The organism is Thermomonas flagellata (assembly GCF_022419185.1).
Lineage (GTDB): Bacteria > Pseudomonadota > Gammaproteobacteria > Xanthomonadales > Xanthomonadaceae > Thermomonas > Thermomonas flagellata.
This window is the reverse complement of sequence record NZ_JAJOZK010000006.1, coordinates 1-53593: the sequence shown is the minus strand read 5'-3', so window position 1 is coordinate 53593 and position 53593 is coordinate 1. Positions and strand designations below refer to the sequence as shown.

Sequence of the window (53593 nt, the reverse complement as noted above, 5' to 3'; positions counted from 1 at the left end):
ACGCCAAGCGCCGCGCGCGCTACGGGCCACAGCACCGGCTGACGCTGTCGGCGGGCTCGCAGCTGGCGGCGGCCTACAACACCCTCGGCCGGCCGGAGCTGGCCGAGCCGCTGCTGCGCGAGGAACTGCAGGCGCTGCAGCAGCGCGGCGAGGACGGCGGGCGCAGCGGGCGGGTGGTGCGGGTGATGCTGGCCACCGCGCTGCAGAAGCAGGGTCGCAACGACGAGGCGCAGGCACTGGCGCGCGCGGTGATCGCCGGCGAGCAGGGCCAGGCGGATGCGGACACAGTCGCCGCGCGCAACGTGCTGGCCCTGGCCCTGCTCGGCAGCGGCCAGGCGCGCGCCGCGCGCGAGGTCTGGGACGCGGCGTTGGCGCTGGCACCGGACGCGATGGGGCGCAACCATCCCAACTATCCGGCGATCCTCGCCAATGCCGCGCGCGCCGACCTCGCCCTCGGCGACCCGGCGCGCGCGCGCACGCGCCTGGAACCGGCGCTGGCCGCCCTGCGCGCGCGCCAGGGGCCGGCGCATCCGCGCACGCGCGAAGCCGCGCAACTGCTTGCCAGCGCCTATGCGCAGCTGGGCCTGGCCGCGCAGGCGGCGGCGCTGCGCGCCGAATTCCCGGACGCGGAGGGTTGAGCATGGCGGCCCCCCTGCTGTGGGCATGGGCGCTATCGGCGAGCCTGGGCTGCCTGCTGCTCGGCTGGCGGCTGTGGCGGAGGCCGCGCGCCGAAGCGGCGCTGCCGCCGACGCCGGATCCGGCGCCCGCGGTCGCGGCGGAGCGCGAGCGCATCTACGCCGACCTGCACGATGACCTCGGCGCCAAGCTGCTGACCCTGATCTACCGCGCGGAGTCGCCGCTGCAGGCGGACCTCGCACGCGCGATCCTGCAGGACCTGCGCGACGTGGTGACGCGCTCGCGCGGCACCCCCGGCACCCTCGCCGACGTGCTGGCCGACATCCGCGCCGAGGCCGGCCAGCGCCTGGCCGCGGTCGGCGGCGAGTTGCGCTGGGAGCAGGCGCCCGATCTGCCCGATCCGGTGCTCGACACCGGCCGTGCCCTGCACCTGCACCGGATCGTGCGCGAGGCCCTGAGCAACGCCATCCGCCACGCGCAGGCGCACTGCATCCGGATCCGGGTGCGCCTGCAGGCGGGCGAGCTGTGGCTGGACGTGACCGACGACGGCGCAGGCGTGGCGGCCGCGCCCGCGGCGGGGACCGGGATGCGCAGCATGCGCGCGCGCGCCGAGGCGCTGCACGGCCGGATCGACTGGCAGCCGGGGACCTGGGGCGGCGCCAAGGTGCTGCTGCGGGTGCCGCTGGAGGATGCCGGATGAGTGCGCCCCTGTTCCGGCGCGCGCTGGTGGTGGACGACCAGCCGGAGGCTCGCGCCTGGCTGGAGGCGGCGGTCGCAGTCGCCTTCCCGGAGGTCGCGGTTGCAAGCGCCGGCAGCCTGGGCGAGGCGATGGCGCAGCTCGATCCCGCTCCCGAGCTGGCGCTGGTCGACCTTGGGCTGCCCGATGGCAGCGGCGTCGCGCTGATCGCGGCGCTGGCGCAGCGGGCCCCGGCCTGCGTCTGCGTGGTCGCCACCGTGTTCGACGACGACGCGCACCTGTTCCCGGCCTTGCGTGCCGGCGCCCAGGGCTACGTGCTCAAGGACCACGACCGCACTGCGCTGGCGGCGATGCTGCGCGGGATCGCGGCTGGGCAGCCGCCGCTGTCGGCCTCGATCGCGCGGCGGCTGCTGCGGCACTTCCAGCCCGCGGCCGCGCCGCAGGAGGTGCCGCTGACGGCGCGCGAGACCGAGGTGCTGCGCCTGGTGGCCAAGGGCATGACCGCGGCCGAGGTCGCGCAGGCACTGGGGTTGTCGCGGCACACCGTGGCGGACTACCTCAAGGAGATCTACCGCAAGCTCGCGGTGGGCAGTCGCGCCGAGGCCACCCTCGAGGCCGCGCGGCGCGGCCTGGTGTCGCCCTAGCCTGACTGCGGCGGCGCGCGCTCAGGGCGCGCGGGGTGCCGCGGGCGCGGTCACCCCGGGCATCCGGAACGGAATCGAGACCAGCCGGAGCCCGCGGTTGACCTGCACCGCGAAGTGCAGGTGCGGGCCGGTGCTGTAGCCGGTGTTGCCCGACCAGGCGATCGGCTCGCCGGCGGCGACCGCCTGGCCGGGGCGCACGCGCACGCCGCCCGGGGCGAGGTGCGCATACAGCGCCATGCTGCCGTCGTCGTGCAGGATGCGCACGAAGTTGGCGCGCGCGCGGTCGCGCACCGGGTCCAGCCCGCCGCCGCGATGGCGGGCCTCGACCTGCATCACCACCCCGGCGCGCGCGGCCAGCACCGGGGTGCCGACCGGGACCGCGAAATCGACGGCATGGCGGTTCTCCGCGTCGGCATGGCTGTAGGGGCCGTCCTCGCCCTGGTCGATGCGCGGCGGCCCGCCCGCGACCGGTCGCTGGTAGAGCACGTCGCGCGGGCGGGCACGCGGGTCGCCCGGCACCACCGCGAGCCGCAGCGCGGGCAGGGGGTCCACGCCTGCGGCGGGATCCAGCCGCGCCAGCGGCTCACGCGCGCCGGCGGCGACCGTGGCGCGCGCCGGCAGCGCGGGATCGGCCGCCAGCTGCGGCAGGCCCGGGGCCGACAGCAGCACCTCGACCGGGCCGGCGAGGCGGTTGTCGGCCACGACCAGCAGGCCCTCGCCCTCCGGCAGCACCTGCAGCACGACCTCGGCCTCGCTGGCTGCCAGGGACGGCCCGGCCGCCGCGGTCGGCCACGCGGCGGCCAGCGCCGCCAGCACCGCGCAGGCGCGCAGTCGGAATGGGGTCGCGGGACGGGCGGGCGGGAGCACGCGGCCAGTATGTCCCGCCGCGGGGGTCGACATGCCCGGGTGGTTATTTGATCGCTTCATTCGGATGAAGCGATTGACAAGCGGCGCAGATGCGTCCATGCTGCGGCCACCATCGAGACCGGCTGAGGGACAGGCCCGAGGACGCCGGGGCAACCGGACCGCGCAAGGCGGTCGCGGTGCCAAGTCCTGCGGGGCCCTGTCCCCGGAAGATGGCCGCGGGCGGGCGCCCGCGCTGCCGGCACCGCCGGCCTTCCGGATCCTCGCGCTGCCCGATGGCCTCATCCCACCGGAGCCGCGCCATGCCCCAGCACGACCGCCCGCCGCTTGCCACCGCCGTGACGCCGCCGTCGATCGGCGCGATGCGCACCGGCCTGCCGATGCCGGGTCCGGTCCGGCGCGGCGAACTCGACGCCGTGCTGGTGCTGCGCCATGCCGGCGCGCAGCGGGTGCGCCTGCGCTACGAACTGGTCGGGCCGGAGGAGGCGCCGGTGGTCGCGCTGGCCGGCGGCATCTCCGCGCACCGGCATGCGGCGGCGCATGCGGAGGATCCGAGCCCGGGCTGGGTCCAGGGCCTGCTCGATCCCGGCCGGACCCTGGCCCCGCCCGGCCGGCGTGTGCTCGGCGTGGACTACCTCGGCGCGGACGGCACGCTCGACGTACCACTGGACACCGCCGACCAGGCCGACGCGCTGGCGCTGCTGCTGGAGGCGCTGGCGATCCCGCGGCTGGAGGCGTTCATCGGCTATTCCTACGGCGCGCTGGTCGGGCTGCAGTTGGCGGCGCGCCACCCGCAACGGTTGCAGCGGCTGATCGCGGTCAGCGGCGCGCACCGGCCGCATCCCTATGCCAGCGCCTGGCGCGCGCTGCAGCGGCAGGCGGTCGCGCTCGGCCAGTTGCAGTGCGCGGACGCGGCCGGGCTGTCGCTGGCGCGCCAGTTCGCGATGCTCAGCTATCGCACCCCGGAGGAGTTCGGCGAGCGTTTCGCCGCGCCGCCGCGGCTGGTCAACGGGCGGGTGCGGGTGGCCGCCGAGGACTATCTGGAGGCGGCCGGCGCGCGCTTCGTGGCGCGCACCGCGGTGACCGCGTGGCTGCGGCTGTCGGAATCGATCGACCTGCACCGGGTCGATCCGGCGCAGGTGCAGGTGCCGACCACGGTGATCGCGGTCGAGGGCGACCGCCTGGTGCCGCTCGCGGATGCGGTGGCGTTGGTGGAGGCGCTCGGCCCCGGCAGCCGGCTGCGGATCCTGCGCTCGCCCTACGGCCACGATGCCTTCCTGAAGGAGACCGCGCGGGTGGACGCGCTGCTGGCCGCGGAGCTGGATCCGCCGCCGCCGCGTGCGCCGGCCGCGGAGGCCGGCGAATGCAGCGGGGCGTCGGTATGAGCGCCGGCCGCGGCCACGCGGCGACCTGCGCGGTGCGCGCCGGGATCGATGCCGATCCCGCGCACGGCGCGGTGACGCCGCCGCTGGTGCTGTCCAGCAACTTCAGCTTCGCCGGTCTCGGCCAGCCGCGCGCCTACGACTACACCCGCAGCGGCAACCCGACCCGCGACCTGCTCGCGCAGGCGCTGGCGGAGCTGGAGGGCGGCGCCGGGGCGGTGGTGACTGCGTCCGGGATGGCGGCGGTCGCGCTGGTGCTGCACGCCTGCCTGCGCGCGGGCGACACCCTGGTGGTGCCGCACGACGGCTACGGCGGCAGCTGGCGGCTGTTCAATGCGCTGGCGCGCAAGGGCGCGTTCGCCGTGCTCGCCTGCGACTTCGGCGATCCGCACGCGCTGGCGCAGGCCTTGGCGACCCGGCCGGCGCTGGTGTGGATCGAGACCCCGTCCAATCCGCTGCTGCGCATCACCGACCTCGCCCACGTGGTGGAAGCGGCGCAGCGCGCCGGCGCGTGCGCGGTGGTGGACAACACCTTCCTGTCGCCGGTCCTGCAGCGGCCGATCGCGCAGTTCGGCGCCGACCTGGTGGTGCACTCGACCACCAAGTACATCAACGGCCATAGCGACGTGGTCGGCGGCGCGGTGGTGGCGGCCGATCCCGCGCTGCACGCGGAACTAGCGTGGTGGGCCAACTGCCTGGGCCTGACCGGCGCGCCGTTCGATAGCTTCCTGACCCTGCGCGGGCTGCGCACCCTGCCGGCGCGCATGCGCGTGCACCAGGAGAATGCGCAGGCGCTGGCGCAGCGGCTACAGGGGCATCCGGCGCTGACCGCATTGCATTATCCGGGCCTGCCCAGCCATCCCGGGCATGCGCTGGCGGCGCGCCAGCAGCACGGCTTCGGCGCGATGCTGGCGCTCGAGCTGCGCGGCGGCCTGCCGGCGGTGGCCGCGTTCCTGCAGGGGCTGCGCTGGTTCACCCTGGCCGAATCGCTGGGCGGGGTGGAGAGCCTGATCGCGCACCCGGCGAGCATGACCCATGCGGCGATGGACGCGCCGGCACGCGCGCGCGCCGGGATCGGCGATGGTTTGCTGCGGCTGTCGGTCGGGATCGAGGCGCTCGAGGATCTCGCTGCGGATCTGGACGCCGCCCTCGCGCGGGCGCTGGCGGTGACGGAGAGGGCGAAGGCCGCTGCGGCGGCCACGGCGGTGCCGGCATGAGCGCGCTGCCGCGTCCGTGGCCGGCCAGCACGCCGCGGCCGCTGGTGTTGCTCGGCACCGGCGCGGTCGGGCGCGCCCTGCTGGCGCGCCTGCAGCGCGGACAGCAGGCCGGCTGGCCACTGCGCCTGCATGCGGTGGCCAACACTCGCCAGTGCTGGATCGCGCGCAGTGGCGACGGCCTCGCCCCCGCTGCGCTGCCGGAGGCGGGCCCGGCGCGGCCGGCGGAGGCACTGCTGGCCGGGCTGCGGCGGGCGGTGGTGCTGGATGCCACCGCGTCCGAGGATCTGGCGGCCCGGCACGCGGACTGGCTGGCGCGCGGGTTCGACGTGGTCAGCGCGAACAAGCGCGGCCTCGGCGGCCCGCAGGCGCGCTGGGATGCGATCCACGCGGCCCAGGCCTGCAGCGGCGCGCGCTACGGCGATGCCGCCACGGTCGGCGCCGGGCTGCCGGTCCTGCGCAGCCTGCGCGCCCTGCGCGCCGGCGGCGACCGCATCCACGCGCTGGCGGGGGTGCTGTCCGGTTCGCTGGCCTGGCTGTGCGAGCAGCACGACGGCGGCGTGCCGTTCTCGCAGTTGCTGTGGCAGGCGCGCGCGGCCGGCTATGCCGAGCCGGACCCGCGCGAGGACCTGTCCGGCGCGGACGTGCGCCGCAAGCTGCTGATCCTGGCGCGCAGCGCGGGCTGGCGGCTGGAGCCGGAGGCGGTGCGGATCGCGCCGCTGCTGCCGCCGGCGCTGGCGCGGCTGCCGCTGGCGGAGTTCGCGCGGGCGGCCAACCGCCTGGATCGGCCGTGGGCGCGGCGGCTGGCGCGGGCGCAGGCGCAGGGCGGGCGGCTGGCCTACGTCGCCCGGCTGGATGCGCAGGGCGCGCGCGCCGCACTGGAAATCCTGCCGGCGGGCGACCCGCTGCTGGCCGGCGCCGGCACCGACAACCGGGTGGCGATCTGGGCCGACCGCTACCCACGGCAGCCGCTGCGCATCCACGGCCCGGGGGCCGGGGCCGAGGTCACCGCGGCGGCGATGCTGGACGAGGCGCTGGCGCTGGCGGGGCCGCGCGGATGGCCGTGAGCGGCAGGCGCGCGCTCAGCATTCGATGACGTTCACCGCCAGCCCGCCGCGGCTGGTCTCCTTGTACTTGTCCTGCATGTCGCGGCCGGTGTCGCGCATGGTCTTGATGACCTTGTCCAGCGACACCTTGTGGCTGCCGTCGCCGCGCAGGGCCATGCGGCTGGCGTTGATCGCCTTCACCGCGCCCATCGCGTTGCGCTCGATGCACGGGATCTGCACCAGCCCGCCGATCGGGTCGCAGGTCAGGCCGAGGTTGTGCTCCATCCCGATCTCGGCGGCGTTCTCCACCTGCGCGCAGCTGCCGCCGAGCGCGGCGGTGAGGCCGGCCGCGGCCATCGAGCAGGCCACCCCGACCTCGCCCTGGCAGCCGACCTCGGCGCCGCTGATTGAGGCGTTCTCCTTGTAGAGGATGCCGATCGCTGCGGCGGTCAGCAGGAAGTCGAACACGCCCTGCTCGCTGGCGCCGGGGCAGAAGCGGTCGTAGTAGTGCAGCACCGCGGGGATGATCCCGGCCGCGCCATTGGTGGGCGCGGTCACCACGCGGCCGCCGGCGGCGTTCTCCTCGTTCACCGCCAGCGCGTACAGGTTGACCCAGTCGAGCACCGTCAGCGGGTCGCGCATCGCCGCCTCCGGGCGCGCGGACAGCTCCGCATACAGCGCCGGCGCGCGGCGTGCCACGTGCAGCCCGCCCGGCAGTTCGCCCGGCTGGCGGATGCCGCGCGCCACGCAGTCCTGCATCGCCTGCCAGATCGCGCGCAGGCCGGCGCGGATGTCCTCCGCACTGCGCCAGGCCTGCTCGTTCTCGAACATCAGCGCGGCGATCCCGAGCCCGCTGCGCTGGCACTGCGCCAACAGCTCCGCGCCGCTGTGGAAGGGGTGCGGCAGCTCGGTGGTGTCGGCCACGATGCGGTCCTCCGCGGCCTCGTCCTGGTTGACCACGAAGCCGCCGCCGACCGAGTAGTAGTCGCGGGTCGCCAGCACGTGCCCGTCGGCGTCGTACGCGGTGAAGCGCATGCCGTTGGTGTGGAACGGCAGCTTCTGGCGCTTGTTCATCACCAGGTCGTGCTTCTCGTCGAACGCGATCGGATGGCGGCCGAGCAGGGACAGGCGCTTCTCGCCGCGGATGCGCGCCAGCGCGGGCGGGATTAGGTCGGGGTCGACGCGGTCCGGCTGCTGGCCTTCCAGCCCCAGCAGGATCGCCTTGTCGGTGCCGTGGCCGCGGCCGGTCAGCGCCAGCGAGCCGAACACCTCCGCACGCACCCGCGCGGTGCGCTCCAGCGCGCCGGTCTCGCCCAGCCAGCGTTCCACGAAGCGCGCGGCGGCGCGCATCGGCCCGACGGTATGCGAGGAGCTCGGCCCGATGCCGATCTTGAACAGGTCGAAGGTGCTGACGGCCATGGCGCGGGCGCAGGGGGAGGTGGCGTATTGTAGGCGCCCGGCCTGGCGCGAACGGCCGCCCGCGGACCCCGAGGATGCAGCCGATCCTGTACCAGCGCGACGACTGCCACCTGTGCGACCAGGCGCTGGCGGTGCTGGCCGCGGCGCGGGTGCCCGCGTTCCGCAGCGTGTTCATCGACGGCGACCCGGAGCTGGAGGCGCGCTACGGGCGGCGGGTGCCGGTGCTGCGCTGCGGCGCGCGCGAGCTGGACTGGCCGTTCGCCGTGGCCGCGGTCACGGAATGCTGCGCGGCCGGCTGAACCGGCTTGCGCCGCCGGCGCGGGCTTGCCAGCATGCCCGCGCAGGGGAGGACGCATGCAGGCGGGACGCAGGGGCCGGCGCGGGATCGGGTGGCTGCTGGGGCTGGCGCTGGCCGCGCTCGTGGCCTCGGCCCTGGCGGCGGTGCCGGAGCGCCCGCGCTTCCGCGTGATCGGCCCGGCCCAGGGCCTGCCCTCGACCGAGATCAAGGCGCTCGCGCGCGACCGCGCCGGCTATCTGTGGATCGCCACCGGCGACGGCCTGGCGCGCTACGACGGGGTCGAGATGCGGGTCTGGCGCGCGCAGCCGGGCGAGGCCGGGGCGCTGCCGGGCAACAACCTGCAGGCGCTGGCGATCGACGCCGGGGATCGCGTGTGGGTCGCGGTGGAAGGCGCCGGGGTGGCGGTGCTGGATGCGGCGCGCCGGCAGTTCAGCCAGCTGCGCAAGGAGCGCGGGGTCGCGCTCGGCAGCGACGATGTCTGGGCGCTGGCCGCGCAGGGCGACACGATGTGGCTGGGCAGCTACGGCGGGGGCCTGACCCGGGTCGAGGCGGACGGGCGCTCGCAGCGCTACACCACCGCCGACGGCCTGCCCTCGGACACCATCGTCAGCCTCGGCGTGGACCGCGCCGGGGTGCTGTGGGTCGGCACCGACGCCGGGCTGGCGCGCCAGCAGGGCCGCGGTTTCGTTCCGGTGCCGCTGCCCGGGGCGGAGACCCCGCCGGTGGTGTATGCGGTCTCGCCGCAGCCGGACGGGCTGTGGATCGGCACCGGCGCCGGGATCTGGATCCACGGTGCGCAGGGCTGGCGGCAGCCGCCGTGGACGGCGATGTTCCAGCGTCCGAACGCGCTGATGGCGATCGCCACCGACCGCGCCGGTGACCGCTGGCTGGGCAGCCAGCGCGGGCTGTGGTGGCAGCACGGCGACGCGCCCCCGCAGCCGGTGCGCGGCCCCGGCCCGGACATCCCGCGCGCGGTGCTGACCGTGCTCGCCACCCCGGATGGCGCGGTGTGGGCGCCGCTGGTCGGCGCCGGCCTCGGCTACCAGCGCAGCGACTGGCGCGAGCGCGCCTACTACGCCGGCGCCCAGGACGGGCTGCAGGGCGGCCTGTACCGCGCGCTCGCGCCGGCGCATGGGGGCGGGTTCTGGCTGGCCGGCTATGGCGGCCGGATCGAGCGGCTCGAGCGCGACGGCCAGGTCCGCGCGCTGGACGAGGACAGCCAGGCGCGGCTGGCGACCCGCAAGCCGTTCTCGGTGCTGGAGGACCGCGACGGCCGGCTGTGGATCGGCCACCGCGGCGGGCTGATGCGGATCGGCGTGGACGGGGCGATCGACGAATGGCTGCCCAAGGACGCGCAGGACGCGGTGCCGCCCGGGCAGATCGACCAGCTCGCGCAGGCGGCGGACGGCAGCCTGTGGCTGTCGGCGCCGGGCGGCGGCGTGCAGCAGCGCGACCCGGCCAGCGGGCGGGTGCTGCGCGACCTGCGCGCCGGTCCCGACGCCGGGCTCGGCGACGCCGACCTCGAGGCGCTGGTGGTCGGCCCGCGCGGCGAGGTGTGGGTCGCCGGTGCCGGCGGCGTGGCCGGCTTCGATCCGGCGCGCGGGCGCTTCCTGCCGCAGCCGGCGTTCGGCGGCGAACGGGTCTATGCGCTCGCGTTCGACGGCCCCGACCGGGTCTGGGTGCAGCGCGCGTCCGGGCTGCAGGGCTACCGCCGCGACGGCGGGCAGTGGCGGCCGTTCGCGCAGATCGGCAGCGCGCAGGGGATGCCGGCGCTGGGTGCCGCCGGGCTGCGGGTGGATGCCCAGCACCGGGTCTGGATCAGCACCGCGCGCGGCCTGTGGCGCTGGGATCCGGCGCGCCGCCTGCTGACCCGCGAGGGCCTGCACGATGGCGTCACCAACGAGGAATACCAGGACCGCGCGATCGCGCTGGATGCCGACGGCGTGCTGGCGCTGGCGACCGCCGACGGCGGCCTGCTGCTGACCGACACCGCCGCCGCGGACGCGCCGGCGGCCACCCCCGCGCTGCGCCTGGACCGCTTCGCGGTGCGCCGCGACGGCCACTGGCAGGAGCTGGCGGCGGACGCCCCGCGCCTGCGCGCGGACGACCGCGAACTGCGCATCGGCGCGCGCCTGCTGGCCTTCCAGGATCCGCCGTCCAACCGCTACTGGTCGCGGCTGGACGGGTTCGACGCCGGCTGGGTGGCGATGGAGGGCAACGGCGACCGCGTGTTCACCGGGCTGGCGCCCGGCAAGTACGTGCTGCGCATGCGCGCGCGCGACGCCGACGGCAACGCGGCGCGCGAGCAGGTGCTCGCGTTCCGGGTGCCGCCGCCGTGGTGGCGCACGCCGTGGGCCTGGCTGGCCTACCTGCTGGCCGTGGCCGCGCTGCTGCTGTGGGCGGCGCATGCCTACCGCGAGCGCCTGCGCCGGCGCCATGCCTGGCAGATGGCCGAGCAGAAGCGCGAGTTGGCCGAGCAGGCCTCGCAGGCGAAATCGCGTTTCCTGGCCACCCTCGGCCACGAGGTGCGCACCCCGATGACCGGGGTGCTGGGGATGACCGAGCTGCTGGCGGCGACCCCGTTGGAGCCCGGCCAGCGCCGCCACGTCGAGGCGATCCGGCATGCCGGCGAGCACCTGCTGCGGCTGGTCAACGACGCCCTCGACCTGGCCCGGATCGAAGCGGGCAAGCTGGAACTGGCGGACGAGCCGTTCCCGCTGCAGGGCGTGCTCGACGACGTCGCCGGCCTGATGGGGCCGCTGGCCGAGCACAAGGGCCTGCACTTCCGTCTGCAGGTGGCGGCGGATGCGCCGGCGGTGTTGCGCGGCGACCGCACCCGGGTGCTGCAGATCCTGCTCAACCTGCTCGGCAATGCGATCAAGTTCACCGAGCAGGGCACGGTCGGGCTGGAGGTCGCGGCGCTGGCCCCGCACGGGGTGCGCCTGCAGGTCAGCGACACCGGCCCCGGCCTCAATGCCGAGCAGCGCGCGCGCCTGTTCCGCCGCTTCGAGCAGGCCGAGGGCGTGCGCACCGCCAGCCGCTATGGCGGCAGCGGCCTGGGCCTGGCGATCTCGCAGGAACTGGCGGCGGCGATGGGCGGGCGCATCACGGTGGACAGCGCGCCCGGGCGGGGCACCCGCTTCACGGTCGAACTGCCTCTGGCGGAGGCCGCGCCGGCCGCGTCGGCGGTGGCGCCCGCCGCCGAGGTCCTGCCGCCGCAGCGGCTGCTGCTGGTGGAGGACGATGCGATCGTGGCCGAGACCCTGGCCGGGTTGCTGCGCGCGCAGGGACATGCGGTCACCCACGTGGCGCACGGGCTGGCGGCGCTGGCGGAGGTCGCCAGCGGCCGCTTCGACGCCGCGCTGCTCGATCTCGACCTGCCCGGGATGGACGGCCTGGCGCTGGCGCGGATGCTGCGTGCGCAGGGGTTCGCGGCGCCGCTGCTGGCGGTCACCGCGCGCGCCGACGCCGCGGCCGAGGGCCAGGCGCTGGCGGCGGGATTCGACGCGTTCCTGCGTAAGCCGGTCGGCGGCGCCGCGCTGGCGCGCGCGCTGCGCCAGGCCTTCGCCGCGCGCGCCGCAGGGCAGGAACCGGCTCAGCGCGCGCTGTAGGCGTGCACCTCGTCCACCAGCACGGCCACGTGCTCGGGATCCATGTCCGGCGACATCCCGTGGCCGAGGTTGAACACGTGGCCCTCGCGGCTGCCGCCGTTGCCGTCGCGGTAGCTGTCCAGCACCGCGCGCGCCTGCGCGCGCACCGCCTCGGGATGGCCGTACAGCATCGCCGGGTCCAGGTTGCCCTGCAGCGCGACGCGGCCCCCGGCGCGGCGCGCGGCGTCCTCCAGGGTCACCGTCCAGTCCACGCCGATGGCGTCGGCACCGCTGGCGAACAGCGCGTCGAGGTGCGGGGCGTTGCCCTTGCCGAACAGGATCACCGGCACCTCGGCGGATTTCAGTTCGCGCGCGATGCGGGCCAGGTACGGCAGCGAGAATTCGCGGTACATCGCCGGCGACAGCACCCCGCCCCAGGTGTCGAACACCTGCAGCGCCTGCGCGCCGGCCGCGCGCTGCGCGGCGAGGTAGGCGACCACCGCGTCGGTGACGGTTCCGAGCAGGCGGTGCATCGCCGCCGGCTCGTTCAGCGCCAGCGCCTTGACCTTGCCCCATTCCTTGCTGCCGCCGCCTTCCACCATGTAGCAGGCCAGCGTCCACGGGCTGCCGGAGAAGCCGATCAGCGGCACGCGGCCATCCAACTCGCGGCGGATCAGGCGTACCGCGTCCATCACGTAGCGCAGTTCGGTGTCCATGTCGGGCACCGCGAGCGCGTCGATGTCGGCGACGCTGCGCAGCGGGCGCTCGAACTTCGGGCCTTCGCCCTCGACGAAGTGCAGCCCCAGCCCCATCGCGTCGGGCACGGTGAGGATGTCGGAGAACAGGATCGCGGCGTCCAGCGGGAACCGGCGCAGCGGCTGCAGGGTGACCTCGCAGGCGATCTCGGGGGTCTTGGCCATCGCCAGGAAGCTGCCGGCGGCCTGACGGGTGGCGCGGTATTCCGGCAGATAGCGGCCGGCCTGGCGCATCAGCCAGACCGGGGTGCAGTCCACCGGCTCGCGGCGCAGCGCGCGCAGGAAACGGTCGTTCTTCAGGGGCGTGGGCACGTGGGACTCTCCGGGTGGGGCGGCCGGCCCGCAGGCGCAGGCCGGTGGTGGGCCGGGCGGCGGGCGGCCGCCGCCGCGCGGCGGTCATCGCGGTGCATCGGCGCCCTGCGCGAACACCAGCGTGAAGCCCTTGCGCAGCTGGGCGTCGCGCTCCTTCTCCAGCGCCGCCAGCGCGCTGGCCTGGTCGGGGTAGAGCGTGCGCCGCAGGGTACTGCGGCCGCCGGTCTGGCCGCTCTCACGCAGCAGTTCCCAGCCGCCGAACAGGTCGGACTGCAGGGTCAGCTGGACGAAGCGGGGGGCCTCGCCGGCGAGCGGGCGTTGTTGCAGCAGCAGGCGCATGGACGCGCATTGTACGGGGTCACTGCGTCAGCACCGCGCGCACTGCGGCCGGATCGACCCCGGCCACCATCCGCGCCCGGCCCGGGCCGTCCCACAGCACGAAGCGCAGCCCGTCCGCCTGCGCCTTCTTGTCCAGCCGCATCCGTGCCAGCAGGGCGTCCGGCGCCAGGCCGGCGGGCAGTGCCGCCGGCAGGCCGAAGCGCAGCAGCAGCGCCTGCAGGGCTTCGGCCTCCGACCAGCGGGCCAACCCCAGCGTGGCCGATAGCCGCGCCGCCAGCAGCATCCCCACCGCCACCGCCTCGCCGTGGTTGAGGCCGCTGCCGTAGCCCTGCTCGGCCTCGATGGCGTGGGCGAAGGTGTGGCCGAAGTTGAGCAGCGCGCGCTCGCCGTGCTCATGCGGATCGCGTTCGGTGATCGCGGCCTTGTGCAGGCAGCTGCGGGCGATGGCCTCGGCCAGCGCGGCGTCGTCGCCGGCCAGCAGCGCCTCGGCGCGTGCATCGAGCCAGTCGAGGAAGGGCGCATCCACGATCGCGCCGTACTTGATGACCTCCGCCAGCCCCGCGCGCAGCTCGCGCGGCGGCAGCGTGCGCAGGGTCGTGGTGTCGGCCACCACCGCGCGCGGCGGATGGAAGGCACCGACCAGGTTCTTGCCCTGCGGGATGTCCACCGCGGTCTTGCCGCCGACCGAGGAGTCCACCATCGCCAGCAGGGTGGTGGGCAGCTGCACGCAATCGATGCCGCGCATCCAGCAGGCGGCGGCGAAGCCGGCGAGATCCCCGACCACCCCGCCGCCGAGCGCGAACACGCAGGCGTCGCGGGTGGCGCCGAGCGCAGCCAGGGCGTCGATCACCGCGCCGAAGTTGGCCAGCGTCTTCTCCGCCTCGCCGGCGCGCAGCACGTGGCGGCCGATCCGCAGGTCCGGCCGCGCCGCGCGCAGCGCGTCCTCCGCCGCCTGCGCGTACAGCGGGGCCACGTGGCTGTCGCTGACGACGAGCGCATGCCGGCCGCGCACCGTCGCCGACAGCCGCGCGCCGTCGGCGAGCAGGCCGGCGCCGATGTGGATGCGGTAGGGCGCGGCGCCGCCGACCTCGACCGTGCGCATCGGCGCGCTCATGCCGGCAGCGCCGCGTGTTGGGCCAGGCGCGCGGCGAGCGCGGCGGCAGCGGCGTCCGGGGCGAGCGTGCCGGCGTCGAACAGCAGGTGCGCGGCCTCGCGGTACAGCGGCTCGCGCTGTGCCTGCAACTGCGCCAGCCGTGCCGCCGGGTCGGCGTCCTGCAGCAGCGGGCGGCTGCGGTCGCCGCGCAGGCGCTCCAGTTGCAGTGCCGGCGCGACGGTCAGGTACACCACCGTGGCCTGGTGGCGCATCGCCGCGCGGTTGCCGGCGTCCAGCACCGCCCCGCCCCCAGTGGCGATCACCGCCTCCGGCGTCTCCAGCGCGGCGGCCAGCGCCTGCGCCTCGCGCCGGCGGAAGCCGGCCTCGCCCTCCTGCGCGAAGATCGCCGCGACCGCCTGCCCGGCGTCGGCCTCGATGCGGGCATCCAGGTCCACGAACGGGCACCCCAGCCGTGCCGCCAGCGCCCGGCCGAGGGTGGTCTTGCCGGCGCCCATCGGGCCGACCAGGACGATGCGGGCAGGGGCGCGGGGCGGGGCGGACATGCGCGCATGCTAGCAGCGCAGGGTGCGGGGCTGCCGTTCGCGGCAGATGCAGGCGTAGGGCGTGCGCGCGACAATGCGGCCATGAGCACGCTGCCCGACGCGATCCTGCACACCTTCGATGCCCTGTTCGCCGAGGCCGCGGCGGCCGGGGAGCCCGACCCAACTGCGATGACCCTGGCCACCGCCACCCCCGACGGCGCGCCTTCGGCGCGGATCGTGCTGCTCAAGGCACATGATGCCCGCGGCTTCGTGTTCTACAGCCACCTCGACGGGCGCAAGGGCCGCGAGTTGCAGGCCAACCCGCGCGCGGCGCTGCTGTTCCACTGGCCGCGCGTGCGCGAGGGCGTGCAGGTGCGGATCGAGGGCGCGGTGGAGCAGGTCTCGGACGCCGAGGCCGATGCCTATTTCGCCAGCCGCCCGCGCGGCAGCCAGCTGGGGGCGTGGGCTTCCCGGCAGTCCGAGACGCTGGACGCGCGCGCCACGTTCGAGGCGCGCCTGGCGCAGTTCGAGGCCGAGTTCGAAGGGCGCGAGGTGCCGCGTCCGCCGCGCTGGACCGGCTTTAGGGTGGTGCCGCACGCGGTGGAGTTCTGGTACGGCGCGCAGTACCGCCTGCACACGCGCCATTTGCACGAACGCGGCGCGGACGGCCGCTGGTCGCAGCGGATGCTGTACCCGTGAGCCTGCGGCCGGCGTACCGGGTCAGCGTGCAGGTGCCGCCCGGGCACCTGCAGGCGCTGCAGGACGGGATCTGCGCGGTGGAGCCGCTGCAGGGCGGCCACTACGACCGCGTGATGTGGATCGACGCGGTCGGCGAGGAGCAGTTCCGCCCGCTGCCGGGCGCGCAGCCCGGGTACGGCCGCATCGGCGAGCTGGCGAAGGTGGCCAGCGTGCGCCTGGTGTTCGTCCTGCCGCGCGAGCCCGAGCGGCTGGCGCGGGTGATCGAGGCCGGCATCCGCCCGTACCATCCGTGGGAGGTGCCGGCGATCTTCGTGGACGAGTGCCTGGTGTGGGCGCCGCCGCCGTGAGCGGGCCGCGCCGGATCGTCTGCCTGACCGAGGAGCCCACCGAGGTCCTGTACGCACTGGGCGAGCAGGACCGCATCGTCGGCATCAGCGGCTTCACCGTGCGGCCTGCCAGCGCGCGCAAGGAGAAACCGAAGGTCAGCGCCTTCACCAGCGCGCGGATCGATCGCATCCTCGAACTCCGGCCGGATTTCGTGGTCGGTTTCTCTGACATCCAGGCCGACATCGCGCAGGCGCTGATCCGCGCCGGGGTCGAGGTGTGGATCAGCAACCATCGCAGCGTGGACGGCATCCTCGACTACGTGCGCCGGCTCGGCGCGCTGGTCGGTGCCGGCGACAAGGCGAATGCCTATGCCGATGGCCTGCGCCGCGGGCTGGAGGCCATCGCGCGCGAAGCGGCAATGTTGCCGCGCCGGCCGAAGGTCTATTTCGAGGAATGGGATGCGCCGCCGATCACCGGCATCCAGTGGGTGGCCGAACTGGTGCGGATCGCCGGCGGCGACGACATTTTCCCGGAGCGGGCGCGCGAGCCGCTGGCGAAGGCGCGCATCCTCGAGGACGCCGATGAAGTGATCCGCCGCGCGCCGGACATCATCCTCGGCAGCTGGTGCGGCAAGCGCTTCCGCCCGGATCAGGTGGCGGCGCGCCCCGGCTGGCAGGCGATCCCGGCGGTGCGCGACGGGCAGCTGTTCGAGATCAAGTCGCCGCGCATCCTGCAGCCCGGGCCGGCGGCCCTGACCGACGGCGTGACCGACATCGCGCGGATCGTGCAGGCCTGGGCGCGTCGCCAGGACTGAAACGGAGAGCGAAGCGGGGCATCCCTGCCCCGGAACCGGCCGCTCCGCGGCCGGGGTACTTGGATCGCACCTGCGCGGCATTGCCTGCAAAGGCGCAGGGCAGGCGGCGCCGTTTACTAATCCTTGCGCTCCTCGCCCGGGCAGGGCGGGAATGTGCAGTTGCTCGGCGGGCGGGGCTTGGGCTTGCCGCCGCCGAGTCCGGTCCGTTCCGCGGGGTGCCCGCCGACCGGCACGCAGTTCTTGGCCGGTTCGTACCAGTAGGTGCCGTCGGGGCACTTCGGGCGGGTGGCGGTGGCCTGGGCCTGCTTCGTGGCCTTGGTGCCCGGAACGGTCCAGGTCGGCGTCGAGGTCGGAGGGTTGGTCGGCGTGCCGGTGCGCTGCGTGGCGGGGTTGGACGCCGTGGTCTGCGGCGCCTGCTGGGCATGGGCGCTGCCGAGGGCGAGGCCGGCCAGCAGGGCGGCGGCGAGCAGGGGTGTTTGGATTTGCATGGGGCGGCTCCTCATCCAGATATCAGGCTGAAAGGGTCCGACCATCGTCTGGGGCGGATGGTCGGTGGTAGATCGTTGCGCTTGGTTCGTTTTTTCGCGCCGAGACGGGCAAAAAAGCGGGGGGCGTCCCTGCCCACTTCCCGCCACGCCGGCGGGGCCACACGAACGCGGTCGAATGGTGCTGCATCGCCGAGCGGAGTGGGGGCGCGCTCGGGCCGCCCCGCGCGGGCAGAGGGCGGCTGCGATCGGGCCGGCGGTTCCGCCGTGCCCGATCGGGATGCCGCATGCGGCCTTGTTACTTCTCGTCGGTGGGCGAAGGCTGGCTGCGCGAGGCGTCGGCCTTGGTCATCTTGCCGCCGCTGGCCGCGCGCGGCACCGGCGAGCCGGCCGGGCCCATCACGCCGCCGTTGTGCGCGTCGGCCGGCTTGCCCATCGGGCCCTGGTTGCCGCAGTAGGGCGGGCAGACCTGCACATGCCCCTGGCCACTGGCCACCTGCCGGGCCGTCGGTGCGGCCGGGGTCGGCGCCGGTTCGGCCTTGGCGCAGGTGGTCTTGCCGTTCTTCAGGTGCAGCAACTGGAACCCGGGCGGGCAGGGCAGCGCTGGCTCCACTGGATTCCCGCCCGGATTGGGCATCACTTCGCCGTTGCCCATACCGGGGTCGCGCGGCAGGTGCCCGACGCCAGGGGTCACCACCGGAGTGGGATCGACCGTGCGCGGCCGCGGCGGCGGGGCCGGCACCGGATGGATGGTGTGCTTCGGGCCCGGCGGCTCGTCCGGCGGGGTTTGCGCCGGCACCCGGGCCTGCATTGGAAAGTGGGGTTCTTTGCACGACGGCCACGGCTGGCAGCGGGTGGTCGAGCTCTTCTCCTTGATCGTCACCTGCTGCGGGGTGCCGGGATTGATGGGCGTCCCGACCGACTGCGCCGCGGCGCTGCCGGCCGCGAACAGGCCGACGACCGCAAGCGCCAGCGGCGCGAGCAGCGCTGCGCGGCGGGAAGAGGCGATGCAATGCGAGGTGGGCATGGCGATGTCCTTGGCTGATCGCGTGTGGTGCCGCGGCAGGATTGCCGCGGACGCGACAGTGATCGCGTGGCGCCGGCGGTTTTTTTGAACCGGATTGCAAAATCCCGGCGCGCGCGGCGCATCAGCCGTGGGCGCTGTCGGCGTGGCTCAGCGCCCCGCTGCCGGCCACAGCGGCAATCCGCAGCCGGTCTGCGGATCCGGCCCCGGCGGAGGCAGGTCGCGCGCCCGCGTGCACAGGCTGGCGGCATCCACCGGCAGGCCGCGGGCAAGCCGCTGCGCGATCCAGGCGGTGACCAGTGGGGCGGCGAACGAGGTGCCGCTGCGGTAGCGGCCGTCCTCGCGCCCGGGACTCGGCACCCACAGCTCGACGCCAGGGGCGGCGAGGGTGATGTAGCGGCCGCGGTTGCCATCCCGCCACGGTCGAGCGCGCGCGTCGACCGCCGCGACTGCAATCACCCCGGGCAGGGCGGCGGGATAGGGCGGCGCGGCCTCCGGTCCGCCGTTGCCGGCGGCGGCGACCACCGCCGCCAGCCGCGGCATGGCGCGCCGGAAGGCGAGCGCGGTGACTGCATCCGGGGCGGCGCCGAGGCTGACGTTCACCACCTGCGCGCCCTGTCGCAGCGACCAGTCGAGCGCGCGCAGCACGTCCAGCGGGCGGGCGCGCACCCGGTCTTGCGGGTCGGAAGCGAGCACGGCCGCATCCAGCAGTTCGATGCCGGGCGCCAGCCCAGCGAAGCGGCGGCCCTCGGGGCCGCGCGCGCGGCAGGCCAGCAGGCAGGCGATGTCGGTCGCATGCAGGCCGGGATCGGCGGCATCGCCTGCGAGATCGAGGCGCTGCAGGCCGGCCAGTTGCAGGCCGACGGCGGGGTCGGCCAGGCCATCGATCAGCGCCACCCGCACCGGCTTCGGCAGCGGCGGGGGATCGCCGGCGATCCCGAGCAGGGCGGCGGCGTAGAGGCGGCCGGGGCGGCTGCCGGGCAGCGCGGGCCCGTCCTGTTGCGGATACCACCACGGCGCGCGGTCGGCGGTCAGCTCCGGATGCCGGGCCTGCAGCGCCTGCTGCATGGTCGCCACCTGCTCGGGCGTGGTCTGCAACTGGGCGACCATCAATCCGAGGTCGTCCAAGCGGGCCTGCGACGTGAGCTGTGCGCCGGTTTCGGCAGCCAGCGAGGCCGGGTCGAGGCCAGCCTCGACCGGAAAGGCGACCAGCAGCGCGCCGGGCAGGTAGGCCTCGGGCGTCTCCGGCGCGGCCAGCAGGCGGCGGCCCAGCTGGAACAGCTGGCCGACGTCCACCTGCACCCCGACGCCCATCCCACCGCCGCTGCGCGCGGGTGCTTGGCCGGTGGTCGGGGGCTGCTTCACCGGCGGCGGGGTGCCGCCGGTCTGGGCGAATACCGGCAGGGCGGCCAGCCCGAGCAGCAGCGCAAGAGCGATTTGCAGGCGGCGCCATCCGCGCCGGACCGCGTGCGCGGAGGTCGGCGCGGAGGTCGGCAGGGCAGGCCGGGGCGGCATCGGGCCTCAGGTCTCCGGGACAGGATCGGCGCTGTCCACCAGCGGGCTGGCGCGCAGCGCGTCGAGTGTCTGCGGAGCGCGCGGGCGTGCCACCGCGACCGTGTACAGGCCGAGGGCGCTGGGCCCGGCGACGATCGCGGCGTCCAGTGCCTGCAGCAGGGCGTTGACCTCAGCGATGCGCGCCTCGCTGGCGAACGCGACCTGCAGCTGGACGCGGTCCGTGCCAGCCGCAGGGGCGTTGGCCGGGGCCGAGAGCGGGGCGAAGTCCTGCGCCGGTGGCGGCGCGGGCGTGCGGCCAGGCAACAGGGCCAGCACCAGCACCGCACAGGCCATGCCCCCGGCGAAGGTGAGCGCCGGGCGCCACAGCGCCTGCCAGTCCAGCCAGCGGCGCCGGGGCGGCGGCAGCTGCGCCTGCAGCCGCCGCCAGGCCGCGCGCTGGTCCAGCCGCGGGGTCGCGCTGTCCCAGTGCTGGCGCAGGCGGCGGGCGAGGGCGTCGTCGCGCAGCCGGGGGTCGTCGTGCTCGTCCATGCCGTGAGGGTCGCCGCAGGGAGTCTGTTTTTTCAACGCGGATCGCCGCCGTCGCCTGCCAGGCTACGGCGCAGCCGCTGCCGCGCCAGGTGCAGGCGGGTGCCGACCGTCGCCAGCGGCACCTGCTGGATGCGGGCGATCTCCGCCAGCGACAAGCCCTCGTAGGTGAACAGGTACAGCGCCTCGCGCTGGACCTCCGGTAGGCCGTCCAGGGCCTGCGCGAGGCGGGCGTCGTCGCAGTCGGCGCACAGCCGGTCCAGCGGGCTGGGATCGGGGTCGGCGGCATGCGCGAGCAGCTGGCCGTCGTCGTCGGCCTGCTCGCGCCAGTGCTGGCCGCGCCCGCGCAGGACATCGCCGACTTTGTGGCGGGCGATGCCCAGCAGCCAGGCGCGCAGCGACGTGATCCGGCCGCGCTGGGCCGCGGCCTGCCGCCACAGTGCCAGCAGGGTGTCGCTGACCACATCCTGCGCGTCCTCGGGGCTGCCGAGCCGGCGCAGGGCAAAGCCGAACACGGCCTGGCCATGGGCTTGCAGGGCCTGGTGCAGGGCGCGCTGGTCGCCGCCGGCGATGCGCTCCAGCAGGGTGGCCTCCTCTGCGGAGACATCCATGCGTGTGTTCATGCCGGGACCCGGAATCACCAGAGGGGCGTGCGTGCGTGGCGCAAGCTGATCCTAGCCGATCGGCTGCCTGCCGGCGCCGGCGCGCGCCGACATGACGCAGATTTAATGCGTCAGGCAATGCCGCGCCGGGGCGTCGGAAAACGGCTCGCCCGCGACCGCGCCGATGGTTGGCGGCGAGCGATCGCGCCGGGCGTCAGCCTGCCGCGGCCGCCAGCTGTTCGCCGCGTACGCGCGCGGCGTGGATGGCGGCGGCGACCAGCGTGCGCAGGCCGCCGGCTTCGAAGGTCTCGATCGCCGCCTGGGTGGTGCCGCCGGGGGAGGTGACCCGGTGCCGCAGTGCGGCCGCGTCCTCGCCGGTTTCCGCCAGCATGCGCGCGGCGCCGAGCAGGGTCTGCACGGTCAGCGCGCGCGCGCTGGCCTCCGGCAGCCCTTCCGCGACCCCGGCGGCGAACATCGCCTCCGCCAGCAGGAAGACGTAGGCCGGCCCGCTGCCGGACAGCGCGGTGACGGCATCGATCTGCGCCTCGTCCTCCACCCACACGCAGATTCCGGCCGCGGCCAAGAGCTGCGCGGCGAGCGCGCGTGCGGCGGGGTCCACCGCAGGACCGGCGTACAGGCCGGTGGCGCCGGCGCCGAGCTGGGCCGGGGTGTTGGGCATCGCGCGCACGATGCGCTGGCCGCCGCCCAGCCAGGCATCGATCGCGGCGCTGCGCACGCCGGCGGCGATCGACACCAGCAGCGGCCGCCGCGCCTGCGCCTGCGGCGCCAGTTGCGCGCAGACCGCGCGCAGCACCTGCGGCTTGACCGCCAGCACCCAGAGGTCGGCATCGGCGACCGCGCCCGGGCCGTCGGCGAACACCGGCACCCCGAAGTCGGCCTGCAGCGCATCGCGCAGTGCCTGCACCGGCTCGGCCACGCGCAGCGCCTGCGCCGGATGGCCGCGTGCGATCAGGCCGCCGATGAGGCTGCGTGCCATGTTGCCGCCGCCGACGAATGCGATCACCGGATCCATCTCTTCAGGCCTCCTGTGGCTTTGCGGGGCGCGGCCCGAACAGGGCGCTGCCGATGCGCACCATGGTCGCACCTTCGGCGATTGCGTCCAGATAGTCCTCGCTCATGCCCATGGACAGGGTGTCGACCTCCGGATGCGCCGCCTGCAGGGCCTCGAACAGGGTGGACATCGCGTGGAACGCGGCGCGCCGCCGCGCCCAATCGGGGTCCGGGGCGGGGATCGCCATCAGCCCGCGCAGGCGCAGCGCCGGCTGGGCGGCGATCGCCTCTGCGAGCGCGGGCACGTCCTGCGGACGGCAGCCGGATTTGCTGGCCTCGGCGTCGATGTTGACCTGCACCAGCACGTTCAGCGGGCCGGCCTGCGGCGGCCGGTGGCGGGCCAGTGCCGCGACCAGCTTGGGCCGGTCCACGGTCTGCACCCAGTCGAACGCCTGCGCGGCCTCGCGCGCCTTGTTCGACTGCAGGTGTCCGATCAGGTGCCATTCCAGCCCCTGCCCGCGCAGCGCCGCGATCTTGGGCAGCGCCTCCTGCACGTAGTTCTCGCCGAACGCGCGCTGGCCCTGCGCCGCGAGCGCCGCGATCTCGGCGGCGCTGCGGGTCTTGGACACCGCCAGCAGGCGCGGGGCTGGCCGTCCCGGCAGCCGGGCCGCGTTGTCGAGACGTGACAGGAGTGCGGCGAGCGGCGTGACTGGCTGCATGGCAGGGCAGGGCGGCGGTTGACAGTGGGGGTGGGGCGTCCATACTGCCCGCGGGGTGCGGGCGACGCCACGGGATCGGCGCCGCCGGCGGGGATCAATCAACGGCTGGGGCGGGGAGACGCATGGACATCGCTGAACTGCTGGCATTTTCGGTCAAGAACAAGGCCTCGGACCTGCACCTGTCGGCCGGCCTGCCGCCGATGATCCGCGTCGACGGCGACGTGCGCCGGATCAACATCCCCGCGCTCGAGCACAAGCAGGTGCACGCGCTGATCTACGACATCATGTCGGACAAGCAGCGGCGCGACTACGAGGAGTTCCTCGAGGTCGACTTCAGCTTCGAGATCCCGGGGCTGGCGCGCTTCCGCGTCAACGCGTTCAACCAGAACCGCGGCGCCGGCGCGGTGTTCCGCACCATTCCCTCCGAGGTGCTGACCTTGGAGGACTTGGGCTGCCCGCGCGTGTTCAAGGACCTGATCGAGCAGCCGCAGGGCCTGATCCTGGTCACCGGGCCGACCGGATCGGGCAAGTCGACCACGCTGGCGGCGATGCTCGACCACATCAACAAGAACCACTACGGGCACATCCTCTCGATCGAGGATCCGATCGAGTTCGTGCACACCTCCCAGAAGTGCCTGATCAACCAGCGCGAGGTCCACCGCGACACCCACGGCTTCAACGAGGCGCTGCGCTCGGCCCTGCGCGAGGACCCGGACTACATCCTGGTCGGCGAGATGCGCGACATCGAGACCATCCGCCTGGCGCTGACCGCCGCCGAGACCGGCCACCTGGTGTTCGCCACCCTGCACACCAGTTCCGCGGCCAAGACCATCGACCGCATCATCGACGTGTTCCCGGCCGGCGAGAAGCCGATGGTGCGCTCGATGCTCTCGGAGTCGCTGCGCGCGGTGATCAGCCAGTCGCTGCTGAAGAAGATCGGCGGCGGCCGCACCGCCGCGTGGGAGATCATGGTCGGCACCCCCGCGATCCGCAACCTGATCCGCGAGGACAAGGTCGCGCAGATGTACTCGGCGATCCAGACCGGCCAGAACGTCGGCATGCAGACCCTCGACCAGCACCTGCAGGACCTGGTCAAGCGCGGCATGGTCAGCCGCCAGCAGGCGCGCGAGTACGCGCGCGACAAGCGCCTGTTCGAGTGATCCCGCCGGCGCCGCGCGCGCCGGCCGCCCAGGAGATCCGCCCATGAGCATCGACTTCACCTCGTTCCTCAAGCTGATGGCGCACCAGAAGGCGTCGGACCTGTTCATCACCGCCGGCATGCCGCCGTCAATGAAGGTGCACGGCAAGATCAGCCCGATCACGCAGAACCCGCTGACCCCGCAGCAGAGCCGCGACCTGGTGCTGAACGTGATGACGCCGGCGCAGCGCGAGGAGTTCGAGAAGACCCACGAGTGCAACTTCGCGATCGGCGTGGCCGGGGTCGGCCGCTTCCGCGTCAGCTGCTTCTACCAGCGCAACCAGGTGGGCATGGTGCTGCGCCGGATCGAGACCCGCATCCCGACGGTGGAGGAGCTCAACCTGCCGCCGATCATCAAGACCCTGGCGATGACCAAGCGCGGGATCATCCTGTTCGTGGGCGCCACCGGCACCGGTAAGTCCACCTCACTGGCGGCGATGATCGGCTACCGCAACCAGAACTCGACCGGGCACATCATCACCATCGAGGATCCGATCGAGTTCGTGCACAAGCACGAGGGCTGCATCATCACCCAGCGCGAGGTCGGGATCGACACCGACAGCTGGGAGAACGCGCTGAAGAACACCCTGCGCCAGGCCCCGGACGTGATCATGATCGGCGAGATCCGCACCCGCGAGGGCATGGACCATGCGATCGCGTTCGCCGAGACCGGGCACCTGGTGCTGGCGACCCTGCACGCCAACAACGCCAACCAGGCGATGGACCGCATCATCAACTTCTTCCCGGAGGACCGCCGCGGCCAGCTGCTGATGGACCTCTCGCTCAACCTCAAGGGCGTGATCGCGCAGCAGCTGATCCCGACCCCGGACGGCAAGGCGCGGCGGGTGGCGATGGAGATCCTGCTCGGCACCCCGCTGGTGCAGGACTACATCCGCGAGGGCGAGATCCACAAGCTCAAGGACGTGATGAAGGAATCCGTGCAGCAGGGCATGAAGACCTTCGACCAGAGCCTGTTCGAGCTGTACCAGGCCGGCGAGATCAGCTACGAGGACGCGCTGCGCTACGCCGACTCCGCCAACGAGGTGCGGCTGCGCATCAAGCTGGCGCAGGGCGGCGATGCCACCACCCTCGCGCAGGGGCTGGACGGCGTGGTGGTGGCCGAGGCGCGCTGACGCCCGCCCGCCGCGGCGGGCGGCAGCGACGGGCTACAATCGGCACATGCCGACCGCCGTCCCGACGCTCGCCAACCGCCTGCTGGTCGCCCTACCGACCCTGCACGACCCGCACTTCGCGCAGACCGTCACCCTGCTGTGCCAGCACGACGCAGACGGCGCGATGGGCATCGTGGTCAACCGCGCCACCGACTACACCCTCGGCGAGCTGCTGCGGCAGATGGACATCGGCTGCGACGATGCCGCGCTCGCGGCGCGCCCGGTGCTGGCCGGCGGCCCGGTGCATCCCGAGCGCGGGTTCGTCGTGCACGATGGCGCACAGGCCTGGGATTCCAGCCTGGAGATCGGCGACGGCCTGCGCCTGACCACCTCGCGCGACGTGCTCGAGGCGATGGCGCGCGGCCAGGGCCCGGCGCACGCGCTGGTCGCGCTCGGCTGCGCCGGCTGGGGCGGCGGCCAGCTGGAGCGCGAGCTGATCGAGGACAGCTGGCTGCTGGTCCCGGCCAGCCGCCCGATCCTGTTCGAGCTGCCGCTGGAGCAGCGCTGGCAGGCCGCCGCCGGCAGCATCGGCGTGGATCTGCTGAACCTGGCCGGCCACAGCGGCCACGCCTGAACGGCGCATGTCCCCGGCCACCCCCCTGCCGCCCGCGCACGGCCTGGTGCTCGGGTTCGACGTCGGCGCGCGCCGGATCGGGGTCGCGGTCGGCCAGGCCATGACCGGCGGCGCCAGCGCGGTCGCGGTGGTCGAGGTCGGCAACGCCGGCCCGGACTGGGCGCGGATCGACGCCCTGCTGCGGCAGTGGCGCCCGCATGGCCTGGTGGTTGGCGATCCCATGACCCTGGACGGCGGCGACCAGCCGATCCGCCAGGCCGCGCGCGCGTTCGCGCAGGAACTGCAGCGCCGCAGCGGGCTGCCGGTGGCCATGGTCGATGAGCGCAACAGTTCGCAGGAGGCCGCGCGCCGGTTCGCCGCCGCGCGCGCCGACGGCCGCCGCCGGCGGCGCGATGCCGAAGCGTTGGACGCACTCGCCGCGGCCGTCATCGTCGAGCGCTGGCTGGCCGCGCCGCACGCCGCCAGCCCGCCACCCTGATCCCGCCCATCCCCGTCCTGCCGCCCGCTTCCGACTGCGCCGCCGCCCGCATGCCCACGACGACCGCCCGCGACCGCCCCCGCCACCTGCTCGACCTCGCCGCCCTGCCGGCCGCGCGAATCGACGCCCTGCTGTGCCGCGCGCAGCAGTTCGCCGAGGGCGCGCAGGCACCCGCCGCGTTGGCCGGGGTGGCGGTGTGCACGCTGTTCTTCGAGCCCTCCACCCGCACCCGCCTGAGCTTCCAGCTCGCCGCGCAGCGGCTGGGCGCGCACGTGCTCAACTTCGACGCCTCCACCGCGTCCACCACCAAGGGCGAGACCGACCTCGACACCTTCCGCACCCTGCAGGCGATGGGCGTGCGCGGCTTCGTGGTGCGCCACAAGGCCGACGGCGCGGTGGCGGCGCTGGCCGCGGCGGCGCAGCCCGGGGTGGCGGTGCTCAACGCCGGCGACGGCCGTAGCCACCATCCCACCCAGGGCCTGCTGGACATGCTCACCCTGCGCCAGGCCAAGGGCGAGGATTTCTCGCGGCTGAAGGTGGTGATCGTCGGCGACGTGAAGCACTCGCGGGTCGCGCGCAGCGACCTGCACGCCCTGCGCGCGCTGGGCTGCGGCGAGATCCGCGTGTGCGGCCCGGCGGCCTTGCTGCCGGACGACGACACCCTGGCCGGCTGCGCGGTCAGCCACGACCTCGACACCGCGCTGGACGGCGTGGATGCGGTGATGATGCTGCGCCTGCAGCGCGAACGCATGGCCGAGGGCCTGGTCGCCTCGCTCGACGACTACCACCGCGCCTACGGCCTCACCGAAGCCCGCCTGCGCCGCGCCGCGCCGGGCGCCATCGTCATGCACCCCGGCCCGATGAACCGCGGCGTGGAAATCACCGACGCCGTCGCCGATGGCCCGCAGTCGCGCGTGCTGGTCCAGGTCGCCAACGGCGTGGCCGTGCGCATGGCGGTGCTGGAGGCGCTGCTCGGCTGAGCGCCCGCCCGCCGCACATGCGGTGGGAGGAGGTTTTGCCGGTGGTCGACGGAGCCGGCCCCTGCTTCAGCGCCGCTGCGCGAACAGCCAGTCCCACAGCGCGGGGGTGTCGGCGTAGGCCGGATCCCAGCTGTTGTGGTTGGCATCGGGGAACTCGGTGTAGCGCGCGTCGCGGGCGCCGGCGGCATGCAGCGCGGCGGCCAGGCGGCGGTCGTCCTCCGGCGGCACCACGTCGTCGCGGGCGCCGTGGAAGATCCAGATCGGCACCCGCTGCAGCCGCCGTGCGATCTCGGCGTAAGGATCCGGGGCGTCCGCGACCGCGGCGACGAACAGGGTGTCGCGCTCGGCGCGCGGCTGGCGCACGCCGCCGCACACCGGCACCAGCGCGGCGAACCGTTCCGGCGCGCGCAGGGCCACGTCCCACACGCCGTAGCCGCCCATCGACAGGCCGGTCAGGTACTGCCGGCGCGGGTCGCCGCCGAACTCGCGGCGGGCCGCCTCGAGCGCGGCCAAGGCGAAGTCCGCGTGCGCGCTCCACTCGCTGCCTTCCGGAGCCTGCGGGAAGACCACGATGGCCGGGAAGCGGTCGCCCTGCGCGCGCACCACCGGGCCGAGGCCGACCAGGGTCGGCTTGCGGCCATCCTCGCCGCGCTCGCCGGAGCCGTGCAGGAACAGGATCACCGGCGGGCGCCGACCGGCCGCGGCGGTGGCCGGCACGAACACCTGGTAGCGGCGCAGCCGGCCGTGGTCGTCGAGCTGGCGTTCCACGAACACGCCGTGCGCGCGCGCGGGCGGCAGGCTTGCGCAGCCGGCGAGCGCGATCGGCAGCAGGGCGGCGGAGGCGAGCAGGGCGCGCAGCATGCCGCGAGCATGCGCCAGCCTCAGCGCAGCAGCAACACCGTGGCCAGGCCCAGGAAGGTGAAGAAGCCCATCACGTCGGTGACGGTGGTGAGGAAGATGCTGCTGGCCAGCGCGGGGTCGTAGCCGAAGCGCTTGAGGGTCACCGGCACCAGCACCCCGGCGAGGGCGGCGAACAGCAGGTTGCAGGTGAGCGCGATGGCGATCACCAGCGACAGGCCGAGGTCGTGGAACCACAGCAGCACCACCACCGCCAGCACCAGGCCGAGGCCGAGGCCGTTGAGCAGCGCCACCCGTGCCTCCTTCCAGAGCAGGGTGCGGATGTTGGAGGCGCCCACCTGGCCGAGCGCCAGCCCGCGCACCATCAGCGCCAGCACCTGGGTGCCGGCGTTGCCGCCCATGCCGGCCACGATCGGCATCAGCACCGCCAGTGCGACCAGGCGGTGGATGGTGTCCTCGAACTGGCCGACCACGCTGGCGGCCAGGAACGCGGTGGCGAGGTTGATGCCCAGCCACAGCATGCGCCGGCGGGTGGCGCGCCAGACCGGGCTGAACAGGTCCTCGTCCTCGTCCAGGCCGGCCGCGCCCAGGGCCTGGTGCTCGGCCTGCTCGCGGATGATGTCCACCACGTCGTCGATGGTGATGCGCCCGAGCAGCACGTTGTTGGCGTCCACCACCGGCGCGGAGATCCAGTCGTGGTCGGAGAACTGGCGCGCCACCTCCTGCTCGCTCTCGTGCACGTCGATCGCCGGCTGGCTGTCGTCCAGCAACTGGTTGATCGGGGTCGAAGGCTCGTGGGTCAGCAGCGCCTGCAGCGCGATCCGGCCGAGGTACTGGTGGCGCTTGCTGACCACGTACAGGTGGTCGGTGTGCTCGGGCAACTCGCCGCGCAGGCGCAGGTAGCGCAGCACCACGTCCACCGTGGTGTCGGCGCGCACGGTCACCACGTCCGGGTTCATCAGGCGCCCGGCGGTGCCTTCCTCGTAGGAGAGCACCTGCTCCAGGCGCTCGCGGTTCTCGCGGTCCATCGACTTGAGGACCTGCTCGACCACCGCGTCCGGCAGGTCCTCGGCGAGGTCGGCGAGGTCGTCGATGTCCAGCTCGGAGGCCGCCGCGACCAGCTCGTCCGGATCCATGTCGGCGATCAGCGACTCGCGCACCTCCTCGCCGACGTGCACCAGCACCTCGCCGTCGTCCTCCGGATCGACCAGCCCCCACACGACCGAGCGCTTGGCCGGCGGCAGCGATTCCAGCAGGTTGCCGATCTCCGCCGGGGAGAGCGTGTTGACCAGCCGCCGCACCGGCCCGAGCCGGCCGCTGTCCAGGGCGTCGCTGAGCAGGCGCAGCTGGCGCGCGGTCTTGTCGTGGCGGAGGGCTTCGGCCAAGGCACGCTATCCGGAGGGGACGCGGCCGGGCGGCGCGCGTCAGGGCGGGTCGAACCGCATCCGCGTGGGCGCGGGCAGCGGCGCGGGGCAGGGCGGCGCGATTATCGCCGGCCCCCGCCGGGCTGTCATGCGGCCGGCCTCAGCCGCCGAGCCAGCGCCAGCAGGGCCGCGGCGGAGATGGATTAGATATGCATGCTCACGCTCCCACCCAGCTCTCGACCTGCGCGCGGGTCGGGATGCCGCCCGCATGCACCACTTTGCCGTCGATCACCACGCCCGGGGTGCGCATCACCCCGTACTGCATGATCGAGGCAATGTCCTCGACCTTGCTCACTTGCGCTTGCACGCCCTTGGCCTTGACGACTTCTTCGACCAGTTTTTGCGTGGTCTTGCAGCTGGCACAGCCGGTGCCGAGGATTTTGATATCGAGCATGTCATCTCCTTGGGGAAAAGCGGTCACATCACCGCGTTGAACACATAGCCGACGAAGATGATGCCCACCGCCACCACGCCGGCGAACAGCGCGATCAGCCGGGGCTTCATCACTTTTTTCAGAATCATGAATTCGGGGAAGGACAAGGCGGTGACGGCCATCATGAACGCCAGCGTCGTGCCCAGCGCCGCGCCCTTGCCCAGCAGCGCCTGCACCACCGGGATAATCCCGGCGGCGTTGGAATACATCGGCACGCCGATGAGCACGGCCAGCGGCACCGACCACCACGCGCTCTTGCCCATGAGGTGCGCCATGAAGTCCTGCGGCACGTAGCCGTGGATCCACGCGCCCACGCCGACGCCGGCGACGATGTACGGCGCGACTTTGAGCACGATGTCGCGCACATGCTGCCAGCCCTGCGCGAACCGCGCCTGCCAGCTCATGCCACCGTCCTCGCCGTGCACCGCGGGCATGTCGAACACCCATGGCTCGACGAGCTTGACCGGGTTCATGCGCCCGATCACCGCGCCGGCGACGATGGCCACCGCCAGACCGAGGCCGAGGTAGAGCGCGGCGATCTTCCAGCCGAATAGGCCGAACAGCAGCGCCAGCGCGACCTCGTTGACCATCGGCGCCGACACCAGAAACGAGAACGTCACCCCCAGCGGCACGCCTGCGGTGAGGAAGCCGATGAACAAGGGAACGGCCGAGCAGGAGCAAAACGGGGTGACGATGCCCAGCACCGCCGCCAGCACATTCCCCACGCCTTGGCGCTTGCCGGCGAGGATGGCGCGGGTGCGCTCCGGGGTGAAAAAGGTCTGGATCACGCCGACGACGAACACGATCAGCGCCAGCAGCATCAGCACCTTGGGTACTTCAAAGGCGAAAAAACTCACGGCGCCGTACAGATGGCTGCTCGGCGCCATGCCGGTGGTTGCGGCCAGCCAACGCATGAAGGCGTCGGTGGCGGGTTCCAATTGGCTGTAGAGCGCGAACCAGCTGAGCACATAGAGCACCGGCACGATCCAGGCGCGCCAGGCGGGGGCCGCGGCACGCACGGCGCCGGGGCCAGGTTGGACTTGGGTATTCATCGGGATTCCTCAGATCGACTCTGCTGCCGGTGAAGACGGCGCAGGGTGAAAAAGGATGCAGGGGCCCGTCGATCCGCTGGGACGCGGGTCACGGCAAGGGGTGCTGATGCGGCCCGGACGATGTGCGCAGCGGCTGGGTGCGCGGCGCTGCCGCTCGAACAGGCGAGGGGTGCGGACGGCCGCGGCTCAACCGGCAGGGTCCGTGGGGGCGCAGCGCGTCGGGCCGGTGTGACAACACACTTGGCCCGTGTCCGGGTCGAAGCGCACGCCGCAGCGCTCCAGCAGCACCGCGCGCAGCCGGGCGCGGGCACGCTGCACCCGCGACTTGGCACCGGGCAGCGAAAGCCCGCGCTGCTGTGCATACTCCGCCTGCGTCAGTCCGCCGAGGTCGCATTGCTCGATGGCGTCGCGGTCTTCCGCCGCCAGCGCCGCCAGCGCATTGGGCAGGCATTCGGCGAGTTGGTCGATCGGCGCGGGGCCGCCGTTTTCTTGCGGCAGGTCGTCGGGCAGCTGGACCTGCGGGCGTTGCGCCCGCTGGTGGTCGATCAGCAGGTTGCGTGCCACCTGGAACAGCCAGGCGCGGGCGTTGTCCACCGCGCAGAAGCCGCCGCCCTGGCGCACGGCGCGCAAAAACACCTCGTGCAGCAGGTCGTCGGCCACCTCGGGGCCGTCCACGCCCTGCAGGCGATGACGCAGAAAGCCGCGCAATTCGTCCTGCGACTGGCTCCAGGCGCGCAGTACGCAGGGCGGTGCGCCCGTTGATGCGGAACGATCGACGGCATTCATGGCAGGCGGAGTCTAGGCGAGGCGAGCCCGGTCGCCAGTCTTCACACTCCCCAGCTCAGCCGCCACGCCAGCGCCAGCAGGGTGATGAGCAGCACCGGGGTGGTCAGCACCAGGCCGACGCGCAGGTAGTAGCCCCAGCCGATGTGCACGCCCTTGCGGTCGAGCACGTGTAGCCACAACAGGGTGGCGAGCGAGCCGATCGGGGTGAACTTCGGCCCGAGGTCGCAACCGATCACGTGGGCGTAGATCATCGCTTCGCGCACCGCCGGGTCCAGCCCCTGCGCATGGTGGATGCCCAAAGCGCCGATCAGGGTCATCGGCAGGTTGTTCATGATCGAGGACAGGATGGCGCTGATGAAGCCGGTGCCCACCGCGGCCACGGTCACGCCGTAGGGATTGAGCGCTTGCAGCGCCTGCGCCAGATACGCAGTCAGCCCCTGGTTGCGCAGGCCGTAGACCACCAGGTACATGCCGAGCGAAAACAGCACGATCTGCCAGGGCGCGTCGCGGATCACATGCCGGAGGTCGATCACCGCGCCCGCGCCGCGCCGCCACCAGCGCCCGGCGAGGACCATCAGCAGCAACGCCGCGGCGCCGGTCACCGCGGCCACCGGCACGTGATAGGCGGAGGTGACGAAGTAGGCGATGAGCAGCACCGCCATCACCGGCCAGGTCCAGCGGAACACCAGCGGATCCTTGATCGCGCTGGCCGGGGCGTCGAGCTTGGCCAGGTCGTAGCGCGCCGGGATCTCGCGGCGGTAGAACCCCATCAGCACCACCAGCGTCGCGGCCAGCGCGGCGAGGTTGACCGGCACCATCACCGCCGCATAGCGGTCGAACGGAATGCCGAAGTAGCCCGCGGTGACGATGTTGACCAGGTTGGAGATCACCAGCGGCAACGAGGTGGTGTCGGCGACGAAGCCGCAGGCCATGGTGAAGGCCAAGGCAGCGGCGGGCGAGAAGCCCAGCGCCAGCAGCATCGCCAGCACGATCGGGGTGAGGATGAGGGCGGCGCCGTCGTTGGCGAAGAACGCCGAGATCACCGCGCCGAGCACGACCACCAGCGGGAACAGCCGCCGCCCGTGGCCACCGCCCCAGCGCGCCACGTGCAGCGCGGCCCAGCGGAACACCCCGGCGTCGTCGAGGATCAGCGAAATGATGATCAGCGCGACGAAGGTGAAGGTGGCATCCCACACGATATCCCAGACCACCGGGATGTCGCCCCAGTGGATGACCCCGGCGATCAGCGCCAGCGCCGCCCCGCCCAGCGCGCTGTAGCCGATGCCCAGGCCGCGTGGCTGCCAGATCACGAATATCAGGGTGAGGATGAAAATGGCCAGAGCGAGCAGCATGGGCGGGGGCGCGGGTGCAGGCCGCGCGGCGGTGCAGGCGTCCGCGGCAGGCAGGCGGTCGGGAAGCGCGGATGATACCGGAGCGCGGCGACGCGGCCGTGATGGCGCGTTCACCCCGGGGGCGGCGGATCAGGCCGCGGCGGGTGCGTGGCGTGCCAGCCAGCGTTCGATCGCGCGCCGCTCGCGCGCGCGCAGCAGCGCCGGTGCCGCTGCCAGCAGGCGGCCGCGGTCGCAGCCGCGGATCGCGCGCCGCACCTCCAGCAGGGTGGCCGGATGCAGGCTCAGTTCGGTCAGGCCGAGCGCCAGCAGCAGCGGGGTGAACAGCGGGTCGCCGCCGATCTCGCCGCAGACCGCGACCGGCTTGGCGTGGCGCGCGGCCAGCCGCACCACCTCGCGCAGCAGGCGCAGCACCGCCGGGTGCAGCGGGCTGTACAGCTCGCCCAGGGCCTCGTTGGTGCGGTCGGCGGCCAGCACGTACTGCACCAGGTCGTTGGTGCCAATCGAGAGGAAGTCGCACAGGCCGATGAACGCCGGCAGCGCCAGCGCGGCGGCCGGCACCTCGATCATCGCGCCCAATGGCACCTGCTCGGCGATCGCGTGGCCCTCGGCGCGCAGTTCCTGCTGCACCTGGGCCAGGGCGGCGCGCACTGCGCGCATCTCCTCCACGCCGCTGACCATCGGCACCAGCACCCGCACCGGCCCGTAGCCGGAGGCGCGCACGATCGCGCGCAGTTGGGTGTGCAGCAGGCCGGCGCGCGCCAGCGACAGCCGCACGCCGCGCAGGCCGAGCGCGGGATTGGGCTCGTCGCGCAGGGCCAGCCCGGTCTGGTCGGCCTTGTCGGCGCCGAGGTCGAGGGTGCGCACGGTGACGGTGCGCCCGGTCATGCCCAGCACCAGGTCGCGGTAGGCGCGGAACTGGGTGTCCTCGTCCGGCAGTTCGCGGCTGTGCATGAACAGGAATTCGGTGCGGTACAGGCCGACCCCGGCCGCGCCCAGCGCGTGCGCCTCGGCCACGTCCTGGCGCGATTCCGCGTTCGCCCACAGGCGCACGTCGAAGCCGTCCAGGGTGCGGCTGGGTTCGCGCCGCAGGCGGTTGAGCTGGCGTCGCTCGCGCTTGGCCTCGTTCACCCGCGCGCGGTGCGCGCGCAGGTCGTCGGCGTCCGGCTCGACCACCACCAGGCCGCTGCCGCCGTCGATCACCAGCACGTCGCCGTCGTTGATCCGCTGCAGCGCCTGCGGCGCGCCGACCACCAGCGGCAGGTGCAGGCTGCGCGCGAGGATGGCGCTGTGCGACAGCGCGCTGCCGCCGGCGGTGACCACCCCGAGCACGCCCTGCGCATGCAGCTGCGCCAGCTCCGCCGGCGCCACCGCGTCGGTCACCAGGATCTCGCCGGCGATTCCCTGCAGGTCGGCGCTGCGCTGGTGCAGGGCGGCGTGCAGGCGTCCGATCACCTGGTCGATGTCGTCGATCCTGCTGCGCAGGTAGGCATCGTCCATCCCGGCGAACACCCCGGCCAGGCGGTCGCGCTGCAGGCGCAGGGCGTAGTCGGCGCTGTAGCGCCCGGTGCGGATCAGGTCGTCGATCCCGCGCAGCAGGTCCGGGTCGTCCAGCAGCAGCGCATGCAGGTCCAGGAACTCGCCGACCTCGTGCGCCAGCGCGCCGTGCAGGCGCTCGCGCAGCTGGTGCATCTCCGTGCGCACCGCGGCGACCGCCGCATGGAAGCGGGCGACCTCGGCCTCGACCTCGCCGGCCGCGATCTGGCGCTCCTCGACCTCCAGCGCGTGCGGCAGCCGCACCCGTGCGCGGCCGAGCGCGCTGCCGCGGGCGGCGCCGGTACCGGACAGGTCCTGGCGCATCAGGACTCCTCGTCGAACTTGCGTGCGAACAGCGCCTCGACCGCGTCGGCGGCGGCCTCGGCGTCCTCGCCCTCGACTCGCAGCACCACCGTGCTGCCGGGCCCGGCGGCCAGCAGCATCACGCCCATGATGCTCTTGGCGTTGACCTCGCGCCCGCGCGCCTCCAGGGTGGCCTGACAGCGGTAGCCGGCCAGCAGCTGCACCAGCTTGGCGGTGGCGCGTGCGTGCAAGCCGAGGCGGTTGACGACGGGCAGTTCGCGGCGGATCAACGCGGTCTCCTCCGGGATGGCGAGTCAGGCGTCATCGACGATGGCGCCGTTGCGGGTGCCGGCGGCGGCGACCGCTGGCAGGTCGTCCAGGCCCTGCTCGGCGTAGTTCATCACCCGCAGCAGCATGGGTAGGCTGAGTGCCGAGACCCGCCGCACCGGCGTGCCGAGGTGGGCCAGCTGCTGCGCCAGGTTGGCGGGGCTGGCGCCGTACAGGTCGGTCAGCACCAGCACCCCGTCGCCGGCGTCGGCGCGGCGCAGCGCGGCGCTGGCCTGCGGCAGCAGGGTGGCGGGATCGGCGTCGAACGGCACCTCGAACACCACCGCCTGCAGCGGCAGCTTGCGCAGCAGGCGGCTGGCGACCGCGATCATCGCGGTACCGATGCCTTCGTGGGTGACGAGCAGGACGCCGACGGCCATGCCGGCAAGGTAGCAGAGGCGGATGACCGCGCGGTAGCGGCGTGCGGGTCAGTCCAGCTCGCGGTGGTGCACCGCGACCTCGGGCCAGCCGTGCGCGCGGAAGTAGGCGGCCAGGCGCTCGGCCAGGTACACCGAGCGGTGGCGGCCGCCGGTGCAGCCGAACGCAACGGTGACGTAGCTGCGGGTGTCCGCGCCCAGGCGCGGCAGCCAGGCGTCGAGCAAGCCCTGCACCTGGGTCGCGTAGGCGGCGACCTCCGGCTGTGCGTCGAGGAACTCGCGCACCTGCGCATCGCGCCCGGACAGCGGGCGCAGGCGCGCGTCCCAGTGCGGGTTGGGCAGCACCCGCGCGTCGAACACGAAGTCCGCTTCCGGCGGCACGCCGCGGCGGTAGGCGAACGACTCGAACAGCAGCGAGAGCCCGGCGCCGGCCAGCCCGAACTCGGTCAGCACCTGCCGCCGCAGCTGGTGCACGTTGAGGTCGCTGGTGTCCAGCACCACGTCCGCGATCTGGCGCAGCGGGCGTAGGGCCTGGCGCTCCAGCGCGATCGCATCGGCCAGCACCAGCCCGAGGTGGCTGAGCGGATGCCGGCGGCGGGTGTCGGCGTAGCGGCGCAGCAGCACGTCGCTGCGGGTGTCGAGGAACACCAGGCGCGGATCGACCCCGAGCGCGCCGACCTGGGACAGCACTGCGGGCACGTCCGAGAGGTCGCCCAGGCTGCGCACGTCGATCCCGACCGCGACCTTGCCCGGCGCTTCGGCGCCGGCCAGCACGTGGCGCACGAACTCCGGCAGCAGCACCGCCGGCAGGTTGTCCACGCAGTAGTAGCCGAGGTCCTCGAGGGTGTTGAGCGCGACCGACTTGCCGGAGCCGGACATGCCGCTGACCACCACCAGCGCCGGCGCGGCGGCGTTCACTGCGCGCGCTCCAGGAAGTGGCTGTGGCGGGCCATGAACGCGGCCGCCGGGTCCACGCCCTTGCTGCGCAGGATGTGCATGCGGGTGGCGGCCTCGGTGAGCACCGCCAGGTTGCGCCCGGCCATCACCGGCAGGGTCACCATCGGCACGTCGAGGTCGAGCACGCGGCGGGTGCCGAGGTCGCCGGTCAGCCGCACCATGGCGTCGGCCTGGCTGTCGGGCGCGGTGCGGCTGAGGTGCACGATCAGGCGCAGGTACTTGTTCCGCTTGACCGCGGTGTCGCCGAACATCTGCCGGATGTTGAGCACGCCCAGCCCGCGCAGCTCGAGCATGTCCTGCAGCAGCTCCGGGCAGGTGCCGTCGAGCACGTCCGGGGCGATCTGGGTGAACTCGGGGGCATCGTCGGCGACCAGGCGGTGGCCGCGCGTCACCAGCTCCAGCGCCAGCTCGCTCTTGCCGGAGCCGGACTCGCCGGTGATCAGCACGCCCATCGAGTAGATCTCCATGAACACGCCGTGCAGGGTGATGCGCGGGGCGAGCGTGCGCGCCAGCCGGTACTGCAGGTGGTTGAGCAGCTCGTGCCCGCGCCGCGGCGACACCCACAGCGGGGTGTCGGATTCCTCGGCGGCGGCGCGCAGGTCGTCCGGGCAGGCCTGGTTCTTGCTGATGACCAGCGCCAGCGGGCGGAAGTCGATGATCTTCTGGATGGTCTCCCAGCGCTGGCGCGCGTCCAGCCCGTCCAGCCAGGCCAGCTCCTCGGTGCCGAGGATCTGCACCTTGTTGGGGTAGATGATGTTGAGGTAACCCGCCAGCGACGGCCGGCGGGCCACCGTGTGCACCGCCTCCAGCACGCGCCGCCCGGCGTCGCGCTGGCCGGCGACCCAGCGCAGGCCGAGCAACTCCTGCTGCTGCTCGAACAGTTCGGCGGCGGTGATGCGGGCCGCGACCATCGGCACGCGCGGGCCGGGCTCAGCCGGCGAGGTCGCGCGGCAGGCCCTCGCCGCGGTGGTGGTCCACCATCTTCTCCTTCTGCTTCATCAGCAGGCGGTCGAGCTTGTCGGCCAACAGGTCGATCGCGGCGTACATGTCCACCGCGCTGGCATCCGCGTGCAGGGTGCGGCCGGGCAGGTTCACGGTCGCCTCCGCCTTGTGGTCGGGCTTCTCGATCCCGAGCTGCACGCGGATCTGGCAGGGATGCTCGAAGTGGCGGCCGAGCCGGGTGAAGCGGGTGTCCACGTAGTCGCGCAGGGCCGGGGTGACTTCGATCTGGTGGCCGTGGGTCTCGATCTGCATCGGTTTCTCCTTCTCGTGGGGCACCGCCCGCGGCCGCGGGCGGCGGTGCGGCGCAGCGTCAGCCGATGCGCACGCGTTCGTGCGAGGCCGGGATCTGCAGGGCCTCGCGGTACTTGGCCACGGTGCGCCGGGCGACCGGCACGCCTTCGGCTTTCAACGTATCCGCCAGGCGCGCGTCGGACAAGGGCTTGCGCGGGTCCTCGGCCGCGATCAGGCGGCGGATCATGTCCTGGATCGCGGTGCTAGAGGCGCTGCCGCCGTCGCCGGTGTCGATTCCGGAGGCGAAGAAGTCGCGCAGCGGCAGGGTGCCACGCGGCGTACGCACGTACTTGCGCGCGATTGCCCGCGACACGGTCGATTCGTGCATCTGCAGCGCCTCGGCGACCCGGCGCAGGGTCAGCGGACGCAGCGCCTGCGGCCCGAATTCGAGGAACGCGGCCTGTTCGCGCACCAGGTGGCGCACCACCCGCAGCAGGGTGTCGGCGCGCGCTTGCAGGCCCTTGATCAGCCAGCGCGCCTCCTGCAGGTGCTGGCGCAGGTAGTCGGCGTCGCCCGCGCGCGCGTGCCGCAGCATGCGCGCGTAGTCGCGCTGGATGCCGACCCGTGGCAGCGCGTCGGCGGCCAGTGCGACCCGCCACTGCCCATGTTGGCGCCAGACCACGCAGTCGGGGCTGACGTAGGTGCCGGGCGGCAGGCTGGCGTAGCGCGCGCCCGGGCGCGGGTCCAGGCTGCGCAGCAGCTGCAGGGCGGCGTCGGCGGCGTCCGCGCTGCAGCCGAGGCTGCGCGCCAGACCCTCGATCCCGAGCCGCGGCAGGCGCTCCAGCGCGCCTTCGGTGACGGCCAGCGCCACCGCCCGCCCGGGGGTGTCGGCCGGCAGCGCCTGCAGCTGCAGGCGCAGGCATTCGCCGAGGTCGCGCGCGCCGACGCCGACCGGGTCGAACTGCTGGATGCGGTACAGCACCCGGCGCACATCGGCCGCGTCCACCCGCCATTGCGGGGCGAGCAGGGCGGCGATCGCCGCGAGTTCGTCGCGCAGGTAGCCGTCCTCGTCGATGGCGTCGATCAGGGCCTCGCCGATCGCGGCCTCGCGCGGGTCGAAGTGTCCCATCTGCAGCTGCCACAGCAGGTGCGCGCGCAGGGTCTCGCCCTCGGCGGCGCGCTCGCCGGGATCGAAGGCGTCGTCCTCGTCCGCACTGGCCGGGCCGATGCGCTCCTGCCACGGTTCGGCGCCGGCGTCCCATGGGTCGGTCTCGGGCGCGCCGGGCTCGGCACCGTCGGCGTCCGCGCCGCCTGGCGCGGTGTCAGGCGCCGCCTCGGCGCCCGCGCCGCCGTCGGGCGCGCCGTCGCCGCTGCCGGGTTCGATCCAGTCCAGCAGCGGGTTGCTCTCCACCGCGGCGGCGAGTTCGGTTTCCAGCTCCGCGGTGGACAGCTGCAGCAGGCGGATGGCCTGCCGCAGCTGCGGGGTCAGGACCAGATGCTGTTGCAGCGCGGGGGACAGGCGCGGCTTCATGCCGCGCCAGCATAGCGCCAACCGGTGACGGCCGGAGGACCGCCGGCCTTAGAGGCGGAAGGTGTCGCCCAGGTACACCCGGCGCACGTCCGGGTTCTCCAGCAGCTGCGCCGGCGCGCCCTGCGCCAGTACCCGGCCCTCGGCCAGGATGTAGGCGCGGTCGCAGATGTCCAGCGTCTCGCGCACGTTGTGGTCGGTGATGAGCACGCCGATTCCGCGCTTCTTGAGGTGGCAGACGATGCGCTGGATCTCGCTCACCGAGATCGGGTCGACCCCGGCGAACGGCTCGTCCAGCAGCATCAGCCGCGGCTTGCCGGCCAGCGCGCGCGCGATCTCCACCCGCCGCCGCTCGCCGCCGGACAGGCTGGCGCCCAGCTGGTCGGCCACGTGCCGCACTTGCAGTTCGTCCAGTAGCGCCTCGAGCTCGCGCTCGCGGCCGATATCGTCGAGGTCGCGGCGCAGCTCCAGCACCAGCCGCAGGTTGTCCGCGACCGACAGCTTGCGGAACACCGACGGCTCCTGCGGCAGGTAGCCGACCCCCAGGCGCGCGCGCGCGTACATGGGCTGGTCGGTGATGTCGCGGCCGTCGAGCACGATCCGCCCGGCGTCCGCCGGCACCAGGCCGACGATCATGTAGAAGCAGGTGGTCTTGCCGGCGCCGTTCGGGCCGAGCAGGCCGACCACCTCGCCGGCGTCCAGGGTCAGCCCGAAGTCGCGCACCACCTCGCGCGCGCGGTAGCGCTTGCGCAGGCCCTCGGCGACCAGCATCAGCCGCCCGCCTTCGGCGCGGCCTGCGCGCTGCGCGGCAGGATCTGCATCCGCACCCGGCCGCTACCGGGGCCGCCGCCCTCGACCTGGCCGGTCTTCATGTTGTAGACCACCCGCTCGCCGCTGAGGGTGCCGCGCTGCTGGCGCAGCTGCACGTTGCCGGTGAACACCACCACCTCGGTCTTGAAGTCGTAGTCCACGTTGGCGGCGGTGGCGTTGACCTCGGTGCCGTCGTCGAGCTGCTGGCGCAGGGCGACCCCGCCGCTGAGCTGGGCGCGGCTGGGGTCGTTGCCGCTCTGCTGCAGGATCGCCTTGGGCGCGTTCACGCGCAGGCTGCCCTGGGTGATCACGACGTTGCCGGTCAGGGTGCAGGTGGCGTTGGCGCCGAGCCCGCACACGCTCTGCGCGGCTTCGATGTCCATCGGCTGGTTGCGGTCGCCGGTCTTGGCCGCCGCGCCGGCGGCGCAGGCCAGGGCCAGCAGCAGGGCAGCCGCGCGCTCAACGGGGCGTGGGGACATAGCGGGCATGCACGTCGGAGAGGAGGGTGACCTGCCGGCGGTCGAACGCCGCCTGCAGGCCGCGGCCCTGCATTGTAAGGCCGGGGCGGGTGAGGGTCACGACGGCGTCGCTCGTGGCCCGGTGTTCCTTCGGGAACAGGTCCAGGCGGTCGGTCTCGATCCGGGTCGGCGGCGGCGCCTCGGCCGGGCTGATCGCCTCCACCCGGCCGCGCAGTTGCAGCTGGCGGCCCTGTTCGGGGACGTGGCCGCGCTCGGCGCGCACGTGCCAGTACGCGCCGGCATCGTCCGGCACCAGGAACAGCGGGGTGGCGAGGGTCAGCGCGCGGCTGCCGGCGTCCTGCTGCAGCACCGGCCCGCGCAGGGTGAACGACTCGCGGCCGTCGTCGCCGAGCGCCACCAGTTCGAAGTCGTGGAGGACGAAGTCCGGGCGCAGGACCGCGGCCGCGCTCGCCTGCGGGCGCATCTGCCGCCACACCGACCAGCCGGACAGGACCGCGGCCAGCAGCAGCACCGCGGTCAGCGTCCCGCGCCAGCTCACGGGTGCACCCCGGCGGCGAGGATCGGATCGACCGCGCCGCGTGCGTGCAGCAGCAGGTCGCAGGCGTCGCGCGCGGCGCCGCTGCCGCCGCTGCGCGGGGTGGTCCAGTGCGCGGCCGGCAGCACCCACGGGTGCGCATTGGCGGGCACGATCGCCAGCCCCACCGCGCGCAGCACCGCCAGATCCGGCAGGTCGTCGCCCATGAAGCCGACCTCGTCGAGGCCGAGGCCGAGCCCCGCCGCGATCCGCTGCAGGCAGCCGAGCTTGTCGCGTTCGCGGGTGTGCACGTGGGCGATGCCGAGCTCGCGCCCGCGCTGCTCGACCACCGGGCTGGCGCGCGCGGTGATCAGCGCCAGCACGATCCCGGCGCGCTGCAGCAGGCCCATGCCGAGCCCGTCCTGGGCGTGGAAGGCCTTGGCCTCGTGGCCGTCGGCGCTGTACACCAGCCGCCCGTCGGTGAGGGTGCCGTCCACGTCGAAGCCGAACAGGCGCACCCGACGCGCGCGTGCCAGCAGGGCCTCGGGGTAGGCGGGCGGCCAGAGGGCGGTCATTTCAGACCACCCGCGCGCGCAGCAGGTCGTGGATGTTGAGCGCGCCGACCACGCGCTGTGCGGCGTCCACCACCAGCAGGGCGTTGATCTTGTGCGCCTCCATCAACTGCGCGGCCTCCACCGCCAGCGCGTCGGCGCGGATGGTGCGCGGGGTGCGGGTCATCACCGCGTCGATCCGGGTCCGGCGCAGGTCGATGCGCGGGTCGTCCAGGGCGCGGCGCAGGTCGCCGTCGGTGAACAGGCCGAGCAGGCGACCGGCCTCGTCCACCACCGCGGTCATGCCCAGGCGCTTGCGGCTCATCTCCACCAGCGCCTCGCTCAGGGTCGCCTGCGGCGGCACCCGCGGCACGTCGTCGCCGGCGTGCATGACGTCGGTGATGTGCAGCAGCAGGCGACGTCCGAGCGCGCCGGCCGGGTGCGAGCGCGCGAAGTCGGCGGCGGTGAACCCGCGCGCCTCCAGCAGCGCGACCGCCAGCGCATCGCCGAGGGCGAGCGCGGCGGTGGTGCTGGCGGTCGGCGCCAGCGCCAGCGGGCAGGCCTCCGCCGGCACGCTCACGTCCAGGTGCAGGTCGGCCTCGCGCGCGAGGGTGGAGTCGGCGCGCCCGGTCATCGCGATGATGCGGTTGCCCTGCCGGCGCAGCGCCGGCAGCAGCAGCAGGATCTCGTCGCTCTCGCCGGAATAGGACAGGGCCAGCACGGTGTCGGCGTCGGTGACCATGCCGAGGTCGCCGTGCGCGGCTTCGCCCGGGTGCACGTAGAACGCCGGGGTGCCGGTGGAGGCCAGGGTGGCGGCGATCTTGCGCGCAATGTGCCCGGACTTGCCCATGCCGGTGCAGGCGACCCGCCCGCGGCCGGCGAGGATCGTGCGGCAGGCGGCGCTGAACGCCCCGTCGATGCGTGCGGCCACCGCGTCCAGCCCCTCGCGCTCGATCGCCAGCACCCGCCGGCCGCTGGCGGCGAAGTCGTGGGCATCCATGCAGGCGGGCGGGGCGTGGGGCACGCGGGGCTTCCGGTAAACTTGCGCGTTCAGTTTACGCCAGCCCGGAGCGGCCGCCATGAACGCCGACACCATCCGCCAGTTGATCGAGGCCGGGCTGCCCGGCGCGCGCGCCGAGGTGCGCGGCGACGACGGCGTGCATTTCGAAGCCACCGTGGTCTGCGCCGCGTTCGCCGGCAAGCGGCCGCTGGCCCGCCACCGCATGGTCTATGCCACCCTGGGCGAGCGGATGGGCGGGGAGATCCATGCCCTGCAGCTGAAGACCCTCACCCCCGACGAGGCGGGCGCCTGATGCAGAAGATCGTGGTCGAAGGCGGCCCCCGCCTGGCCGGCGAGGTCCGCATCTCCGGCGCCAAGAACGCGGTGCTGCCGATCCTGTGCGCCACCCTGCTGGCCGACGCGCCGGTGCGCATCACCAACGTGCCGCGCCTGCACGACGTGCTGACCACCGCCAAGCTGCTGGCCGGCCTCGGGGCAGGCATCGCCCACGAGGGCGATGCGCTCACGGTCGATCCGCGCAGCGTCGACCGCCACGTGGCACCGTACGAGCTGGTCAAGACCATGCGCGCCTCGGTGCTGGTGCTGGGGCCGCTGCTGGCGCGCTTCGGCGATGCCGAGGTCTCGCTGCCGGGCGGCTGCGCGATCGGCTCGCGCCCGGTCGACCAGCACCTGAAGGGGCTGGAGGCGCTGGGGGCGCGGATCACGGTCGAGCATGGCTTCATCCAGGCGCGCAGCGCCGGCCGCCTGCGCGGGGCGCGCCACGTGTTCGAGCTGGTCAGCGTGGGCGCCACCGAGAACGTGATGATGGCCGCGGCGCTGGCCGAGGGCACCACGGTGCTGGAGAACGCCGCGATGGAGCCGGAGATCGTGGACCTGGCCGAGTGCCTGAACGCGATGGGCGCGCGCATCCGCGGGGCCGGCACCCACACCCTCACCATCGAGGGCGTGGAGCGGCTGGGCGCGGCCGAGCATGCGGTGGTCGCCGACCGCATCGAGACCGGCACCTTCCTGGTCGCCGCCGCCATGACCGGGGGCCGCGTCACCGCCACCCACGCGCGCCCGGACACCCTGGACGCGGTGCTCGGCAAGCTGCGCCAAGCCGGCGCCGAGATCGCCTGCGAGGGCGACCGCATCCACCTGGACATGCACGGCCGGCGCCCGCGCGCGGTGGACATCACCACCGCGCCGCACCCGGCGTTCCCGACCGACATGCAGGCGCAGTTCATGGCCCTGGACTGCATCGCCGACGGCGTCGGCGTGGTCACCGAGACCATCTTCGAGAACCGCTTCATGCACGTGAACGAGCTGCTGCGGCTGGGGGCCGACATCCGGGTGGACGGGCACACCGCGATCGTGCGCGGGGTGGAGCGGCTGTCCGGGGCGCCGGTGATGGCCACCGACCTGCGCGCCTCGGCCTGCCTGATCCTGGCCGGGCTGGTGGCGGAGGGCGAGACGGTGGTGGACCGGATCTACCACCTCGACCGCGGCTACGAGAACATCGAGGCCAAGCTGTCGGCGCTGGGCGCGCGCATCCGCCGGATCGGCTGACGCGCCCGCCGTCGCGCGGGCGCAGGCGACCGACGCCCTCAGCGCAGCGACTTCAGCACCAGGTCCAGCTCGTCCTTGCCGTCCTTCTTCTGCAGGATGCGCACCGGCACCGGCAGGTCCGGCACCACCCACGCGATCACCTGCTTGTTGTCGCTGCTGCGGCTGACCTTGGTCGCCTCGCGCGGCTTGCCGGCCACCACGATGGTCTCCTTGCCGAGCACCTGGTAGGTCTGCTGGCGCGCGACCCCGTTGTCGACCATGCGGTAGCTGAGCGGGCGCCCGGCGGCGGCATCGCGCACGATCGCGAGGTTGAGCAGCATCGCGTCGAGGTCGCCCTCCTGCAGCCGGACCGGGCCCATGCGGTCGGGCTTGACGTCGCCGGCCCAGCGCGCCTCGCCGCGCGCCCAGTCGTAGGTGGCGGTCTTGCTCGACTTCTTCATCAGCACCTGGGTCGTGTCCTGCCCGGACAGCGGCCGCCAGCGGCCGTCGCGCTCCTCGAACACGGTCGCCTGGCGCACCGAGGCCACCGGGCTGTTGACCACCAGTTCGTAGTTCCAGCGGTCGCCGCCGGCGGGCGCGAGGGTCATGCGCGCATCGGTGGTGATGCCGCCCAGCACGCTGGCGCGGTAGTCCGCGGTGAACGGCTGCACCGCCCAGGCCGGCAGCGCGGCGGCGAGCAGGGACAGCAACAGGGCAGGGCGCAGGGCAGGCAGCATGGGCGTTCCGGCGGAGGCCGGCCTCGGGATCGACAGGATCAATCGTGGGCGAACTGTAGGTAGATCGGGGTGTATAGCGGCTGACCATCGCGCCAGGCCAAGCCGTCGTGCATCCGCAGGCGCCCGGCCGCGGCCCAGCGCAGCACCTCCAGCAGCAGCGGATGCTCGACCTGCAGCACGCGCGCCGCCAGCGTGTCGGCGTCGTCGCCCGGCCGCACCGGCACGCGCGCCTGCGCGATCACCGGGCCGCCGTCCAGTTCGGCGGTGACGAAATGCACGCTGGCGCCATGCTCGGCATCGCCGGCCTCCAGCGCACGCTGGTGGGTGTGCAGGCCTTTGTACTTGGGCAGCAGCGAGGGGTGGATGTTGAGCAGGCGGCCGGCGAAGCGCTGCACGAAGCCCGCGCCGAGGAGGCGCATGTAGCCCGCGCAGACGATCCAGTCCGGGCGCACCGCGGCGATGGCCTCGGCGAGGGTCGCGTCGAAGCCGTCGCGGCCGCCGCAGGCCTTCGGCGTGCGGGCCCAGCGCAAGGCCTCCGGCACCCGCTGCAGTGCCGGGGCCTCGGGCTTGTCCGAGAACACGCCGACCACCGACGCGTCTAGCGTGCCGGCGGCGATGGCGTCGAGGATGGCCTGCAGGTTGCTGCCGCGGCCGGAGGCGAGGATGGCGAGGCGGGCGGTCATCGGGCCGGCGTCAGCCGATGCACAGGCGCTCGCCGTCGCGCGGCGCGGTGACCTGGCCGATCCGCCAGTGCGGAAGCGCGAGGCGGTCGAGGTCCGCTTCGATCGCGGCCACGTCGGCCGGATCGGCCATCAGCACGTAGCCGATGCCGCAGTTGAAAGTGCGCCACATTTCCGCGTCCGCCACGTTGCCTTCGCGCTGCAGCCAGTCGAACACCGCCGGCCGCGGCCAGCTGGATGTGTCGATGTCCAGCCCCAGCGGGGCGGGGACCACGCGCAGGATCTTCTCCACCAGCGCGCCGCCGGTGACGTGCGCCATCGCGTGGATGTCGTGCCTGGACAGCAGCTCCAGCACCGGCTTGACGTAGATGCGGGTCGGTTCCATCAGCGCGTCGGCCAGCGTGGTGCCGCCGAGGTCCAGGTCCAGCGGGCTGCCTGCGCGCTCGAGGATCCTGCGGATCAGCGAATAGCCGTTGGAATGCGGGCCGCTGGAAGCCAGCCCGATCAGCACGTCGCCCGCGCGCAGCTTGCTGGAATCGACCAGCTTCGATTTTTCCACGGCGCCGACGGTGAAGCCGGCGAGGTCGTACTCACCCGGCGGGTACATGTCCGGCATCTCCGCGGTCTCGCCGCCGATCAGCGCGCAGCCGGCCAGTTCGCAGCCCCGGGCGATGCCGGCGACCACGGCCACCGTGGTCTCCACGTCCAGCTTGCCGGTGGCGAAGTAGTCGAGGAAGAACAGCGGCTCGGCACCCTGCACCAGCACGTCGTTCACGCACATCGCCACCAGGTCCTGGCCGATGCTGTCGTGGCGGTTCAGCTGCTTGGCGAGGATGAGCTTGGTGCCCACGCCGTCGGTGCCGGACACCAGCACCGGCTCGCGGAAGCGGCCGGCGAGGTCGAACAGGCCGCCGAACAGGCCCACGCCGCCCAGCACCTCGGGGCGCAGCGTGCGCCGGACCAGCGGCTTGATGCGTTCGACCACGGCGTTGCCGGCGTCGATGTCCACCCCGGCGTCGCGGTAGGTCAGGCCGGGGGAAGGGGAGGAAGGCGGGGTCATGGGCGTCCTGCGCGCCGGCGCGGGGCGCCGCGTGCGGGCATTTTAACGGGCGGCCGCCGTCATGGACGCGCCGGGGCGGCTCGGGCACCATTCCCGGCGGTCGGCCGTGTGGCCGGTTCGGGATCGATGAGCATGCAGGGACGGGCAATCCGGGCGGTGCGGCGGGTAGGCGTGCGGCTGGCGTGCGCCGCGCTGCTGGCCGCGCTGCCGCTGCTGGCGCTGGCGCAGCGGGTGGAAGGCGAGCGCGCGCAGGCCAGCGGGCTGTACCAGGCCGAGGTGCCGGTGCGCAGCCAGACCGAGGCCGAGCGCGACGCCGGCCTCGGGCGCGCGCTGGCGCAGGTGCTGGGCAAACTGACCGGGGATCGCGCGGTGGCCGGGCGCCCGGGCGTGCGCGAAGAGCTGGCCAAAGCCAAGGACTACCTGGCCGGGTTCGACTACCGCCAGGACGAGGGCGTCTCCGCCAGCGGCGTGCCCACGTTCCAGACCGTACTGGTCGCGCGCTTCCGTCCGGAGGCGGTGGACGACCTGGTGGACATGCTGGGCCTGCCGGTGTGGCCGGAGCCGCGGCCCAAGCCGGTGCTGTGGCTGGCGATCGACGATGGCAGCGGCCCGCGCCTGGTCGGCCTCGGCCAGGTCAATGCCGCGCGTTCCATCCTCGATGCCGCCAAGGCGCGCGGCTACGCGCTCGGCCTGCCGGCCGGCAATGCCGCCGAGCAGGCCGCGGTCGGCGCGATCTGGCGCGGCGACACCGGCGCCATCGCCACCCTGTCCGCGCGCTACAGCCCGCCGATGCAGCTGATCGGCAAGCTCTACCGCAGCACCGGCGGCTGGCAGGCGGACTGGCAGTTCGTCGACCGCGGCAAGCTGCTGGCCAAGTGGAGCAACACCCATCCCGATGCGCGCCGGGCCATGGCCGGCGGCGCCGAGGGCGCGGCGGACGCGCTGTTCAAGCGCTATGCCCGCGCCGGCAGCGGCGCGGCGCCGGCCAGCGTGCGGGTGCGGATCGAGGGCCTGGCCAGCGGCGACGACTATCTGCGGGTGGTCGGCTACCTCAACGGGCTCTCGAGCGTGCGCGCGCTGCGGCCGCTGGCGGCCAGCCCGCAGGCGCTGGACCTCGAGCTCGATCTGGCCGGCGGCGGCCTGGCCGGTTTCAACCGGATGCTGGCGCGCGCCGGGCTGCTGCAGGCGCAGGAAGGCGCCGAGGGCGGGATGCCGACCTATCGCCTGGTGCGGCCGTGAGCGCGCTGCCGCCGCCGGAGGGCGCGCCCGCGCCCGAACTGGCCACGATCGCCGCGTTCTACCGGCGCGTGCAGTGGACCGCGCTTGCCCTCGGCGTGCTGTGGCTGCTGTGGCTGCTGGCGCCGGTGCTGACCCCGTTCGCGGTGTCGGCGCTGCTCGGCTGGTTGGGCGACCCGCTGGTGGACCGGCTGGAGCGGCGGATGTCGCGCAACACCGCGGTGGTGCTGGTGTTCACCGCGATGAGCCTGCTCCTGCTGCTGGCGCTGGTGCTGCTGGTGCCGCTGCTGCAGCAGCAGGTGGTGACGCTGGTGCACGCCTTGCCCGGCTACCGCGACTGGTTCCTGCATACCGCGCTGCCGTGGCTGGAGCGCACCACCGGCGTGCAGATCCTGTCCTGGCTGGACCCGCAGCGCCTGTTCGGGCTGCTGCGCGCGCACTGGGAGAGCGCCGGCGGGATCGCCGCGACCGTGCTCGGCTACGTCTCGCGCTCCAGCTTCGCGCTGCTCGGCGGGCTGGCCAACATCGTGCTGGTGCCGGTGCTGACGTTCTTCTTCCTGCGCGACTGGGATCTCCTGGTGGCGCGGGTCGGGCTGCTGGTGCCGCGCGACCATGTGGACACCGTGGGCAAGCTGGCGCGCGAATCCAGCGACGTGCTCGGCGGCTTCCTGCGCGGGCAGCTCTTGGTGATGCTGATCCTCGGGGTGCTGTACGGCGTCGGGCTGTGGCTGGTCGGGCTCGAGCTGGGGATCCTGATCGGGGTGGTCGGCGGCCTGCTGACCTTCGTGCCCTACCTCGGCCCGGCGTCCATCATCGTGTTGGGCGGGATCGCGGCGCTGGTGCAGTACGGCGACTGGCCGCACCTGGCCGGGGTCGGCGCGGTGTTCGCGGTCGGCCAGGTGATCGAGAGCTACGTGCTCACGCCCAAGCTGGTCGGCGACCGCATCGGGCTGCATCCGATGGCGGTGATCTTCGCGGTGATGGCCGGCGGCACCCTGTTCGGCTTCCTCGGCATGCTGCTGGCGCTGCCGGTGGCCGCAGTGGTCAACGTGCTGCTGCGGCACGCACACGAGCGCTACCTCGGCAGCCGCCTGTACGTGGGCGAGCGCGGCGCGCCGGAGCCGGCGCGGATCGTGCTGCCGGCCGCGCATGCCGGCGAGCCGCCGCAGGAGCCGCCGGGCCCCGCATGAGCGTGCCGCAGTTGCCGCTGGCGCTGCGCCCGCCGACGGAGCAGCGGCTGGACCTGTTCGTCAGCCCGCGTCCGGGGCTGGTCGAGCGCCTGCGCGGGCTGGCGCGCGCAGGCGCGGACGAGGCGCTGTACCTGCAGGGCGGCAGCGGCAGCGGCAAGAGCCATCTGCTGCTGGCGACCTGCGCCGAGGCCGAGGCCAGCGGCCGGCGTGCCGCCTACCTGTCGCTGCGCGCCGCCGCGGGGCGGCTGGCGGAGGCCGCGACCGGGCTGGAGGCGGCCGACCTGGTCGCGCTCGACGACCTGGCGGCGATCGCCGGCGACGCCGCTGACGAGCGCGCGCTGTTCGCGCTGCACAACCGCCTGCGCGACGCCCGCCGCTGCCTGCTGTATGCCGCCGCGGATGCGCCGGACGCGCTCGGGATCGCGCTGCCGGACCTGCGTTCGCGGCTGGCGCAGGCGACCCGGATCCGGCTGCCGGCGCTGGACGACGCCGGCCGCGCCGAACTGCTGCGCCGGCGCGCGGCGGCGCGCGGGCTGGAGGTCGATCCGGCCGCGCTGGAGTGGCTGCTGCGCCGCTGCGGGCGCGACCTGCGCGGGCTCACCGCCCTGCTCGACCGCCTGGACGCCGCCGCGCTGGCCGCGCAGCGGCGGCTGACGGTGCCGTTCCTGCGCCAGGTGCTCGGCCCCGACCCGGCCTGATGCCTGGTGCGGCGTGCCGGCGTCAGCCGCCGGCGCGCAGCTTGGCGTCCAGCCGGGCCAGCCGCTCCGGTGTGCCGACGTCGGTCCAGCGTCCGCGGTAATGCTCGCCGCGCACCCGGCCGGCGGCCATCTGCGCGCGCAGCACCGGCGCCAGCGGGAAGCAGGGACGCCCGTCCAGCTGGCGCGCGTCCGGCACGCTGTGCGCCCAGTCCTGCAGCAGCTGCGGGCGGTACACCCCGAGCCCGGCGTAGGTCAGGCGCGGCGTGCCGTCCGCGTGCAGGCGGCCGTCCGCCTCCAGCCGGAAATCCCCGTTGGGCGCGTGCGCCGGTGGATCCACCAGCACCAGGTGTGCCAGCGCGTCCGGCGCGCGCGGCAGCCGCGCGAAGTCGTAGTCGGTCCAGATGTCGCCGTTGACCAGCAGGAACGGCGCCTCGCCCAGCCACGGCAGCGCATTCCACAGGCCGCCGCCGGTCTCCAGCGGGGTCTCGCCCTCGTACAGGAAGTGCAGGCGCAGCCCCCAGCGCGCGCCGTCGCCCAGCACCTGCGGGAAGCGCGCGGCCAGCCAGCTGGTGTTGATCGCCACTTCGCTGATGCCGAGCGCCGCCAGCTTCTCCAGGTGCCACACGATCAGCGGCTTGCCCGCCACCTCCAGCAGTGGCTTGGGGGTGTGGTCGGTGAGCGGACGCATGCGCGCGCCCAGCCCGGCGGCGAACACCAGCGCCTTCATGCGCCGGGCCCGGTCGCCGCCCAGGCCGGGCACACGCGGGTGCGCAGCAGGGCGTCCAGCCCGGCCATCTCGGGGTAGGCTGGCAGCACCGCCTGCAGGTAGTCGAGGAAGCGCGGTGCATCGGCCAGGTACTTCGGCTTGCCGTCGCGGTGGTGCAGGCGCGCGAAGATGCCCAGCACCTTCAGATGCCGCTGCACGCCGATCAGGTCGAGGTCGCGGCGGAAGCGCGCCGGCGCCGGCACCGGCAGCCCGGCCGCCGCCGCGCGCGCGTGGTATTGCTGCCACCAGGCATCGATGCGCGCCTGCGGCCAGCTCAGGAAGGCGTCCTTGAACAGGCTGAGCACGTCGTAGGCCAGCGGCCCGCGCACGGCGTCCTGGAAGTCCAGCACGGCCGGGCCGTCCACCGCCGGCATCAGGTTGCGCGGCATGAAGTCGCGGTGCACCAGCACCTGCGGCTGCGCCAGCGCGGCCGCGATCAGTACGCCGTAGGCGGCGTCCAGCGTCGCGCGCTCGTCTGCCGCCAGCACCAGGCCCAGGTGGCGCGCGCAGAACCAGTCGTCGAACAGGCGCAGTTCGCGCTCCAGCAGGGCGGCATCGTAGGCCGGCAGGTCCGCGGGCGGGGCGATCGCCTGCAGCCGCAGCAGCTGGCCGATCGCGGCCGTGAACAGGGCGTCGGCATCGCCGGCGTCCAGCGCTTGCAGGTAAGTGTCCGGGCCGAGGTCCTCCAGCAGCAGGAAGCCGGCGGCCACGTCGCCCGCCAGCACCTTCGGCACGCGCACCCCGCCACCCTCCAGCAGGTCGCGCAGGCGCAGCCAGGGGCGCACGTCCTCCAATCCCGGCGGGGCGTCCATCAGGATCCGGCTGCCGCCGGGTGCCAGCACCCGCCAGTAGCTGCGGAAGCCGGCATCGACCGAGGCCCGCTGCGGCGGCGGGATGTCCGCGCCGAGCTGGCGGCGCAGCCAGTCCAGGCGCGCAACGGCGCGGGCGGCATCGGCGGTGTCGGTCATCGCGGCAGGGGGGGCGGAAAAGTGCACAGCCTAGCGCAAGCGCCGGCCCCGCCGCGGCTATTCCAGGCTCGCCAGCCAGGCGTCGTCGCTGCCCTCGGGGATGTCGGCCATCAGCGCGGTGCTGAGGTAGCGCTCGCCGGTGTCGGGCAGCATGGCCAGCAGCACGCTGCCGGCCGGCGCTTCCTGCGCCAGCGCCAGCGCGGTGGCGGCGGTGCCGCCGGCGGAGATGCCGACGAACAGGCCCTCTTCGCTGGCAAGCCGGCGCGCGGTGGCGATGGCGTCTTCGTCGGTGACGGTGCGCAGCTCGTCGGCCACGCCGCGGTTGAGCACCTCCGGCACGAAGTCGGGGGTCCAGCCCTGGATCTTGTGCGGCTGCCAGGGATCGCCCTTGAGCAGCGCGGCGCCGGCCGGTTCGGTGGCGACGATGCGCACCTCCGGGCGCGCGACTTTCAGCATCTCGCCGACGCCGGTGAGGGTGCCGCCGGTGCCCCAGCCGCTGACGAACACGTCCAGCCGGCGCCCGGCGAAGTCGCGCAGGATCTCGGCGGCGGTGGTGTTGCGGTGATAGGCCGGGTTGGCCGGGTTGGCGAACTGGCGGGCGAGGAACCAGCCGTGCCTGCGCGCCAGTTCCTCCGCCTTGCGCACCATGCCGCTGCCGCGCTCCGCGGCCGGGGTCAGGATGACCTTGGCGCCGTAGGCGCGCATCAGCTTGCGGCGCTCGACCGAGAACGTCTCGCTCATCACCGCGACGAACTTGTAGCCGCGCGCCGCGGCCACCATCGCCAGCGCGACGCCGGTGTTGCCGGAGGTGGCCTCGACGATGGTGGCGCCGGGCTTGAGCAGGCCGCGGCGTTCGGCATCGAGCACGATGGCCAGGGCGAGGCGGTCCTTGACCGAGCCGCCGGGATTGAACGCTTCCACCTTCACGTAGACCTGCACATGCGCCGGCGCGAGGCGCTGCAGGCGCACGATCGGGGTGTGGCCGATGGTGTCGAGGATGCTGTCGTAGAGGGCCATGGGGGCGCGGAGACGTGGGGATGGACAGGATCGGCCGCCCGGCGTGAACGGCGGGCGAGGGCGGGTCGGGGATGCTGCGCCCGCGATACCCAGGACGGCAAATGGCGTGCCGGCTACCGCACATTCCCCTGTGGCATGAGCGGCATTTGGCAAGCGTCCTGCGCGGGCGTATGATCCATCGCATCATCCGGATGCAGCGATGATGCAAGCATGACCCTGACCCAGCTGCGTTACCTGGTGGCGATCGTGGACGCCGGCCTCAACATCACCCAGGCTGCCGAGCGCGTGCATGCCACTCAGCCCGGGCTGTCCAAGCAGCTCAAGCAGCTGGAGGACGAGTTGGGCTTCCAGATCTTCGTCCGCCGCGGGCGCAGCCTGGCGCGGATCGCGCCGGCCGGCGAGCGGATCGTGGCGCACGCGCGCCGGGTGCTGGACGAAGTCGCCAACATCCGCAGCTATGCCGCCAACGAGCGCGGCAGCCACAGCGGCCGGCTGTGCCTGGCGACCACCCACACCCAGGCCCGCTACGTGCTGCCGCCGGTGATCGCGCGGGTGCGGCAGGCGTTCCCGCGGGTGGACGTGGACCTGCAGGTGGCCGGCGATGCCGAGGTGCTGGCGCGGCTGGAGCAGGCCGACCTCGCGCTGATCAGCACCGCCGGCCCGGAACCGCAGGCGGGGCTGGCGGTGCCGCTGTACCGCTGGCGCCGCGTGCTGCTGGTGCCGCGCGCGCATCCGCTGGCGCGCCTGCGGCGCGCGCCGACCCTGGCCGAACTGGGCGCGCACCCGCTGATCAGCTACGAATCCTCCAACCGCGCCGACTCCTCGCTGCAGCGCGCGTTCGCCGCGGCCGGGGTGCAGCCGCAGCTGGCGATGACCGCGCGCGACGCCAACCTGATCAAGACCTACGTGCGCGCCGGGCTGGGCGCCGGGCTGCTGGCGGAGATGGCGGTGCTGGCGGAGGACGCCGCCGACCTGCAGCCGCTGCCGGCCCCGCCGGAGCTGCCCGACTGCATCACCTGGGCGGTGCTGCCGCGCGGGCGGGTCCTGCGCGACTACGCGCTCCAGCTGCTGCAGGCGCTGGCGCCGCAGCTGGATGCGCGCGACCTGCGGCGGGTGCTGGAAGGCCACCAGGCGCCGCACTGGCCGGCGCCGCCGCCGTGGCCGCAGCGAACCGGCGATCATGGCCGCCTCGATCCTGGCCAAGGTCGCCCGCGACCGCCAC

At 73.9% G+C, this 53593-nt stretch carries 59 protein-coding genes and 1 riboswitch (1 of these 60 cut by a window edge); of the genes, 22 read left to right on the top strand and 37 right to left on the bottom strand.

All coding sequences use genetic code 11. The features are described 5' to 3' along the window. The 3 genes in view from ML340_RS07180 to ML340_RS07170 are tightly spaced (at most 2 nt apart) and all read left to right on the top strand, a layout consistent with a single transcriptional unit that may run on beyond the window. On the top strand, positions 1-638 hold the 3' portion of the coding sequence (locus ML340_RS07180; protein ID WP_240098162.1) for a serine/threonine-protein kinase. It extends 1807 nt beyond the left edge of the window; only the last 638 of its 2445 coding nucleotides appear in the window; its start codon lies off the left edge, out of view; it ends in the stop codon at positions 636-638. A gap of 2 nt (positions 639-640) precedes the next feature. Next, entirely contained in the window at positions 641-1336 is a 696-nt protein-coding gene (locus ML340_RS07175; RefSeq protein WP_240098160.1) for a sensor histidine kinase, read from the top strand. Next, entirely contained in the window at positions 1333-1977 is a 645-nt protein-coding gene (locus tag ML340_RS07170) for a LuxR C-terminal-related transcriptional regulator (protein ID WP_240098158.1), read from the top strand. Before ML340_RS07175 ends, ML340_RS07170 begins: the two co-directional genes overlap by 4 nt. 21 nt (positions 1978-1998) lie before the next feature. On the opposite strand, the gene ML340_RS07165 is transcribed toward ML340_RS07170, so the two are convergent. Continuing rightward, positions 1999-2844 (bottom strand): M23 family metallopeptidase, encoded by an 846-nt coding sequence (locus ML340_RS07165; RefSeq protein WP_240098156.1) that lies wholly within the window; start codon positions 2842-2844, stop codon positions 1999-2001. 106 nt (positions 2845-2950) lie between these two features. Beyond that, positions 2951-3060, top strand: a riboswitch (SAM riboswitch). A 143-nt stretch (positions 3061-3203) separates the two neighbouring features. On the opposite strand from ML340_RS07165, the gene metX reads away from it, so the two are divergent. The 3 genes from metX to ML340_RS07150 are packed head-to-tail and all read left to right on the top strand — an operon-like array spanning position 3204 to position 6504. Further along, positions 3204-4226, top strand: coding sequence for a homoserine O-succinyltransferase MetX (gene metX, locus ML340_RS07160; protein WP_240098362.1), 1023 nt, complete (start codon positions 3204-3206; stop codon positions 4224-4226). Beyond that, positions 4223-5440, top strand: a complete 1218-nt coding sequence (gene metB, locus ML340_RS07155; RefSeq protein WP_240098154.1) for a cystathionine gamma-synthase — start codon at positions 4223-4225, stop codon at positions 5438-5440. Before metX ends, metB begins: the two co-directional genes overlap by 4 nt. Then, positions 5437-6504 (top strand): homoserine dehydrogenase family protein, encoded by a 1068-nt coding sequence (locus tag ML340_RS07150; RefSeq protein ID WP_240098152.1) that lies wholly within the window; start codon positions 5437-5439, stop codon positions 6502-6504. The genes metB and ML340_RS07150 overlap by 4 nt, the downstream gene beginning before the upstream one ends. Before the next feature lie 15 nt (positions 6505-6519). Here ML340_RS07150 and ML340_RS07145 read toward each other — a convergent pair whose 3' ends face one another. Then, complete coding sequence (locus ML340_RS07145) at positions 6520-7902, bottom strand: L-serine ammonia-lyase (protein ID WP_240098150.1); 1383 nt, start codon at positions 7900-7902, stop codon at positions 6520-6522. A 74-nt stretch (positions 7903-7976) separates the two neighbouring features. Here ML340_RS07145 and ML340_RS07140 point away from each other — a divergent pair, with 74 nt between their 5' ends. Further along, entirely contained in the window at positions 7977-8201 is a 225-nt protein-coding gene (locus ML340_RS07140; protein WP_240098148.1) for a glutaredoxin family protein, read from the top strand. Positions 8202-8256: 55 nt separating this feature from the next. Continuing rightward, the gene (locus ML340_RS07135; RefSeq protein WP_240098146.1) at positions 8257-11811 is read left to right on the top strand and encodes a hybrid sensor histidine kinase/response regulator; all 3555 of its coding nucleotides are present in this window, start codon (positions 8257-8259) and stop codon (positions 11809-11811) included. Here ML340_RS07135 and hemE read toward each other — a convergent pair. From hemE to ML340_RS07115, 4 genes are all read right to left on the bottom strand, one after another. Further along, positions 11796-12857: a uroporphyrinogen decarboxylase gene (hemE, locus tag ML340_RS07130; protein ID WP_240098144.1), complete on the bottom strand. Its 1062-nt coding sequence runs from the start codon at positions 12855-12857 to the stop codon at positions 11796-11798. The two genes, ML340_RS07135 and hemE, sit on opposite strands and share 16 nt — an antisense overlap. 84 nt (positions 12858-12941) lie before the next feature. After that, entirely contained in the window at positions 12942-13196 is a 255-nt protein-coding gene (locus ML340_RS07125) for a WGR domain-containing protein (RefSeq protein WP_240098142.1), read from the bottom strand. Positions 13197-13215: 19 nt separating this feature from the next. Then, positions 13216-14310 (bottom strand): 3-dehydroquinate synthase, encoded by a 1095-nt coding sequence (gene aroB, locus ML340_RS07120; protein ID WP_240098360.1) that lies wholly within the window; start codon positions 14308-14310, stop codon positions 13216-13218. After that, positions 14307-14852, bottom strand: coding sequence for a shikimate kinase (locus tag ML340_RS07115; protein ID WP_275672659.1), 546 nt, complete (start codon positions 14850-14852; stop codon positions 14307-14309). Before ML340_RS07115 ends, aroB begins: the two co-directional genes overlap by 4 nt. An 81-nt stretch (positions 14853-14933) precedes the next feature. Here ML340_RS07115 and pdxH point away from each other — a divergent pair, with 81 nt between their 5' ends. The 3 genes from pdxH to ML340_RS07100 are packed head-to-tail and all read left to right on the top strand — an operon-like array spanning position 14934 to position 16671. Then, positions 14934-15530, top strand: coding sequence for a pyridoxamine 5'-phosphate oxidase (gene pdxH, locus ML340_RS07110; RefSeq protein ID WP_240098138.1), 597 nt, complete (start codon positions 14934-14936; stop codon positions 15528-15530). Then, positions 15527-15877, top strand: coding sequence for a hypothetical protein (locus ML340_RS07105; RefSeq protein WP_240098136.1), 351 nt, complete (start codon positions 15527-15529; stop codon positions 15875-15877). The genes pdxH and ML340_RS07105 overlap by 4 nt, the downstream gene beginning before the upstream one ends. After that, on the top strand, positions 15874-16671 hold the full coding sequence (locus ML340_RS07100) for a cobalamin-binding protein (RefSeq protein WP_240098134.1): 798 nt from the start codon (positions 15874-15876) through the stop codon (positions 16669-16671). Before ML340_RS07105 ends, ML340_RS07100 begins: the two co-directional genes overlap by 4 nt. A gap of 116 nt (positions 16672-16787) precedes the next feature. Here ML340_RS07100 and ML340_RS07095 read toward each other — a convergent pair whose 3' ends face one another. The 7 genes from ML340_RS07095 to ML340_RS07065 form a co-directional block, all read right to left on the bottom strand. After that, positions 16788-17159, bottom strand: coding sequence for a hypothetical protein (locus ML340_RS07095; RefSeq protein ID WP_240098132.1), 372 nt, complete (start codon positions 17157-17159; stop codon positions 16788-16790). A gap of 295 nt (positions 17160-17454) precedes the next feature. Further along, positions 17455-18183, bottom strand: coding sequence for a hypothetical protein (locus tag ML340_RS07090; protein ID WP_240098130.1), 729 nt, complete (start codon positions 18181-18183; stop codon positions 17455-17457). A gap of 147 nt (positions 18184-18330) precedes the next feature. Next, positions 18331-19695 (bottom strand): S8 family serine peptidase, encoded by a 1365-nt coding sequence (locus ML340_RS07085; RefSeq protein WP_240098128.1) that lies wholly within the window; start codon positions 19693-19695, stop codon positions 18331-18333. Between the two features lie 6 nt (positions 19696-19701). Further along, a complete protein-coding gene (locus ML340_RS07080) occupies positions 19702-20223 on the bottom strand; it encodes a hypothetical protein (RefSeq protein WP_240098126.1) in 522 nt (173 codons plus the stop codon). A gap of 32 nt (positions 20224-20255) precedes the next feature. Next, positions 20256-20831 (bottom strand): RNA polymerase sigma factor, encoded by a 576-nt coding sequence (locus tag ML340_RS07075; protein WP_240098124.1) that lies wholly within the window; start codon positions 20829-20831, stop codon positions 20256-20258. Positions 20832-21036: 205 nt separating this feature from the next. Further along, the gene (gene proC / locus ML340_RS07070; RefSeq protein ID WP_240098122.1) at positions 21037-21855 is read right to left on the bottom strand and encodes a pyrroline-5-carboxylate reductase; all 819 of its coding nucleotides are present in this window, start codon (positions 21853-21855) and stop codon (positions 21037-21039) included. Between the two features lie 4 nt (positions 21856-21859). After that, a complete protein-coding gene (locus tag ML340_RS07065; protein WP_240098121.1) occupies positions 21860-22552 on the bottom strand; it encodes a YggS family pyridoxal phosphate-dependent enzyme in 693 nt (230 codons plus the stop codon). 122 nt (positions 22553-22674) lie between these two features. Between ML340_RS07065 and ML340_RS07060 the strand changes: the two genes are divergently transcribed. From ML340_RS07060 to ML340_RS07040, 5 genes are read left to right on the top strand one after another with little or no spacing between them, the layout of a single operon-like run. Continuing rightward, the gene (locus ML340_RS07060) at positions 22675-23712 is read left to right on the top strand and encodes a type IV pilus twitching motility protein PilT (RefSeq protein ID WP_240098119.1); all 1038 of its coding nucleotides are present in this window, start codon (positions 22675-22677) and stop codon (positions 23710-23712) included. Between the two features lie 43 nt (positions 23713-23755). Next, positions 23756-24883, top strand: coding sequence for a PilT/PilU family type 4a pilus ATPase (locus ML340_RS07055; RefSeq protein ID WP_240098117.1), 1128 nt, complete (start codon positions 23756-23758; stop codon positions 24881-24883). 46 nt (positions 24884-24929) lie between these two features. Then, complete coding sequence (locus ML340_RS07050; protein WP_240098115.1) at positions 24930-25496, top strand: YqgE/AlgH family protein; 567 nt, start codon at positions 24930-24932, stop codon at positions 25494-25496. Between the two features lie 7 nt (positions 25497-25503). Continuing rightward, complete coding sequence (gene ruvX / locus ML340_RS07045) at positions 25504-25974, top strand: Holliday junction resolvase RuvX (protein ID WP_240098114.1); 471 nt, start codon at positions 25504-25506, stop codon at positions 25972-25974. A 50-nt stretch (positions 25975-26024) separates the two neighbouring features. Beyond that, positions 26025-26954: an aspartate carbamoyltransferase catalytic subunit gene (locus ML340_RS07040; RefSeq protein ID WP_240098113.1), complete on the top strand. Its 930-nt coding sequence runs from the start codon at positions 26025-26027 to the stop codon at positions 26952-26954. Positions 26955-27020: 66 nt separating this feature from the next. Here the strand turns inward: ML340_RS07040 and ML340_RS07035 are convergent, their stop codons facing one another. The 18 genes from ML340_RS07035 to ML340_RS06950 form a co-directional block, all read right to left on the bottom strand. Next, positions 27021-27815, bottom strand: a complete 795-nt coding sequence (locus tag ML340_RS07035) for a carboxylesterase family protein (protein WP_240098111.1) — start codon at positions 27813-27815, stop codon at positions 27021-27023. Between the two features lie 20 nt (positions 27816-27835). After that, positions 27836-29197, bottom strand: coding sequence for a magnesium transporter (gene mgtE, locus ML340_RS07030; protein WP_240098108.1), 1362 nt, complete (start codon positions 29195-29197; stop codon positions 27836-27838). Positions 29198-29393: 196 nt separating this feature from the next. Then, a complete protein-coding gene (locus tag ML340_RS07025) occupies positions 29394-29630 on the bottom strand; it encodes a thioredoxin family protein (protein ID WP_240098106.1) in 237 nt (78 codons plus the stop codon). Between the two features lie 23 nt (positions 29631-29653). Further along, positions 29654-30721 carry a permease gene (locus tag ML340_RS07020; RefSeq protein ID WP_240098103.1) on the bottom strand — a complete coding sequence of 356 codons (1068 nt, stop codon included), beginning with the start codon at positions 30719-30721 and terminating at the stop codon, positions 29654-29656. Between the two features lie 186 nt (positions 30722-30907). Then, complete coding sequence (locus tag ML340_RS07015) at positions 30908-31507, bottom strand: sigma-70 family RNA polymerase sigma factor (RefSeq protein WP_240098101.1); 600 nt, start codon at positions 31505-31507, stop codon at positions 30908-30910. Between the two features lie 41 nt (positions 31508-31548). After that, positions 31549-32859: an arsenic transporter gene (locus ML340_RS07010; RefSeq protein WP_240098099.1), complete on the bottom strand. Its 1311-nt coding sequence runs from the start codon at positions 32857-32859 to the stop codon at positions 31549-31551. 129 nt (positions 32860-32988) lie between these two features. After that, positions 32989-34716: a phosphoenolpyruvate--protein phosphotransferase gene (ptsP, locus tag ML340_RS07005; RefSeq protein ID WP_240098097.1), complete on the bottom strand. Its 1728-nt coding sequence runs from the start codon at positions 34714-34716 to the stop codon at positions 32989-32991. Beyond that, positions 34716-34985 carry an HPr family phosphocarrier protein gene (locus tag ML340_RS07000; RefSeq protein WP_240098095.1) on the bottom strand — a complete coding sequence of 90 codons (270 nt, stop codon included), beginning with the start codon at positions 34983-34985 and terminating at the stop codon, positions 34716-34718. Before ML340_RS07000 ends, ptsP begins: the two co-directional genes overlap by 1 nt. Positions 34986-35009: 24 nt before the next feature. Beyond that, a complete protein-coding gene (locus ML340_RS06995) occupies positions 35010-35402 on the bottom strand; it encodes a PTS sugar transporter subunit IIA (protein WP_240098092.1) in 393 nt (130 codons plus the stop codon). Positions 35403-35450: 48 nt separating this feature from the next. Further along, positions 35451-36317: an RNase adapter RapZ gene (rapZ, locus tag ML340_RS06990; RefSeq protein WP_338064417.1), complete on the bottom strand. Its 867-nt coding sequence runs from the start codon at positions 36315-36317 to the stop codon at positions 35451-35453. Further along, complete coding sequence (gene hprK / locus ML340_RS06985) at positions 36314-37267, bottom strand: HPr(Ser) kinase/phosphatase (protein WP_240098090.1); 954 nt, start codon at positions 37265-37267, stop codon at positions 36314-36316. Before hprK ends, rapZ begins: the two co-directional genes overlap by 4 nt. Before the next feature lie 19 nt (positions 37268-37286). Beyond that, a complete protein-coding gene (gene hpf, locus ML340_RS06980; RefSeq protein WP_240098088.1) occupies positions 37287-37610 on the bottom strand; it encodes a ribosome hibernation-promoting factor, HPF/YfiA family in 324 nt (107 codons plus the stop codon). Between the two features lie 58 nt (positions 37611-37668). Continuing rightward, complete coding sequence (locus ML340_RS06975) at positions 37669-39120, bottom strand: RNA polymerase factor sigma-54 (protein ID WP_240098086.1); 1452 nt, start codon at positions 39118-39120, stop codon at positions 37669-37671. 48 nt (positions 39121-39168) lie between these two features. After that, complete coding sequence (gene lptB, locus ML340_RS06970) at positions 39169-39888, bottom strand: LPS export ABC transporter ATP-binding protein (protein WP_240098084.1); 720 nt, start codon at positions 39886-39888, stop codon at positions 39169-39171. Further along, positions 39888-40406: a lipopolysaccharide transport periplasmic protein LptA gene (gene lptA, locus ML340_RS06965; protein ID WP_240098082.1), complete on the bottom strand. Its 519-nt coding sequence runs from the start codon at positions 40404-40406 to the stop codon at positions 39888-39890. Before lptA ends, lptB begins: the two co-directional genes overlap by 1 nt. Further along, the gene (gene lptC, locus ML340_RS06960) at positions 40387-40944 is read right to left on the bottom strand and encodes an LPS export ABC transporter periplasmic protein LptC (RefSeq protein WP_240098080.1); all 558 of its coding nucleotides are present in this window, start codon (positions 40942-40944) and stop codon (positions 40387-40389) included. The genes lptA and lptC overlap by 20 nt, the downstream gene beginning before the upstream one ends. Beyond that, positions 40941-41495, bottom strand: coding sequence for a KdsC family phosphatase (locus ML340_RS06955; RefSeq protein WP_240098078.1), 555 nt, complete (start codon positions 41493-41495; stop codon positions 40941-40943). The genes lptC and ML340_RS06955 overlap by 4 nt, the downstream gene beginning before the upstream one ends. Position 41496: 1 nt before the next feature. After that, positions 41497-42471 carry a KpsF/GutQ family sugar-phosphate isomerase gene (locus ML340_RS06950; protein ID WP_240098076.1) on the bottom strand — a complete coding sequence of 325 codons (975 nt, stop codon included), beginning with the start codon at positions 42469-42471 and terminating at the stop codon, positions 41497-41499. 79 nt (positions 42472-42550) lie between these two features. Between ML340_RS06950 and ML340_RS06945 the strand changes: the two genes are divergently transcribed. Both ML340_RS06945 and murA read left to right on the top strand, forming a co-directional pair. Then, complete coding sequence (locus tag ML340_RS06945; protein WP_240098074.1) at positions 42551-42784, top strand: BolA family protein; 234 nt, start codon at positions 42551-42553, stop codon at positions 42782-42784. Continuing rightward, positions 42784-44040, top strand: a complete 1257-nt coding sequence (murA, locus tag ML340_RS06940) for a UDP-N-acetylglucosamine 1-carboxyvinyltransferase (RefSeq protein ID WP_240098072.1) — start codon at positions 42784-42786, stop codon at positions 44038-44040. Before ML340_RS06945 ends, murA begins: the two co-directional genes overlap by 1 nt. Before the next feature lie 38 nt (positions 44041-44078). Here murA and ML340_RS06935 read toward each other — a convergent pair whose 3' ends face one another. From ML340_RS06935 to purM, 3 genes are read right to left on the bottom strand one after another with little or no spacing between them, the layout of a single operon-like run. Further along, positions 44079-44756 carry a DUF3108 domain-containing protein gene (locus ML340_RS06935; RefSeq protein ID WP_240098070.1) on the bottom strand — a complete coding sequence of 226 codons (678 nt, stop codon included), beginning with the start codon at positions 44754-44756 and terminating at the stop codon, positions 44079-44081. Between the two features lie 38 nt (positions 44757-44794). Next, positions 44795-45439 carry a phosphoribosylglycinamide formyltransferase gene (gene purN / locus ML340_RS06930; RefSeq protein ID WP_240098068.1) on the bottom strand — a complete coding sequence of 215 codons (645 nt, stop codon included), beginning with the start codon at positions 45437-45439 and terminating at the stop codon, positions 44795-44797. A 10-nt stretch (positions 45440-45449) separates the two neighbouring features. Further along, positions 45450-46496, bottom strand: coding sequence for a phosphoribosylformylglycinamidine cyclo-ligase (purM, locus tag ML340_RS06925; RefSeq protein WP_240098066.1), 1047 nt, complete (start codon positions 46494-46496; stop codon positions 45450-45452). 132 nt (positions 46497-46628) lie between these two features. Between purM and ML340_RS06920 the strand changes: the two genes are divergently transcribed. The 3 genes from ML340_RS06920 to hda are packed head-to-tail and all read left to right on the top strand — an operon-like array spanning position 46629 to position 49620. Further along, a complete protein-coding gene (locus ML340_RS06920; RefSeq protein WP_240098064.1) occupies positions 46629-47735 on the top strand; it encodes a DUF2066 domain-containing protein in 1107 nt (368 codons plus the stop codon). A gap of 5 nt (positions 47736-47740) precedes the next feature. Further along, a complete protein-coding gene (locus tag ML340_RS06915) occupies positions 47741-48922 on the top strand; it encodes an AI-2E family transporter (protein ID WP_240098356.1) in 1182 nt (393 codons plus the stop codon). After that, positions 48919-49620, top strand: a complete 702-nt coding sequence (hda, locus tag ML340_RS06910; protein WP_240098062.1) for a DnaA regulatory inactivator Hda — start codon at positions 48919-48921, stop codon at positions 49618-49620. Before ML340_RS06915 ends, hda begins: the two co-directional genes overlap by 4 nt. Positions 49621-49642: 22 nt before the next feature. Here hda and murU read toward each other — a convergent pair whose 3' ends face one another. The 3 genes from murU to cysK are packed head-to-tail and all read right to left on the bottom strand — an operon-like array spanning position 49643 to position 52371. After that, complete coding sequence (gene murU / locus ML340_RS06905; RefSeq protein ID WP_240098060.1) at positions 49643-50347, bottom strand: N-acetylmuramate alpha-1-phosphate uridylyltransferase MurU; 705 nt, start codon at positions 50345-50347, stop codon at positions 49643-49645. After that, positions 50344-51354, bottom strand: coding sequence for an aminoglycoside phosphotransferase family protein (locus ML340_RS06900; protein ID WP_240098059.1), 1011 nt, complete (start codon positions 51352-51354; stop codon positions 50344-50346). The genes murU and ML340_RS06900 overlap by 4 nt, the downstream gene beginning before the upstream one ends. Positions 51355-51411: 57 nt before the next feature. Beyond that, a complete protein-coding gene (gene cysK, locus ML340_RS06895; RefSeq protein ID WP_240098057.1) occupies positions 51412-52371 on the bottom strand; it encodes a cysteine synthase A in 960 nt (319 codons plus the stop codon). Positions 52372-52581: 210 nt separating this feature from the next. Between cysK and ML340_RS06890 the strand changes: the two genes are divergently transcribed. Then, on the top strand, positions 52582-53593 hold a 1012-nt coding region (locus ML340_RS06890), incomplete at its 3' end, for a LysR family transcriptional regulator (protein ID WP_240098055.1).

What these genes read in the sequence shown, in the direction of transcription:
- ML340_RS07095 (WP_240098132.1), bottom strand. Translation starts at nt 17,159, where the DNA reads ATGCAAATCCAAACACCCCTGCTCGCCGCCGCCCTGCTGGCCGGCCTC.
- proC (WP_240098122.1), bottom strand. Translation starts at nt 21,855, where the DNA reads ATGGATCCGGTGATCGCATTCGTCGGCGGCGGCAACATGGCACGCAGC.
- ML340_RS06955 (WP_240098078.1), bottom strand. Translation starts at nt 41,495, where the DNA reads ATGACCGCCCTCTGGCCGCCCGCCTACCCCGAGGCCCTGCTGGCACGC.
- ML340_RS06995 (WP_240098092.1), bottom strand. Translation starts at nt 35,402, where the DNA reads ATGGCCGTCGGCGTCCTGCTCGTCACCCACGAAGGCATCGGTACCGCG.
- ML340_RS06950 (WP_240098076.1), bottom strand. Translation starts at nt 42,471, where the DNA reads ATGGATGCCCACGACTTCGCCGCCAGCGGCCGGCGGGTGCTGGCGATC.
- ML340_RS06945 (WP_240098074.1), top strand. Translation starts at nt 42,551, where the DNA reads ATGAACGCCGACACCATCCGCCAGTTGATCGAGGCCGGGCTGCCCGGC.
- lptA (WP_240098082.1), bottom strand. Translation starts at nt 40,406, where the DNA reads ATGTCCCCACGCCCCGTTGAGCGCGCGGCTGCCCTGCTGCTGGCCCTG.
- ML340_RS06900 (WP_240098059.1), bottom strand. Translation starts at nt 51,354, where the DNA reads ATGACCGACACCGCCGATGCCGCCCGCGCCGTTGCGCGCCTGGACTGG.
- purM (WP_240098066.1), bottom strand. Translation starts at nt 46,496, where the DNA reads ATGACCCCGCCTTCCTCCCCTTCCCCCGGCCTGACCTACCGCGACGCC.
- purN (WP_240098068.1), bottom strand. Translation starts at nt 45,439, where the DNA reads ATGACCGCCCGCCTCGCCATCCTCGCCTCCGGCCGCGGCAGCAACCTG.
- hda (WP_240098062.1), top strand. Translation starts at nt 48,919, where the DNA reads ATGAGCGTGCCGCAGTTGCCGCTGGCGCTGCGCCCGCCGACGGAGCAG.
- ML340_RS07050 (WP_240098115.1), top strand. Translation starts at nt 24,930, where the DNA reads ATGCCGACCGCCGTCCCGACGCTCGCCAACCGCCTGCTGGTCGCCCTA.
- ML340_RS07135 (WP_240098146.1), top strand. Translation starts at nt 8,257, where the DNA reads ATGCAGGCGGGACGCAGGGGCCGGCGCGGGATCGGGTGGCTGCTGGGG.
- ML340_RS07035 (WP_240098111.1), bottom strand. Translation starts at nt 27,815, where the DNA reads ATGCTGCGCGCCCTGCTCGCCTCCGCCGCCCTGCTGCCGATCGCGCTC.
- ML340_RS07090 (WP_240098130.1), bottom strand. Translation starts at nt 18,183, where the DNA reads ATGCCCACCTCGCATTGCATCGCCTCTTCCCGCCGCGCAGCGCTGCTC.
- ML340_RS06975 (WP_240098086.1), bottom strand. Translation starts at nt 39,120, where the DNA reads ATGAAGCCGCGCCTGTCCCCCGCGCTGCAACAGCATCTGGTCCTGACC.
- ML340_RS07075 (WP_240098124.1), bottom strand. Translation starts at nt 20,831, where the DNA reads ATGGATGTCTCCGCAGAGGAGGCCACCCTGCTGGAGCGCATCGCCGGC.
- ML340_RS07140 (WP_240098148.1), top strand. Translation starts at nt 7,977, where the DNA reads ATGCAGCCGATCCTGTACCAGCGCGACGACTGCCACCTGTGCGACCAG.
- metX (WP_240098362.1), top strand. Translation starts at nt 3,204, where the DNA reads ATGCGCACCGGCCTGCCGATGCCGGGTCCGGTCCGGCGCGGCGAACTC.
- ML340_RS06935 (WP_240098070.1), bottom strand. Translation starts at nt 44,756, where the DNA reads ATGCTGCCTGCCCTGCGCCCTGCCCTGTTGCTGTCCCTGCTCGCCGCC.
- ML340_RS07065 (WP_240098121.1), bottom strand. Translation starts at nt 22,552, where the DNA reads ATGCAGCCAGTCACGCCGCTCGCCGCACTCCTGTCACGTCTCGACAAC.
- murU (WP_240098060.1), bottom strand. Translation starts at nt 50,347, where the DNA reads ATGAAGGCGCTGGTGTTCGCCGCCGGGCTGGGCGCGCGCATGCGTCCG.
- ML340_RS07170 (WP_240098158.1), top strand. Translation starts at nt 1,333, where the DNA reads ATGAGTGCGCCCCTGTTCCGGCGCGCGCTGGTGGTGGACGACCAGCCG.
- cysK (WP_240098057.1), bottom strand. Translation starts at nt 52,371, where the DNA reads ATGGCCCTCTACGACAGCATCCTCGACACCATCGGCCACACCCCGATC.
- ML340_RS07150 (WP_240098152.1), top strand. Translation starts at nt 5,437, where the DNA reads ATGAGCGCGCTGCCGCGTCCGTGGCCGGCCAGCACGCCGCGGCCGCTG.
- ML340_RS07015 (WP_240098101.1), bottom strand. Translation starts at nt 31,507, where the DNA reads ATGAATGCCGTCGATCGTTCCGCATCAACGGGCGCACCGCCCTGCGTA.
- ML340_RS07085 (WP_240098128.1), bottom strand. Translation starts at nt 19,695, where the DNA reads ATGCCGCCCCGGCCTGCCCTGCCGACCTCCGCGCCGACCTCCGCGCAC.
- hprK (WP_240098090.1), bottom strand. Translation starts at nt 37,267, where the DNA reads ATGGTCGCGGCCCGCATCACCGCCGCCGAACTGTTCGAGCAGCAGCAG.
- aroB (WP_240098360.1), bottom strand. Translation starts at nt 14,310, where the DNA reads ATGAGCGCGCCGATGCGCACGGTCGAGGTCGGCGGCGCCGCGCCCTAC.
- metB (WP_240098154.1), top strand. Translation starts at nt 4,223, where the DNA reads ATGAGCGCCGGCCGCGGCCACGCGGCGACCTGCGCGGTGCGCGCCGGG.
- ML340_RS07175 (WP_240098160.1), top strand. Translation starts at nt 641, where the DNA reads ATGGCGGCCCCCCTGCTGTGGGCATGGGCGCTATCGGCGAGCCTGGGC.
- ruvX (WP_240098114.1), top strand. Translation starts at nt 25,504, where the DNA reads ATGTCCCCGGCCACCCCCCTGCCGCCCGCGCACGGCCTGGTGCTCGGG.
- ML340_RS06920 (WP_240098064.1), top strand. Translation starts at nt 46,629, where the DNA reads ATGCAGGGACGGGCAATCCGGGCGGTGCGGCGGGTAGGCGTGCGGCTG.
- pdxH (WP_240098138.1), top strand. Translation starts at nt 14,934, where the DNA reads ATGAGCACGCTGCCCGACGCGATCCTGCACACCTTCGATGCCCTGTTC.
- ML340_RS07060 (WP_240098119.1), top strand. Translation starts at nt 22,675, where the DNA reads ATGGACATCGCTGAACTGCTGGCATTTTCGGTCAAGAACAAGGCCTCG.
- ML340_RS07125 (WP_240098142.1), bottom strand. Translation starts at nt 13,196, where the DNA reads ATGCGCCTGCTGCTGCAACAACGCCCGCTCGCCGGCGAGGCCCCCCGC.
- ML340_RS07080 (WP_240098126.1), bottom strand. Translation starts at nt 20,223, where the DNA reads ATGGACGAGCACGACGACCCCCGGCTGCGCGACGACGCCCTCGCCCGC.
- hpf (WP_240098088.1), bottom strand. Translation starts at nt 37,610, where the DNA reads ATGCAGATCGAGACCCACGGCCACCAGATCGAAGTCACCCCGGCCCTG.
- ML340_RS07020 (WP_240098103.1), bottom strand. Translation starts at nt 30,721, where the DNA reads ATGAATACCCAAGTCCAACCTGGCCCCGGCGCCGTGCGTGCCGCGGCC.
- ML340_RS07025 (WP_240098106.1), bottom strand. Translation starts at nt 29,630, where the DNA reads ATGCTCGATATCAAAATCCTCGGCACCGGCTGTGCCAGCTGCAAGACC.
- ML340_RS07115 (WP_275672659.1), bottom strand. Translation starts at nt 14,852, where the DNA reads ATGTCCGCCCCGCCCCGCGCCCCTGCCCGCATCGTCCTGGTCGGCCCG.
- lptB (WP_240098084.1), bottom strand. Translation starts at nt 39,888, where the DNA reads ATGCTGGTCGCCGAGGGCCTGCGCAAGCGCTACCGCGCGCGCGAGGTG.
- ML340_RS07145 (WP_240098150.1), bottom strand. Translation starts at nt 7,902, where the DNA reads ATGGCCGTCAGCACCTTCGACCTGTTCAAGATCGGCATCGGGCCGAGC.
- ML340_RS07055 (WP_240098117.1), top strand. Translation starts at nt 23,756, where the DNA reads ATGAGCATCGACTTCACCTCGTTCCTCAAGCTGATGGCGCACCAGAAG.
- murA (WP_240098072.1), top strand. Translation starts at nt 42,784, where the DNA reads ATGCAGAAGATCGTGGTCGAAGGCGGCCCCCGCCTGGCCGGCGAGGTC.
- ML340_RS07040 (WP_240098113.1), top strand. Translation starts at nt 26,025, where the DNA reads ATGCCCACGACGACCGCCCGCGACCGCCCCCGCCACCTGCTCGACCTC.
- ML340_RS07010 (WP_240098099.1), bottom strand. Translation starts at nt 32,859, where the DNA reads ATGCTGCTCGCTCTGGCCATTTTCATCCTCACCCTGATATTCGTGATC.
- ptsP (WP_240098097.1), bottom strand. Translation starts at nt 34,716, where the DNA reads ATGCGCCAGGACCTGTCCGGTACCGGCGCCGCCCGCGGCAGCGCGCTC.